The 44,349-nt window shown below is 53.6% G+C and carries 38 protein-coding genes; 10 read left to right on the top strand and 28 right to left on the bottom strand.

All coding sequences use genetic code 11. The annotated features are described in order from the left end of the window. The first annotated feature begins 225 nt into the window (after positions 1-225). Complete coding sequence (locus J0A68_RS22060; protein ID WP_206580427.1) at positions 226-687, top strand: Clp protease ClpB; 462 nt, start codon at positions 226-228, stop codon at positions 685-687. Between the two features lie 101 nt (positions 688-788). Here the strand turns inward: J0A68_RS22060 and dnaN are convergent, their stop codons facing one another. From dnaN to J0A68_RS22035, 5 genes are all read right to left on the bottom strand, one after another. After that, the gene (dnaN, locus tag J0A68_RS22055) at positions 789-1,913 is read right to left on the bottom strand and encodes a DNA polymerase III subunit beta (RefSeq protein ID WP_206580426.1); all 1,125 of its coding nucleotides are present in this window, start codon (positions 1,911-1,913) and stop codon (positions 789-791) included. 115 nt (positions 1,914-2,028) lie between these two features. Continuing rightward, a complete protein-coding gene (gldG, locus tag J0A68_RS22050; protein WP_206580425.1) occupies positions 2,029-3,720 on the bottom strand; it encodes a gliding motility-associated ABC transporter substrate-binding protein GldG in 1,692 nt (563 codons plus the stop codon). Then, positions 3,717-4,436 (bottom strand): gliding motility-associated ABC transporter permease subunit GldF, encoded by a 720-nt coding sequence (gldF, locus tag J0A68_RS22045; RefSeq protein ID WP_206580424.1) that lies wholly within the window; start codon positions 4,434-4,436, stop codon positions 3,717-3,719. The genes gldG and gldF overlap by 4 nt, the downstream gene beginning before the upstream one ends. Then, the gene (gene gldA, locus J0A68_RS22040) at positions 4,433-5,341 is read right to left on the bottom strand and encodes a gliding motility-associated ABC transporter ATP-binding subunit GldA (protein ID WP_206580430.1); all 909 of its coding nucleotides are present in this window, start codon (positions 5,339-5,341) and stop codon (positions 4,433-4,435) included. The genes gldF and gldA overlap by 4 nt, the downstream gene beginning before the upstream one ends. A 173-nt stretch (positions 5,342-5,514) precedes the next feature. Then, positions 5,515-6,216: an SDR family oxidoreductase gene (locus J0A68_RS22035; RefSeq protein WP_206580423.1), complete on the bottom strand. Its 702-nt coding sequence runs from the start codon at positions 6,214-6,216 to the stop codon at positions 5,515-5,517. A 373-nt stretch (positions 6,217-6,589) separates the two neighbouring features. Here J0A68_RS22035 and J0A68_RS22030 point away from each other — a divergent pair, with 373 nt between their 5' ends. Next, positions 6,590-7,882 (top strand): amidohydrolase, encoded by a 1,293-nt coding sequence (locus J0A68_RS22030; protein WP_206580422.1) that lies wholly within the window; start codon positions 6,590-6,592, stop codon positions 7,880-7,882. Positions 7,883-8,431: 549 nt separating this feature from the next. Here J0A68_RS22030 and J0A68_RS22025 read toward each other — a convergent pair. From J0A68_RS22025 to J0A68_RS22015, 3 genes are all read right to left on the bottom strand, one after another. Further along, positions 8,432-9,529 (bottom strand): DUF4249 family protein, encoded by a 1,098-nt coding sequence (locus J0A68_RS22025; RefSeq protein ID WP_236025722.1) that lies wholly within the window; start codon positions 9,527-9,529, stop codon positions 8,432-8,434. Continuing rightward, positions 9,522-11,933 (bottom strand): TonB-dependent receptor, encoded by a 2,412-nt coding sequence (locus tag J0A68_RS22020; RefSeq protein ID WP_206580420.1) that lies wholly within the window; start codon positions 11,931-11,933, stop codon positions 9,522-9,524. The genes J0A68_RS22025 and J0A68_RS22020 overlap by 8 nt, the downstream gene beginning before the upstream one ends. A 602-nt stretch (positions 11,934-12,535) precedes the next feature. Next, on the bottom strand, positions 12,536-13,354 hold the full coding sequence (locus tag J0A68_RS22015; protein WP_206580419.1) for a purine-nucleoside phosphorylase: 819 nt from the start codon (positions 13,352-13,354) through the stop codon (positions 12,536-12,538). A 242-nt stretch (positions 13,355-13,596) separates the two neighbouring features. Here J0A68_RS22015 and J0A68_RS22010 point away from each other — a divergent pair, with 242 nt between their 5' ends. Further along, positions 13,597-14,121: an NADPH-dependent FMN reductase gene (locus J0A68_RS22010; RefSeq protein ID WP_206580418.1), complete on the top strand. Its 525-nt coding sequence runs from the start codon at positions 13,597-13,599 to the stop codon at positions 14,119-14,121. 3 nt (positions 14,122-14,124) lie between these two features. Here J0A68_RS22010 and ftsZ read toward each other — a convergent pair whose 3' ends face one another. The 15 genes from ftsZ to J0A68_RS21935 form a co-directional block, all read right to left on the bottom strand. Then, a complete protein-coding gene (gene ftsZ / locus J0A68_RS22005; RefSeq protein WP_206580417.1) occupies positions 14,125-15,768 on the bottom strand; it encodes a cell division protein FtsZ in 1,644 nt (547 codons plus the stop codon). Positions 15,769-15,891: 123 nt separating this feature from the next. Next, positions 15,892-17,199 carry a cell division protein FtsA gene (ftsA, locus tag J0A68_RS22000; protein ID WP_206580416.1) on the bottom strand — a complete coding sequence of 436 codons (1,308 nt, stop codon included), beginning with the start codon at positions 17,197-17,199 and terminating at the stop codon, positions 15,892-15,894. Positions 17,200-17,209: 10 nt separating this feature from the next. After that, positions 17,210-17,965: a cell division protein FtsQ/DivIB gene (locus J0A68_RS21995; protein ID WP_206580415.1), complete on the bottom strand. Its 756-nt coding sequence runs from the start codon at positions 17,963-17,965 to the stop codon at positions 17,210-17,212. Next, positions 17,962-19,365, bottom strand: a complete 1,404-nt coding sequence (murC, locus tag J0A68_RS21990) for a UDP-N-acetylmuramate--L-alanine ligase (protein ID WP_206580414.1) — start codon at positions 19,363-19,365, stop codon at positions 17,962-17,964. Before murC ends, J0A68_RS21995 begins: the two co-directional genes overlap by 4 nt. Continuing rightward, entirely contained in the window at positions 19,365-20,474 is a 1,110-nt protein-coding gene (murG, locus tag J0A68_RS21985) for an undecaprenyldiphospho-muramoylpentapeptide beta-N-acetylglucosaminyltransferase (RefSeq protein ID WP_206580429.1), read from the bottom strand. The genes murC and murG overlap by 1 nt, the downstream gene beginning before the upstream one ends. Positions 20,475-20,485: 11 nt before the next feature. After that, entirely contained in the window at positions 20,486-21,670 is a 1,185-nt protein-coding gene (locus tag J0A68_RS21980) for an FtsW/RodA/SpoVE family cell cycle protein (RefSeq protein WP_206580413.1), read from the bottom strand. Continuing rightward, entirely contained in the window at positions 21,667-23,022 is a 1,356-nt protein-coding gene (murD, locus tag J0A68_RS21975; RefSeq protein WP_206580412.1) for a UDP-N-acetylmuramoyl-L-alanine--D-glutamate ligase, read from the bottom strand. Before murD ends, J0A68_RS21980 begins: the two co-directional genes overlap by 4 nt. Before the next feature lie 4 nt (positions 23,023-23,026). Continuing rightward, positions 23,027-24,238 carry a phospho-N-acetylmuramoyl-pentapeptide-transferase gene (gene mraY, locus J0A68_RS21970; RefSeq protein WP_206580411.1) on the bottom strand — a complete coding sequence of 404 codons (1,212 nt, stop codon included), beginning with the start codon at positions 24,236-24,238 and terminating at the stop codon, positions 23,027-23,029. 1 nt (position 24,239) lies between these two features. Further along, on the bottom strand, positions 24,240-25,703 hold the full coding sequence (locus J0A68_RS21965) for a UDP-N-acetylmuramoyl-L-alanyl-D-glutamate--2,6-diaminopimelate ligase (RefSeq protein WP_206580410.1): 1,464 nt from the start codon (positions 25,701-25,703) through the stop codon (positions 24,240-24,242). Continuing rightward, positions 25,704-27,812 (bottom strand): PASTA domain-containing penicillin-binding protein, encoded by a 2,109-nt coding sequence (locus tag J0A68_RS21960; RefSeq protein WP_206580409.1) that lies wholly within the window; start codon positions 27,810-27,812, stop codon positions 25,704-25,706. It lies immediately after the preceding gene. Continuing rightward, positions 27,809-28,192, bottom strand: a complete 384-nt coding sequence (locus J0A68_RS21955; protein WP_206580408.1) for an FtsL-like putative cell division protein — start codon at positions 28,190-28,192, stop codon at positions 27,809-27,811. The genes J0A68_RS21960 and J0A68_RS21955 overlap by 4 nt, the downstream gene beginning before the upstream one ends. Further along, complete coding sequence (gene rsmH, locus J0A68_RS21950; RefSeq protein WP_206580407.1) at positions 28,189-29,100, bottom strand: 16S rRNA (cytosine(1402)-N(4))-methyltransferase RsmH; 912 nt, start codon at positions 29,098-29,100, stop codon at positions 28,189-28,191. The genes J0A68_RS21955 and rsmH overlap by 4 nt, the downstream gene beginning before the upstream one ends. A gap of 4 nt (positions 29,101-29,104) precedes the next feature. Then, positions 29,105-29,539, bottom strand: a complete 435-nt coding sequence (gene mraZ, locus J0A68_RS21945; protein ID WP_206580406.1) for a division/cell wall cluster transcriptional repressor MraZ — start codon at positions 29,537-29,539, stop codon at positions 29,105-29,107. Between the two features lie 618 nt (positions 29,540-30,157). After that, positions 30,158-32,173, bottom strand: coding sequence for a M56 family metallopeptidase (locus J0A68_RS21940; RefSeq protein WP_206580405.1), 2,016 nt, complete (start codon positions 32,171-32,173; stop codon positions 30,158-30,160). Further along, positions 32,170-32,544: a BlaI/MecI/CopY family transcriptional regulator gene (locus J0A68_RS21935; RefSeq protein WP_206580404.1), complete on the bottom strand. Its 375-nt coding sequence runs from the start codon at positions 32,542-32,544 to the stop codon at positions 32,170-32,172. The genes J0A68_RS21940 and J0A68_RS21935 overlap by 4 nt, the downstream gene beginning before the upstream one ends. A gap of 203 nt (positions 32,545-32,747) precedes the next feature. Between J0A68_RS21935 and J0A68_RS21930 the strand changes: the two genes are divergently transcribed. From J0A68_RS21930 to J0A68_RS21915, 4 genes are all read left to right on the top strand, one after another. Then, positions 32,748-33,503, top strand: coding sequence for an NRDE family protein (locus J0A68_RS21930; RefSeq protein WP_206580403.1), 756 nt, complete (start codon positions 32,748-32,750; stop codon positions 33,501-33,503). 3 nt (positions 33,504-33,506) lie between these two features. After that, on the top strand, positions 33,507-34,472 hold the full coding sequence (locus J0A68_RS21925; RefSeq protein WP_206580402.1) for a YpdA family putative bacillithiol disulfide reductase: 966 nt from the start codon (positions 33,507-33,509) through the stop codon (positions 34,470-34,472). 300 nt (positions 34,473-34,772) lie between these two features. Further along, positions 34,773-35,222: an MbcA/ParS/Xre antitoxin family protein gene (locus J0A68_RS21920; RefSeq protein ID WP_206580401.1), complete on the top strand. Its 450-nt coding sequence runs from the start codon at positions 34,773-34,775 to the stop codon at positions 35,220-35,222. Positions 35,223-35,225: 3 nt separating this feature from the next. Then, positions 35,226-35,684, top strand: a complete 459-nt coding sequence (locus J0A68_RS21915) for an RES family NAD+ phosphorylase (RefSeq protein WP_206580400.1) — start codon at positions 35,226-35,228, stop codon at positions 35,682-35,684. Positions 35,685-35,736: 52 nt separating this feature from the next. Here J0A68_RS21915 and guaB read toward each other — a convergent pair whose 3' ends face one another. Beyond that, on the bottom strand, positions 35,737-37,215 hold the full coding sequence (guaB, locus tag J0A68_RS21910) for an IMP dehydrogenase (protein ID WP_206580399.1): 1,479 nt from the start codon (positions 37,213-37,215) through the stop codon (positions 35,737-35,739). Between the two features lie 207 nt (positions 37,216-37,422). After that, positions 37,423-38,616, bottom strand: coding sequence for an RsmB/NOP family class I SAM-dependent RNA methyltransferase (locus J0A68_RS21905; protein WP_206580398.1), 1,194 nt, complete (start codon positions 38,614-38,616; stop codon positions 37,423-37,425). 109 nt (positions 38,617-38,725) lie between these two features. Between J0A68_RS21905 and prmC the strand changes: the two genes are divergently transcribed. Continuing rightward, a complete protein-coding gene (gene prmC, locus J0A68_RS21900) occupies positions 38,726-39,568 on the top strand; it encodes a peptide chain release factor N(5)-glutamine methyltransferase (protein WP_206580397.1) in 843 nt (280 codons plus the stop codon). A gap of 71 nt (positions 39,569-39,639) precedes the next feature. Continuing rightward, on the top strand, positions 39,640-40,029 hold the full coding sequence (locus tag J0A68_RS21895) for a DoxX family protein (protein WP_206580396.1): 390 nt from the start codon (positions 39,640-39,642) through the stop codon (positions 40,027-40,029). 42 nt (positions 40,030-40,071) lie between these two features. Here the strand turns inward: J0A68_RS21895 and J0A68_RS21890 are convergent, their stop codons facing one another. Together J0A68_RS21890 and J0A68_RS23045 are read right to left on the bottom strand one after the other, a co-directional pair. Beyond that, on the bottom strand, positions 40,072-40,932 hold the full coding sequence (locus J0A68_RS21890; protein ID WP_317195146.1) for a VOC family protein: 861 nt from the start codon (positions 40,930-40,932) through the stop codon (positions 40,072-40,074). Further along, positions 40,922-41,800, bottom strand: a complete 879-nt coding sequence (locus J0A68_RS23045; RefSeq protein ID WP_206580395.1) for an SRPBCC family protein — start codon at positions 41,798-41,800, stop codon at positions 40,922-40,924. Before J0A68_RS23045 ends, J0A68_RS21890 begins: the two co-directional genes overlap by 11 nt. Before the next feature lie 119 nt (positions 41,801-41,919). Here J0A68_RS23045 and J0A68_RS21880 point away from each other — a divergent pair, with 119 nt between their 5' ends. After that, the gene (locus J0A68_RS21880; RefSeq protein ID WP_206580394.1) at positions 41,920-42,900 is read left to right on the top strand and encodes a GlxA family transcriptional regulator; all 981 of its coding nucleotides are present in this window, start codon (positions 41,920-41,922) and stop codon (positions 42,898-42,900) included. Between the two features lie 45 nt (positions 42,901-42,945). Here the strand turns inward: J0A68_RS21880 and J0A68_RS21875 are convergent, their stop codons facing one another. Continuing rightward, on the bottom strand, positions 42,946-43,968 hold the full coding sequence (locus J0A68_RS21875; protein ID WP_206580393.1) for a DNA topoisomerase IB: 1,023 nt from the start codon (positions 43,966-43,968) through the stop codon (positions 42,946-42,948). Positions 43,969-44,349 lie beyond the last annotated feature (381 nt).

Here is a 44,349-nt window from a genome sequence, read left to right as displayed (position 1 = left end):
ATCACCGGTTATACATTGGAATTGAAACCAAGAATACCTGAACAACCAAAGAAGAAGAATCCATTGAAAACAGAAATTCTAACTCGATAATTGACAGAATAGTGACAACCATTTTCAGGCATAGTCACTAGGGTCTAGCTTCTTGATACTTGATACTACCTTCTTGATACTCGACAAGTCTGGCTTATATTTTGTTTTCAGAGTTAAAAACCAACCGAAAAAACCATGCTTAGTCTCCTAGTCGCACTTCTACTCATTTTTCAGGAACCAGGCCTAAACGGCGCAAAGCTGGAACGCATGGTGCAAGAGCGCGATCAGCTCCACGCCGAATGGAAGGCCTCCGAAAGCAAAAAGTCAGGCATCTTCGGCAACCGCACCAAAAAGGACATGATCGAGACCAACGAATGGCTGGAGCGTATCCTCGCCAAGGACAACCAGATCATGGACGAACTTCGGATGATCGGGACCATCGAAACCACCACCATCTCCCAGGAGAAAGACGACTACAAATCCATCACGCTCGCCCTGGAGCAGGATGTCCAGGCGCTCAAGCGGGCTGTAGCGGAGCGTGACAAGGAAATCGAAAACAAGCTTACCGAACGAAGGGCTATAGAATGGGCGCTGGTTGTATTTTTCCTCAGCACCCTAGGCCTCGGCTACTGGATCTACAAGCTGAAAAAAGGATAAGGCTTCCCAAACGTCTAAACAATCTTTCATTAGAATCAGCGTACAAAAAAACCTCCAGATATCTCCGGAGGCTTTCCCTGCTATGGTTTGTGGTCAATTGATTACACGTAGTTGTTGAGCATCACCGGCATCACGAGCATGAGGATATCCTCGTTGGTGTCCTGCTCGGCCGGCAGGATCAGGCCAGCTCTATTTGGCGCGCTGAATCTCAGGCTGACTTCCTTGCAGCTCAGGTTGTTGAGCATTTCCACCAGGAATTTGGCGTTGAAGCCGATCTCGATGTCCTCTCCTTCATGCTCGCAGGAGAGTCTTTCGTTTGCTTCGTTGGAGAAGTCCAGGTCTTCCGCAGAGATCATCAGCTCACTTCCTGTCAGCTTCAGTCTTACCTGATGCGTGGTTTTGTTGGCGTAGATCGCGATACGTCTGAGGGTACCCAGCAGCTCCAGTCGGTCGATGTTCATGCGGTTGGGGTTGTCCACCGGAATGACGTTTTCGTAGTCTGGATAGCGCTCGTCGATCAGACGGCAGATCATCTTGATGCTGTTGAATTTGAAGTAGGCGTTGGACTGGTTGAATTCCACGGTTACCGGCACGTTTTCGCTTGGCAGGGTGGATTTCAGCAGGTTCAGCGCTTTTCTTGGGATGATGAGACTGGCACCGTTTGGCGAAGCCACATCCACCCTTCTGTAGCGGATCAGACGGTGTCCGTCGGTAGCTACAAAAGTCGCATTGGTTGCGCTCAGGTTGATATACACGCCGGTCATCGCAGGACGAAGCTCGTCGGAGCTAGCCGCAAAGATGGTATTGGAAATCGCCGAGGAAAGCACCTCAGTGGACATGTCCACGGTGGTGGCGTTGTTTACGGTCGGGATTTTAGGGAAGTCTGTCGCATTCTCACCAGCCAAACGGTAGCGACCGTTGTCGGAGCTGATCTCCACGGCATAGGTATCGTGGTCGATGCTGAAGGTCACGGGCTGCTCAGGCAGGTTTTTGAGCGTCTCGATTAGGATACGCGCGGGCACCGCGATGTTTCCGTCCTCCTTTGCTTCCACATGCAGCTGTGTCATCATGGAGGTCTGCAAGTCGGAAGCCGTGATGGTCAATACGGAATCTTTGATCTCAAACAGGAAGTTCTCCAAAATTGGAACCACCGGGTTTGTGGTCACGACTCCGTTGATAGCCGAAAGCTGCTTCAACAAAGCAGAAGAGGAAACAATAAATTTCATATCGTAGAGCTTAGTATTTAGTTTTGATCCAACGGGGTAAATTTATAAATAAAATGCTAATTCGACCGGTCTGGCGAATCTTTCCCCGAAATTTTCCAGGCTATTTTTTTGAGGGTCAAGCCGTAGTTTTTTTCGCGTAGCGAAGCTTTCTCAAGTAGAGGATCAGCCCACCGATCAGCCCCAGCACCAAGACGGGCATCGCCACGTTTAACCCCTGCCAGAAAGTCTTCTGCTGGGCGACTTTCACGCGGTCGAGCGGACGGATCTGCAGCGTACGGGTACGGGAGGAAATGATCCCCTCCGGATCGGCCAGGTATTGCGCCAGGTTTTGAAGAAGTTGGCGATTGGCGTAGGTGGTCTGGGCAAAGGGATCTTCGCCGAGGGGAAGCGGCTGCCCCCCTTGAAGCGGCATTTGGCTCTGGAATACCGAGCCATCGCCTAAGACCACGACCTTTCCCCTTCCACTCTCCAAAAAGTCGGCCTTGGCAAAACCCTCCGGCAGGAAACGATTCTTGAACAAGGAAGTAAACTCCCCTTCGAGCAGGTAAGCCAAGGGAAGGTTTTTGTCAGAAAAAGCGGCAATGTTCGGCTCAGCCTCCATGTCGGAGAAGGCCACCCGCGCGGGAGCGGGCAGGATACGCTCATTTTCGGAGCCAAAGATCAAAGGAGTTTTTATCACCCCATCAGCCTTGACTGTATCCATGCTGCTGACAAAGCGGAAATTCACCTGATCCAATCCCTTGGTGACCGGATGCGTCTGCACCCGTCCGGCATTAAAATAGAAAGGCCAAGGCAGAGGCACCAGCTGCTGCTGGTTGCCAAAATTGCCCCCCATCACGGGGATGTAGCTGAAGTTGAGATCCTGGATCAGATCCTTGTTGATGCGGACCCCATAGCGGAAGAGGAGCCGGTCAAGTTCGTTTTCAAGGGGAAAAGAAAAAGTGCCTTCCCCCGCCGCCTCGCCCAGGTCGACATCCACGCCTTCGGCTGCCACAACGAGATTTCCCCCTCGCATCACATACTGGTCAAGCAGGTAGAGCTCGCGCTCGGTATAGCTTTGCTTTGGCCCCAAAATGAAAACCGCGGCAAAAGAACCCAGGTCTGCCGGGGACTTGGCCTGGTCCAGCGGCACCTTGAATACCTCGTAGTTGCCATCCAAAGCCTCCACCACCCCAAAGCCCTCGTCCTCGGAAAGCTCCCCATGACCGATGATCATGGCCACCGCATTCTTCTGGGGATCCACCAGCTTGCGGATGGCGTTGGCCAGCTCGTACTCCAGGTTTTCTATGGAATTGTTCAGGATTTGCTCGGAGGACATGCCTCGCTCCCCTTTCAAGACCAAGGCACCGGTCTCATATTCTTCATCACTGACCAAGATTCCCGGAAAGATCAACTGGGATTGTTGACCGGAACTTTGGTTGACAAACACGTTGGTGGGGTTGATCCCATAGTCTGCCAGGCTGTAGATAAAATCCTCCCTAAGCGAGTCAACGACGGTCAAAGGATCAAAGTAGGAGACTGCTATCGATTGGGAGGAATAGGCATTAAATGTCCGAACGGTTTCCTCGATAGACTTTTGGAGACGGCGCATTCCCCCAGGTAGGTTTTCCGCACTCAAGAGTATGTCCACGTGAAGGGGCCGATCGAGTCCCTCAAGCAGTTTCTTCGTCGCGGGGCTTACCGAGAAACGTTTTTCCTCCGTCAGATCAAGTCTAAAACGTAGAAACTGAGCCGCCAAAAACAGGAGCAAAATCCCTCCCAGCAGGATCAAAACAGGGTTGGCGCTATGGATTCCCTTCTTTTTCATCTGTTTCTCAAAACCAAAACCGAAGCACCCAAAAACACCCAAACCATTCCCAGCAGGAAAAAGACATCTCGGCTATCGACCACCCCGCGGCTCAGGCTGTTGTAGTGATAGCTCAGACTCAGCTCCTCCACCCAATAGGCGGTCTCTCCCGTAAGCATCTCCGCCAAAGCCGTGAACCCGAAGTAAAGCACAAAGCACAGGAACACCCCGAGCACAAAAGCCACGACCTGCTGGGAAGTCAGCGCGCTGGCGAAAAGACCGACCGCTGCAAAGGTCGCCCCGATCATCAGCAAGCCGATCCAGCTGCCGAAGAAGCCCGCCAGGTCGAGATTGCCCACCGGGTCGCCCAGCTGCATGATACTGTAAGCGTAGAGCAGCGTCGGCAAAACGGCCAGAAACACCAAAGCCAGCAGGGCGAGGTATTTGGCCAGGATGATCTTGGGTAGGGAAAGCGGAGAAGTGCGTAGCAGCTCCCAGGTGCCGGTCTTTATTTCCTCCGAAATCGACCTCATGGATAGTGCCGGGATCAAAAATGTAAACACGTAGGGCGTGTAGGAAAACAGCGCCTCCAAGTCAGCAAAGCCATAGTCCAAAACCGAGCTCTCGGGAAATACCCACACGATCAAGCCCAGCGCTACGAGGAACAAAGCCAGAACCAGGTATCCGGTTAGGCTTCCAAAAAAAGCGTTGATTTCTTTCAAAAACAGGCTTCTCATTGGGCGGTGGTGATTTCGCGGAAGAGCGTCTCCAGGTTTTTTTGGCTTTGACTGAGACTAATGAGATTGAGGTTTTTGGAGGCTACAAGCTGCATGAGCTGCTTTCGGGCTTCCGCAGGCTCGTTCGTCTCCAGCAGGATGATGTTCCTTTTCTGACCAAAACGTATGTGCCCCAGCCCTTCAAACCAGTCCAACTCCAGCTCTTCCTCGGTCTCGAGCCTTAGCTCGGTTTGGCTGGCTGAGCCCTTCAACTCAGCGAGAGGGCTTGCCGCAAGGATCTTGCCCTTGTTGATGATGACCACGTCTTGACAGATGGCCTCGACTTCCTGCATGATGTGGGTGGAAAAGATCAGGGTCTTGTTTTCCGCAATTTCGCGGATCAGGTTGCGGATGTCCACCAGCTGATTGGGATCGAGACCAGTGGTCGGCTCGTCCAGGATCACCACTTGGGGATCGTGGATCAGCGCCCGAGCCAGGCCGACGCGCTGGCGATAGCCCTTGGAGAGCTGCCCGATTTTCTTGTGCTGTTCGGCCGAAAGACCGGTTTTACCCACCAGCTCCTTCACCCGCTGACGGATCAGCGAAGGCTTCATGCCATACAATCCGCCGGAAAATTCCAGAAACTCCCGCACGTAGAGATCGAGGTAAAGGGGATTGTGCTCGGGGAGGTAGCCGATCTTGGCACTGAGCGGCTTTGGGTTTGCCAGGGCATCTTCGCCCAGGATAGTCACGGCTCCGGCATCTGCCTGGAGATAGCCCGTGACGATCTTCATCGTGGTGGACTTTCCGGCTCCATTTGGCCCCAGGAAACCCAAAATCCTGCCGGGCGAAGCGGAGAAACTCACCGCATCTAGCGCTTTTTGGGTACCGTAAATCTTGCTGAGTTGGGAAACCTGAAGAGACATAGCAGGAAGGACCAAAGAGAAAATCACCCGCATGGCAGGGGCGAAATCCCCTTTGGTCAGGTCTTGGGCAAAAATAGGCATTGAGGCCGGAACGGCAAGGCGCCAGTGGGCAGTTTTCCAGTGGGCTGTAGGCAGAAAGCAGTAGTACAGCCAACTGCCTACTGGAAATCTGCCTACTGCTTTTTCCCCCTCGGCCGGAGCGGTCGGCATTCCACATCCGCCACAAAGTAGTTCGGGTGCGTTTCCAAGGTCTGAACGATGGTCTGCGCCACATCCTGCGGACGCATCATGTTGTCGTTGGCTTGGGTTCCCTCGATGGCATCGAAGAAGTTGGTCTGGGTGGAGCCGGGATAGATCGTGGACACCTTGATCCCGTAGTCCCGCAGCTCCATGTACATCGAGTGGGAGATCCCGCGCACCGCATGCTTGGTACCGACGTAGCCCGCGAAATTGGCCACCCCATTCAGTCCAGCGATGGAGGCGATGTTGACGATATGTCCCTCATCGGCAGCCTTCATGGCGGGCACGAGCCGCTTGCTGACATAGAAAATGCCATGGACGTTGGTGTCAAACATGGATTTCCAGTCCTCGGAGGACATGGTCTCAAAAGGCCCCGCCACTCCGAAGCCGGCATTGTTCACCAAAATCCGGATATCGAACCCCAGCTTGCCCACGGTCGCGAGGTAGGCCTTTTCGACCTGCTCCTCCACGGAGACATCGCAGGAGAAAAAGTGGAAGTTTTCGTGGCTGAAATCCGGTTGGGTTCTGCCCCAGCCCGCCACGACGGTTCCTTTTTCGAGTAAAAGCTTGACGACTTCCAGTCCTATTCCTTTACTGACGCCGGTGACGACGGCGACCTTGTTTTTCAGTTCCATAGTTTTCGGTTTGACTTAGGTAAAGATTTTTCGAGCCTAAAAGTTCTTACACACGCTCATTTTCCAATCGAAGAAACGACCTGTTGGGTTCAAATCTTATTTTTTGAAATGATGCTTCGCATCGGCTTTACCGCGGAGGCGCAAAGCACGCGGAGTCTTCGCTGAGCTATTGTACTACCCCTTGATCCCGCATGCTTTTGCGGCCTTACCATTAAACACAAAGCGAAGCACCAATCCCTTTGCGATTTCTCTGCGCTCTCAGCGGCTCTGCGGTAAACCCTAAGCGAAGCGCCGATCCCCATTGCTGAATTTTTCCAACAATTCCTTTTCTTGTGTACCTTATAGCCACTTTCAAACCATCAACCCTTATCCCATGAAGAGATTAATCCTGCCGCTGGTACTGCTCAGCGGAGTAGCCGTCGGCCAAACCAAACTCCGTCCCGAGATCGACAAGAAGGCCAGCGCGCTAGAATCCAAAGTCATCGAGTGGAGACGCGACATCCATCAAAACCCCGAACTCGGCAACGCCGAAACCCGAACCGCCAAGAAAATCGCCGACCACCTTCGCTCTCTTGGAATCGAAGTACAAGAAGGCGTAGCAGTCACCGGTGTCGTGGGCGTTCTGAAAGGCGGAAAGCCCGGCCCGACTGTCGCCTTGCGCGCAGACATGGACGCACTTCCCGTGACGGAGCGCGTTGACCTCCCATTCAAATCAACTGTCACCACTACCTACAACGGTCAGGAAACCGGCGTCATGCATGCCTGTGGCCATGACACCCACGTGGCCATCCTGATGGGCGTGGCGGAAGTTTTGGCAGGAATGCAAAAAGACCTGCAGGGCACGGTCAAGTTCCTTTTCCAGCCCGCCGAGGAAGGAATCTACCAAGAAGGCGTCACCACTTGGGGTGCCAAACAGATGGTGGAAGAGGGCGTAATGAAGGATGTGGACGCGGTCTTTGGCCTGCACATCGGCTCGCAAATGGAAGTCGGCAAGGTCGGCTACCGTTCCGGCCCGGCCATGGCGGGTGTGGACAACCTGGAAATCACCGTTCACGGCACACAAGCCCACGGGGCCTCTCCCTGGTCAGGCACCGACCCCATCGTCACCTCCGCCCAGATCGTCAACGGACTCCAGACCATCATCTCCCGCAACGTCAACATCACCGCCGCGCCAGCTATCGTGACCGTCGGCGCGATACATGGCGGAATCCGTCACAACATAATCCCGGAAAAGGTCGAAATGATCGGAACGATCCGCACCTTTGGCGACGAGCAGCAAGCCCTCGTCCATAAGCGGATCACCGAGATCGCCACCCACATCGCGGAAAGCGCCGGAGCCAAAGCCGACGTAAACATCGAGAAGCTCTATCCGGCCACCGTAAACGATCCTGCCCTGACCGAACTCATGGGCCCAAGCATCCTTGCCGCCGCGGGAGAAGGCAATGTGATCAACAACCCCCTGATCACCGGAGCAGAGGATTTCAGCTTTTTCCAGCGGGAAAAACCGGGATTGTTCATCTCTCTAGGAGGCATGAAAAAAGGCGGAGACCCCACCAAAACCCCTTCCCACCATACGCCTGATTTCTACATCGACGAGGGCGGTTTTGTGCTCGGCATGCGCGTGATGAGCTACTTTGTGGTGGATTATATGGGGATGAAAAAGTGAGGTTTTAGACTTTAGACGTAAGACTTAAGACAATAGAAAAGCCACTTCCCGCCGATGGGAAAGTGGCTTTTCTATTTTTACGCCCCTACAAGCTCCGCCTCAATACTATTCTATTCTAGCGTTCTGTTAATTGTTATTTGTCGTCTGCACCTGGGCAACCGAAGCAACAAAGTCGAAAGGTTATTTGCAGGGGCGTAGCCCTTCGATCTTCGTAGTACCGGAGTATCAAGGAATCTCAAGGTAGGAGCGTAGCTCTGTCATCTCTACTTGTAGCTGAGGCCCAACAGCGGATATCAGGGCTACGCCCCTTTTTTCCCGAACGGCAGATTTTCTACGAAGAGGTCAGGGCTACGCCCCTAGACCAAATCAGGATCAAGCCCGAAACCTGATTTCTCCGGACTTAGGATCGGGTTTTAATCCTTAGCTTTTGTTTTGGGCAGGTTTTTCGGATTGCGAATATCCAATTACTGTTGCGTTCAGTGTTATTTGTCGTCTGCACCTTGGCGACACCCAATTTTCAAAATTTACAATCTTCCAATTTTCCAAATTCTAATCATCAAACCACCAATCCGGGAAGTAGGTAATGCTATTGGGGAAGGCTCCGCAGCTGAGACAGGTAGGATCATACTCATCCCGTGACTTGTTGGGCTGGTATTCACAGATTTTTTCAAGGAAAAAAGGCACATCCGCAAAGGTGGTAAAGATACGCTCCCGCTTCCCTTTGGCCACTTCAAAATAGCCCAAAACAACCTCCTCATCATCGTATACACTGTATAGATTCCCCTTGATCGGAGCAAGCGGCGTGTCAAAGACGGAACCGGTATTGTTCACTATCTCCCGCACCCGGCGCCAGTATTCATAAGCATCTTTGGAAATGCTCAGCTGCCGCACATTGAAATAATGACGACTGAGAAAGGACTGGTCGACCAGCTTTTGGGCGACTATTTGGGTCGTTTTGCCTCCCGGAGCATTGAGCAACTCGCCGTTGAGCAGCGTAATCCGCTCCGGTTCGGGAAAGCCAAAAACCACGCAAGGCGGCGGAGGCGTGTTGAAGGGATTGGGAAAAAAGGTCAAATCCCAGAAATACGCTTCATCCACCATCCAGCGAAGGTAATAATCACCAACCTGCTCAGGCAAGGTGGTCTCTGTCCGGATCACGACCAGCGCAGCGTCGGGATTGTCATCCAGCCGTGCACGCTCAAAGGAAAAGCTCAACTCATCCGAGCCAATGACCTCGGGAATTGCCTGCGGCTCCGAGCGATACACCGCCCCGCTCACGGTGATCTCCAGTGAGTAGCGCGCTTCCGGGGACTCATGGACAAAGCCAGTCAGTTCGTACTGCCCGTCTTTAGTTAAATAATAATCCCAGCTTTTGCCGGAGGTCACGTCAATGAGCTTCACCCAGGCTCCCGAAAACGGCCTTGGCATGTCATCCAGCGTGTAGTTGCCTCCATCCAGGATGGGTTCACGGGCATTGGAGGTGGTCACGGAGAGGTACACGAACTGCGTCTCCCTTAGATCGGTCAGTAGCCCCGACACGATCAGGCGCTCCCGATCCGGCTTGTCCAGCTCGAAGGCAATCTTTTCCACGCAAGAGTTGAACGCAAGCACCACGCAGACCAAACCAAAAATCCCAAGTCTATTCATCACCACCTCCAAATTGAATGCTGTACGTAATGGAAGGGAAAATCGAACCCAAAATCGCCAGGCGGTAAGGCCTCAGCTGCTGGGAATCCCCGTCCTTTTTCCAGAAAACCGAGTAGGCGTTCTTTCTCCCCAAAAGATTGTAAATACCAAAGTTCAAGCTGTCGCCCTTTTTCGAAAACACCTTCTCCACCGTGTAGGACAGATCGACGCGGAAATAATCCGGGATGCGGTACTTGTTGCGTACGGAGTAGTCCGGCACCACCAAGCCCCCATTTAGAATGTAAGACGCGTTGACCGCGCTCACTGGCCGCCCGGTGGAGTAGTTGACCGACAGGTTGAACAGCCCCCTCGGATACATCTTGCGGCTGAGGATAAAATTCACCTCGTGCGGCTTGTCATAGTTGGAGGGAAACTTCTCGTTTCCGTTGATCTGCTCTTCCTCAAACTCGCTTTGCGAGGTGAAAAAGGAGCGGGAATAGGTATAGGCCAACCAGCCCGTTACCAGCCCGAGGTTTTTCTTGATCATAAATTCCGCCCCATAGGCCTGTCCGTCTCCGAAGACGAGCTCGGTCTCTAGGTGGGGATTGAGGAAAATCTGCGCAAAATCCCGGTATTCCACCTGGTTTTGGCTCATGCGGTAAAAGGCATCGATGGAGTATTCCCATTGGTTGTCCTTGGAGTTTTTGAAAAAACCCAGGGAAAAATTGTCCGAGCGCTGAGGCGGAATGTAGGTCGTGCTCAGCTGCCACAGGTCAATCGGCGTCGGCCCAAAGGTGTTGGATACGGACTGGATGTATTGGAAAAGCCGGGCATAGCTCAGCTTGACCGAAAGCGTGGGATTGATATTTTGCCGGAGGGAAAAGCGCGGCTCCAAGCCGGAGTAGGACTTGATTTTGCCGGAGGGAAAAACGGTTTCCCCGATGATCTCATCGGCGCTGATCGGCGCGTTTTCATTGTACAAATAGACTGTGTCTGGGCCCAGCTGGGAATAGCTGGAATAGCGCAGCCCCGCCACGAAGCCAGTGCTCTTGCCCAGCTCGTACTCCAGGGACAGAAATCCCGACAGCTCCACTCCCCGCTCTTTGCCGACCTGCTCCTCCTGCACGGAGGATTCGGCATTGAAAGGTGACATGCGTTCGGGCTTTCCTTTATAAAAAACCCCTTCCAGCCCGCCGGTCAAAGCCAGGTCTTCATTGGCCCAAGTGGCCGAAAACTTGCCCTGCTGGTAGCGCATGCCGTTTTCCACCCGGGCGGCATCGGCTCCCTCGGGATCGAAAAAAGCGTTGTCGAAATTGCCGTCCGCCAGCAATCCGGTCACGGAAATGTGCTCCGAAAGAATGCCGCGGTACCGCAGAGAGCTGATGCGGTTGGCCCAGTCGTAGCCAAACTGGTCCGAAAACTGAAACTCGTCTCCGGTAAGCAAGGTATTGGCTTCGAGCACATGTCCCTTGTCCAGTTCCCAGTTTAGGCCCACATAGCCGTCGTAGAAATTCAGTTTGCTGTTTTGGATGTCCAGATCCCGGGCCTGATTGAGCAGCCAGTTGACATTGGAGAGCCGTCCGCCAAAGATCAGCGAAGCCTTGTCTTTCTTGAGCGGCCCTTCGATCAGCAGCTTGCCATTGGAAGTACCCGCTCCCACTTGGCCCTGCCAGCTTTCTTTGCTGCCGGGACGCATCTGGATATTCAACGCCGAGCCCGCACGACCTCCGAAGGTAGCAGGCAGATTGCCCTTGTAGAGGGTAAAAGTCTCCGTCACATCGGCGTTGAAACCTGAGAGAAAGCCCAGAGCGTGGTTAGAACTCAATACCAGCGCTTCATTCATCAGGAGCAGGTTTTGGTCGGTTTTCGCACCGCGTACATTGATCCCGGAGCTGCCCTCACCGACCGAGCTTACGCCTGGCAACAGCTGCAGCCCCTTGAAAATATCCGCTTCGCCCAAAAACGCCGGAATGGCGCGAAGTTCGGCGGAAGTCAGTTTGGTGATTCCCGTGATGGGATTGCGGACATTGCGATCCGGCTCGTCGGACATCACCACCACCCCCTCCAATTCGTAGGATTTGGCGACCATCTCTACATTGACCACGGCATGGTCATAGAGCTCGACGCGGGCGAAAACCGGCACATTGGCAAGATGCCTAAAAACCACGCGATGCTCTCCCGGCTCGATCTGGAGGTAGTAGGTGCCAAAACGGTCACTGCTCACGCCGGTAAAGAGGCCGTCCACGTGCACGCCGACACCTTCTATCGGCGCGCCGTTTTCCTTGTTCGTGACTTTTCCTGTGAGGACATAGGTTTTGCGATGCTGCCCCTCTTTTTTCCCAAAAGAAAAAGAAAGGGAATCTGTCTGAGCCCAAGCGCTAAAAGTGAGACAACATCCTAAAAAAATCAGGGCCAGCCATTTCATAGATTTACAAACTACGAAATAAAGGCAAACTTCCTAAACCTGTGGTATAAATAGGTTCCTTCAATAAATCGAAGACCATGTTCTGAACAATATTAAATCTTGCCCCGAACAAAGATCAAATCGAGAGCCATCGAACCAGTATGACAAAAAGAATAGGCCAACCGATCCACAGTACTATCAATATTAAGGACAACAAAATATCTGTTACACGGTAGTGTTTGTTTTCAGCGGGAAGCCCAAGACCATTCATATTCTTAGAATGGCGGGCATGGAGGTAGAACTCCCTTTCATGTACCCGTAAAGAAATGACGTCAAAGACGTAAAAACAAAACCCAACGACGACGGGGGCCGTGACTAGCCCAAACATAAGAGGATCGTCAACTAGGTTTCTGCCCTCCTCATACAACCAGACCAGACCAAATAATGGCGCCCAGGTAAGAATTTGTCTAACACTCTTTTTAATACCGTAGGTTCGCGAGTACACGATGGCCCCGGAAACCAAATAACTGGCAACCAATGCAATTATCATTTCCTCGGTCATAGTTTCGGCAGGAAATCAAAAGGAAAAATCTAAAGGAGTCAAATCACCTATCAGATCTACTTTAAATCCTCGCAATCAGCTCCCGCATGATCAAAGCCATCACCGGTTCGGCTTTGGCGGCTGCGGCAAGTACATCGGCGATGGATACCTTGTGGATCTTGCCCTCCACGCCCAGGTCGGTGATCGCAGAGATCCCGAAGACCTCCATCCCGGCATGTCGGGCCACCAAGACCTCCGGCACCGTACTCATGCCGACCGCGTCACCTCCGATGATCCGGAAGTAGCGGTATTCCGCTGGAGTCTCCAGATTGGGTCCCTCCACGCCTACATAGACGCCCCGATGCAGCTTGATCCCTTTGGACTCGGCGATTTCGAAGGCCTTTTCCATCAGGTCCGCGGAGTAGGTGTCGCTCATGTCCGGAAATCTGGGCCCGAGTTCCTCGTAGTTTTTGCCGCGTAGCGGATTCTCTGAAAACATGTTGATATGGTCGCTGATCACCATCACGTCGCCGACCTCCTGGAGCGGATTGAGTCCGCCGCAGGCATTGGAGACCAAGAGTGTGGACACGCCCAGTTTTTTCATCACGCGGATGGGCAGCGTGACCTCCTTCATGGAATAGCCCTCGTAGTAGTGGAATCGGCCTTTCATCGCGACCACTTTCTTTCCCGACAGGGTACCAAAAATCAGCTTGCCCGAATGGCTCTCCACGGTGGAAAGCGGAAAATGGGGAATGTCCTTGTAGTCTATCTCCAGCTCGACCTCGATCTGGTTGCCGAGACTGCCCAGCCCAGTGCCCAAAATAATCCCGATGGGAATGGCCGAGGGATGTAACTTTTGGATAAATGACGCAGCTTCCTGAATTTGCTTGAGGTAGTCCATAGTTTTGCCTGATTTTCGGGTAAAGATAGAAGAATGGAGGAGGCTGAGAACTTTTCCAGCGGATGCCTTGTATCGGAAATGGAGAAATAATTGGAATCCGGTATCCGGCCCATACTTAAATTGGTTTTTCGCCAGTGCTATCAAAGGCAGGAAGATCAGCGACGGAAGCATCCCAATTCCCGCACTTCGCTTAGCTTTGAACTTCGCATAGACGAAAAACGCCTATACACTTAGAGAAACCCATGATCAAGATCATCGTCGGTACCAACCGAAAAAACTCCCTGTCGAAAACCATCGCCATCCTCTACCAGGAAATCCTGCTGGAGCGGGGAGCCGAATCAGAAATATTGGAGCTGGAGCAGCTGCCGGCGGACTTCATCGAAACCGCCCTGTATGAAAACAACGGGAAAAACGAAGGCTACAACGCCTTCCACAACCGTGTGAAAGAAGGGAAAAAGTTCGTCTTCATCGTACCGGAGTACAACGGGTCTTTTCCGGGCATCCTGAAGACGTTCATCGACGGGATGACCTACCCGAATACCTTTCGGAACAAAAAATGTGCTTTGGTCGGACTTTCATCAGGAATAGGCGGGGGTGGCATCGCTTTGAGCCACCTCACCGACATCTTCCATTATCTGGGTATGCATGTCCTTGCTCTCAAGCCGAAGCTTGCCAAAATCGAGCAAAATATGTCAGATAACCTGCTCACCAACAGGCTGTATTTGGACTTGCTACATACCCAGGCAGACATGCTGCTTGAGTTTTAGGACTTAGTCCACATTGTCATGCAGAAATCTGTTGTTGCCGAGAATCTCGTTCTCGTCATTCAGGTTGTACTTGCTGATCGCAGGCTCTGAACTGTGCTGGGGCTCGTTGAGCACCACATTCTTGCGCTGATAGGCAGGTACGTTCATTTTTTCCTTCAGCTCTTCGGCACTTGGGTTAAACACGCGGTTTCCCTTCAGCTTTTCGAATCGCTCGTGCGCTCTCTGAATCGCCTTTTGCTTCATCTGCTCGTAGTAGTCGTTGGCAAATACCTGGGGCATAGGCTCAGACTCTTTCGGCAGCATCACCTCGGGCTTCTTGGTAGATTCTTCCTCCAGGTCAAACACAACTTTCTCCTGCTTGGCCTCTACCTTGGGCTCTGCTTTTGGCTCAGGCTTCTCTTCGGGCTGAATGGAAGAAAAGTTGAACTCAAACTCTTCCTTCTCCTCCACTACCGGCTTGACGGGTGCTGGTGCGGGAGCTGGTGCTTTGGGCAAGCTGAAAGTAAACGTCGATCCGCCTGCGATAGGCTCTTCCTTCACCTGCTGGCTTTTGCCGGAGTCCAGGTTGATCACGGTTTTCACCACTTCCGGCTCAGGGGCAGGAGTGCTGGCTACGGGGTTTGCAAAAGCTGAAATGGGTGCGCTAAACTCTCTCGCTCTGGGCTTGTCGGACAGCTTGTCCATCTCAAAACCGGTAGCGATCACGGTCACGCGGATCGCTCTGCCCAGCTCGGCGTCGATACCCTGACCAAAGATGACCTCGGCATTGTCTCCGGCCTTCTCCTGGATGTACTCGGTGATCTCGCTGAGTTCGTCCATGGACAGCTCCTCGTCCTCGCCGGACATGATGGAAAGCAGGATCTTCTGGGCTCCTTTGATGTCCACATTGTTGAGCAATGGAGAGGAGATCGCAGCACCGGCAGCACGGATCGCGCGGCCTTCGCCCTCTTCGGTAGAGGATCCCATCACGGCGGCGCCTGCCTCTTTCATTACGGTCTTGACGTCTTCGAAGTCGACGTTTACGTCCTGGTGGATGGTGATGATCTCCGCGATAGACTTGGCCGCGGTGGTCAGGATGTCATCCGCTTTGCTGAATGCGGTACGGATGGCCAGATTGCCATAGATTTCGCGCAGCTTGTCGTTGAGGATCACGAGCACGGTGTCGCAGTTTTCACGGAGGGACTCGATCCCCTGCTGGGCTACGTTCATCTTCTTTTTGCCTTCAAACATGAAGGGCGCTGTCACGATGCCCACCGTGAGGATGTTGAGTTCCTTGGCGATTTTGGCCACGATAGGAGCGGCACCGGTGCCGGTACCCCCACCCATACCTGCGGTGATGAAGACCATCTTGGTGTTGTCAGCCAAGAGCTCGCGGATCTCGTCCTGGGACTCGATGGCGGCATTGCGGCCTTGCTCGGGATTGGCTCCCGCACCGAGGCCTTCGGTCAGGTTGGCTCCCAGCTGCAGTCTCAGAGGCACTGGGCTGGACTTGAGCGCCTGTGCGTCGGTATTGACCACGACAAACTCCACATCTTTGATTCCCTGGGAATACATGTGGTTCACGGCATTGCTGCCGCCGCCTCCCACACCAATCACTTTGATAATTGATTTCTGATTTTTTGGAAGGTCAAATCTGTAATCTTTCATGTTATCTGACATATTTTATGGTTTGGTGAAAATTTTCCGTTGTGATGTTTTTGTATGAAAAAGGGTAAAAAAGGAAGTTGTCCGCAAGGCTGAAAACCTCCCCAATCATAAGCCCTAGTGTTTTTAGTATTCTTCTCCGATATCGTCTGAAATGATGGTTTTCAATCGCTCGGTGATGCTCTTGAAGAAGTTGGCCGCGATGGCTTCCCGCTTCACCATATTCTTGGGCAGCGCGCCTGAGTTGGCCACACGCCTTCTGTAGTTTTCCTCCCGGTCGTCCAGTGCCTTGAAGCCTGCCAGCACCAGTCCCACGGACGTGGCGTACATCGGGCTCTTCACGTCCTCGATCACCGACTTGCCCAGGTGCTCGTTGGGATAGCCGATGCGGGTGTCCAGTCCGGTCATGTACTCAAACAGCTGGGAGATGCACTGCAGCTGGGATCCGCCACCGGTGAGGACGATGCCTCCGGCGAGCTTCTTGTAATAGCCGCTCTGCATGATTTCGTTTTGGACGATCTCGATGATTTCCTCCATTCTCGCCTGGATGATGGAGGCCAGGTTTCGGATGGAAATCTCCTTAGGGGGACGGTTTCTCAGTCCGGGGATAGACACGATCTCGTTGGGATTGGCCTCCTCTGCGATGGCTTTGCCAAAGCGCGTCTTGAGCAGCTCGGCCTGGTTTTGCATCAGCATGCAGCCTTCCTTGATATCGGAGGTGATGATATTGCCTCCGAGAGGAATGACCGCCGTATGACGGATGATATTTTCGTAGAAAATCGCGATGTCGGTCGTCCCGCCCCCGATGTCCACGAGGCAGACACCCGCTTCTTTTTCCTCATCGCTGAGCACGGACAGGGAACTTGCCAAAGGCTCCAAGATCAATTGCTTGGATTCCAGATTCGCCTTTTTGACACATTTGTTGATGTTGTGTATCGCGGTGGTCTGGGCGGTGATGATGTGAAAGTCCGCCTCCAGGCGTGTACCGGCCATGCCCACGGGATCCTTGATGCCGCCTTCATAGTCCACGGTATAGTCTTGGGGCATCACGTGGATGATGCTGTTGCCGGGGGGCACGACGATGTTGTGCATATCGGAGGAAAGCCGACGAACGTCCTCTACCGTGATCTCGTCCTCGGTCTGGGACCGCATGATGCTGCCGTGCATGATCTTGCTCTGGATATGCTGTCCGGCAATGCCGACGATCACGTCGCCGATGTTGACGTCTGCCATCTCCGAGCAGTCATCCACCGCCTTTTGGATCGCATACACGGTCTTCTCGATGTTGGTGACGATTCCCCTATCCACGCCATCCGACACGGCTTTGCCCATGCCCAGCACTTCGAGCTTTCCAAACTCGTTTTTGCGGCCGATGATTGCGCAGATTTTGGTCGTCCCAATGTCCAGTCCTACGATAAGATTGTCGTTTTCCATACCCAAGCTATTATTCACAAACAATTTGATTCTTAAATTTCACGCTGATCCGCTCGTAAGCATTCCAGCCTTTTCTAGGTAAAATCTCTTTATACAGGACTTCGATCCGTCTGAATTTGCTCTCGATATCCAGTGCATCCCCAAACTCGATCACCTGTCTCCCCACCTGCTGATGCAGGCGGATGTCGTCTTTTTTGTTGATCTCCAGCTCTGTCACCTGCGCGCTCCAAAACTCGTCCTCGGTCACGAAGCGGATCAGGGGCATCAACTCCGGCATCCCCTCCACGCTGCCTTGATCCATGAGCTTCTCGGCATAGTCGCCCTCCAGGATCAGCACCCTGCTGGTGTAGGTCGGCGAGGTAGGGATGATCAGTCCCTCGCTGGTGATGTAGCCGTCGGCACCCAGCGGACGGGCGATCCTGGCGATCGGCTCGTGCTGCTGGAGTTTTACTTTCAATATTCCCTTGTGGCCAATCGAGGCCTGCACGGACTTGATAAAAGGATGTCCGGCAAGGCGCTTCTCCACCTCTGCCAGAGGAATCTCCGTCACCGGCAGTCCGGCTTTTAGCTCCGGAAAAGAGGAATGGATGATCTCCTCGATCTCCCGGTCCTCGACGAAGTACACCCCGCTCACTGCCTCCAGGTCGACTTCCAGTCCACCAAAGGATTTGAGTTGGGCTTTCTTTTCCACAAAGCCGATAAACCCTACCAATACCAGGCAAAGGGTCAAAAATCCGAGCGCTCTTTTCAGTCTGTTCATTTTCATGACTCGTCCTGTTTAGCCCTCGAATCCATCCAGGCGGCGATGCCCGGCACCAATCGATCGATATCCCCCGCGCCGAGCGTCACCAAGACCTCGGGACGGGAATCCTCCAGGTAGTCCATCACCTGGGCCTTTTGCAACACCAGTTTTTTGGCGGCGAGGATTCCATCCAGCAGCATGGCGGAGTCTACCCCTGGGATCGGCAGCTCCCTGGCTGGATAGATATCCAAAAGCAGCACTTCGTCAGCAAGGGAGAGGCTTTCGGAAAATCCCTCGGCAAAGTCCCTCGTCCGCGTGAAGAGATGCGGCTGGAAAATCACCGTCAGGCGCTGAGTGGGATACATGGCCCTCACCGAGCTCAGGCAAGCCTTGATCTCTTCCGGATGATGGGCATAGTCGTCGATGTAAATGTGGCCAGCCGCCGCGGAGTGTATCTCAAAGCGGCGCTTCACCCCTTTGAAAGACTTCACCCCTGCACGGATCTGCTCCTCGGTCACGCCATGGTCCACGGCAATGGCGATCGCCGCCAGGGCATTTTCCACGTTGTGGAAGCCCGGGATATGCAGCTCCAGCCCCTTGATCTGCACCTTGGCACCGATGTAGTCGAAGAGGAACAGTCCCGGCTTGGCGATGATATTCTCGGCATGGATACCGGAAGACCGGAGTCCATACTCCCGGATCGCCGCACTGGTGGACAGGTTTTCGCCCAAGCGGTAATGTGCATGGGTCTGGATGTACAGTTTGCCTTTTTTGTCCAAAAGCTTGATGAAGTCCCTGAAGCCTTCCAAGATCGTCGCCTCGTCGCCATAGATATCCAGGTGATCCGGGTCGGCGCTGGTCACTACGGCCTCATTGGGCGACAGCCTGAGGAAGGAGCGATCAAATTCATCCGCCTCCACCACGACCAGCGTCTGCTCTTTTGATTTGCCGGGCAGGATCAGGTTGCTGTTGTAGTTTTGGGTGATGCCTCCCAGGAATGCGGCAACCGGCTTTCCGGCTGACTTCAGCAAATGGGCCACGAGGGAGGAGGTGCTGGTCTTGCCATGGGTGCCCGCCACCGCGATGGTGTAAAACTCCCGCGTGATCATCCCCAGCACTTCGGAGCGCTTCTTGATCTGATAGTGTGCCTGGAAGAAATTCAGCAGCAGGCTATCCTTGGGGATAGCAGGAGTCCACACTACCAAGACCTCGTCGGGATTGGTGGTGAAGTCAAAGGGAATCTCTACCGTGGAATCCTCGAAACTGATCATCATGCCCTCCTTCTCCAGCGCTTCGGTAAGCGGAGAGGGGGTTTTGTCGTAGCCCGCCACAGGATAGCCTTCATGGCGAAACCACCGGGCCAAAGCACTCATGCCTATGCCGCCGATTCCCAAAAAGTACACCTTGTATATGCCTTTGAACATTAGCTGACCAGTTTTTCGAGTTCGTGTACGATGGCGTCTGCCGCATCCGGCTTGGCCAGTTTCTTTATATTCTCTCCCAGCGCAGTCACCTGCCCAGGACTCTGCATCAAGTCTCCCACCTTGGCCCTCAGCCGTCCCACCGCGTCCGAGTCACGCAGCAGCAGCGCAGCGCCATGCTCCACATAGGCCATGGCGTTTTTGGTCTGGTGGTCTTCGGCCACGTTGGGCGAAGGGATGAAAATCACCGGCTTGCCGACTAGGCTGAGCTCAGAGACCGAAAGCGCCCCGGCTCGGGACACGATCACATCTGCCGCCGCATAGGCCAGATCCATCTCGCGGATGAACTCCCTCAGGTGGACATGCTTCAGGTCCGACTCCTGCAGCTTTGCCTGCATTTCCTTGAAATAAAATTTACCGGACTGCCAAAGGATCTGATATCCATCCGCCTCCAAGCCCTTCATGTCCTTCAGGACAGCCTGGTTGAGCGTCCGCGCTCCCAGGGAGCCTCCCAAGACCAAAATGGTCTTGCGGTCCACGACCAGTCCGAAGTGCTCCATAGCCTTTGCTTTTTTCCCGGAGAGATTCAGGATGTCCTTTCTGACTGGATTTCCGGTGACGCGGATTTTGTCCGCTGGAAAGAACTTCTCCATCTCCGGATAGGCTACGCAGATGGCTTTGGCCCGCTTGGCCAACAGCTTGTTGGTCAAGCCGGCATAGGAGTTTTGCTCCTGCACCAGCGTGGGTATTCCTTTCTTTTGCGCAGCGTAAAGCACCGGTCCGCTGGCATAGCCACCGACACCGACCACGGCATCCGGACGGAAATCCTTCACGATCCCAGACGCAATGCGCAGGCTCTTCAAGAGCTTGAATGGAAAGCTCAGATTTTCCACGGTCAGACTGCGCTGAAGCCCCGCAACAGGAAGCCCCTTGATCGCATAGCCCGCCTCAGGCACTTTCTGCATTTCCATTTTGCCCAGCGCCCCCACAAAGAGAATCTCGCTGGCGGGATGCTTGTCCTTCCAGGCATTGGCGATGGCAATGGCGGGATAGATATGTCCGCCGGTGCCTCCACCGCTGATGAGAATTCGATATGGTCGCTCTGTGTTGATACTATTTTCGTTTATGCAGTTCTCAATCTATTGTTTGATCGGCTCGGCTCGGGCGTCGCGGCGCTTACCTCGTCGGAATGGTCACCCCGGCTCACGCTCAGGATGATCCCCAAAGCCGTCCCCGTGAAGACCAAAGACGTCCCCCCCATACTCAGCAGGGGAAGGGGAAGTCCGGTAATTGGCCCCAGCCCGACGGCTACGGCCATATTGACCAAAGCCTGGATCACCAGGGCGAAACTCAAGCCCGCGGAGAGCAAGCCCCCGAAAGCCTTGTTGGAATTGGCCACGATGCGCATGCCTCTGTAGAGCAGGGCGAGGTATAGGAACAGCACGGTAGCTCCTCCCACCAGGCCATATTCCTCGATGATGATGGCGTAGATAAAGTCGGAGTAAGGGTGCGGCAGGGAATTGCGCTGCTCGCTGTTGCCTGGACCTTTTCCCGAAATGCCACCCGTCGCGATGGCGATGTAGGACTGCTCCGCCTGGAAGGGGATCTTGCTGTCGTCCTCCTTGGACTCCCAAAATGCCTCGATCCGCGACCAGAAGGTTTCTCCCCGCTGCCCTGTAAAGACGGCGATGGTGAGTCCAAGCATCCCGACCATGATGACCAGCCCGAGGTATTTCACCGGAACCCGGCCGATAAACATGATCAGCAAGCAGGTGATCAGCAGCAAAATCGCCGTGGACATGTTGGCCATTCCGATCAATGCACAGATAAATCCGATCGCCAAAATCACAGGGAGGAAAGTCCCGGTGAAGTCCTTGATGTTGTTTTGCCGCTTGGCCAGCATGGCCGCCAAAGCCGCAATCAGGGAAAGCTTGGCCAAATCCGAAGGCTGAAACGCCTGGTTGATCACCGGGATGGTCAGCCAGCGGTTGGCGTCGTTGATATTGGAGCCAAAGAAATAGGTAAACGCCAGCAGCGGGATGGACAAAAACATAAACAGCCTGGCATAGAGCGCATACTTCCTGTAAGGCATCTTATGCGCCGCCCACATCACAAACAGCGAAAGAAACACCAAGAAGGAATGTCTGAATAGGTACAGCTCGGTGTTGCCACCGGCGGTCTTGTACGCAAGCGTACCGGTGGCGGAGTACACCACCAAGATGCTGAACAAAGACAGCAGGATCACGATCGCCCAGATGATGGGATCGCCCTTAAACTGCTCGTCTATCCATGCCTTTAGCGCTGTCATGCGTTTTCCTTTTCTACCAATTCCAAAACCGCGGATCGAAACTGCTCCCCACGGTCTTCATAATTCTTAAACAAATCGAAGCTGGCGCAGGCGGGAGAAAGCAAAACCACTTCCCCGGACTCGGCCAGTTCCTGTCCCCAAGCCACCGCTTGGCGTATATCCTGCGTCTCTTTGATCTGCGAAATGATTCCAGAAAAAGCCTCTTTCAGCTTTTCATTGTCTTTTCCCAAGCAGATCAAAACCTTCACCTTATCTCCGTCGACCAAAGGCTTCAAAACCGAGTAGTCATTGCCCTTGTCCACGCCGCCCGCGATCCAGACCATAGGCTCGGTGTAGCTGCCCAAGGCATAGTAAGTGGACTCGACATTGGTGCCCTTGCTATCATTGACATAGCGTACGCCGTCGAGCTCACGGATCAGCTCCATGCGATGGGGGGCATTTTTGAAGGTGCCAAAGCCAGCCATCAGCTGCGCTTCGTCCAGTCCGGCCATCAGGGCTGCGGTCCCGGCGCAGAGCGCGTTGAGGATGTTGTGCTTGCCCTGGATGGAAAGTGCGGAGACCGGTACGGAAGCCTCCTTTCCCCCAACCGAAAATTCGAGGCCAGCCCCATCGCTAAATCCTCCCTTGGCAGGCTTTGCCACCAGCGAGATCGCGTGCAAGTCGGCGGAAATAGGCTTGAGTCCCATTCCCTGCTGGGTCAGTGCATCTTCCCGATAGACGATTGCCTTCTCCCCGGCACCCATGTTTTTGAAAAGGGCCATCTTGGAAAAGATATAGTTCTCGATCTTGTACCCGTAGCGGTCCAGGTGATCCGGCGTGATGTTCGTCAGGATGGCAATCTCTGGCTTGAAAGCCCTAAAGCCGTCGATCTGAAAGCTGGACACCTCGATCACCCACCAGGCATGGTCCCCTTCGACCAGTTGACCAGCCCAGCTTTGGCCCACATTTCCCGCCAGCCCTACATCATATCCCGCCTCTTTCAGCAGATGGTAGGTCAGGAGCGTGGTGGTGGTTTTGCCGTTGGTGCCGGTGATGGCGATGACTTTGCCTTGGCTATAGCCAAAAGCAAACTCCAGCTCGTCGATGACGGGTATGCCTTTTTCCACCGCCGCCTTCACCAAAGGCGCTTGGTCCGGAATACCGGGACTTTTGATGACCAAGTCGCAGGAAAGGATTTTCGCCTCGCTGTGCCCCCCTTCCTCAAAGTCGATCCCCGCCTCCAGCAGCGCCTTTTTCCGCTGCTCCGAAATAGTCCCCAGATCAGACACCAAAACCCCATAGCCCTCCCGCTTGGCGAGCATCGCTGCTCCCAATCCGCTTTCTCCGGCTCCGAGGATGGCTATCTGGTTCATTTTTTTATCTCAATTTCAAAGTGGCCAAGCTGACGACCGCCAGCAGGATCCCCACGATCCAAAAGCGTGTGACGATCTTGGCTTCGGGGATTCCTTTTTTCTGGTAATGGTGGTGAAGCGGAGACATGAGGAAGATCCTTCTGCCCTCGCCGTATTTCTTTCTGGTGTATTTGAAGTAGCTCACCTGCAGCATCACGCTGACGTTTTCGATCAGGAAAATCCCACACATGATAGGGATCAGGAGCTCCTTGCGCAGCGTGAGCGCCAGCACCGCGATCACGCCACCCAGCATCAGCGAGCCCGTGTCGCCCATGAAAACCTGCGCCGGGTAGGCATTGTACCACAGGAATCCGATGCAGGCACCGATGAAGGCCGAGGCGAAGATCACCAGCTCACCGGAATTGGGGATGTACATGATGTTCAGGTACTGCGAAAAGATCGCGTTACCGCTCAGGTAGGCGAAGATCGCTATGGCCAGGCCTATGATCGCGGACGTCCCCGCGGCCAAGCCGTCGATCCCATCCGTGATGTTTGCTCCGTTGGAAACTGCCGTGATGATAAAAATGGCGACCAGGATGTAGGCCACTGGGATCATGGATTCCCCCAGGAAGCCGAAGACCTTCTCGTAATCCAGCTCGTTGTTTTTGACAAAAGGGATCGTGGTCTTGAGCACCTTGACGTCTTGGAAGGAAGGCGTCTCGACGATGCCCTCTTCGATGGAAACCGGCGTGGAAAACTCCCGCACCACCACGTCGTCGTGGTAATAGAGCGTGGCACCCACGATGACGCCGATGCCGATTTGTCCGACAATCTTGAACCTTCCCGCAAGGCCTTCTTTGTTTTTGCGAAACACTTTGATGTAATCATCCAAAAAGCCGATCAGCCCCAGCCAAACCGTGGAGACCAGCAAGAGGATGATGTAGATATTGTTCAGGTTGGCAAAAAGCAGCGTAGGGATCAGGATGGCCGCGATGATCATCAGACCGCCCATGGTCGGCGTGCCTTTCTTCTGGCTTTGTCCCTCCAATCCCAGATCGCGCACGGTCTCGCCGATCTGCTTGTTGCGGATCCAGGCGATGATTTTGTGGCCAAAAGTGATGGTGATGATCAGCGAGAAAACTGCCGCCATCCCCGCGCGGAACGAGATGTAGCGGAACACGCCCGTCCCCGGGATGTCCAGCACTCGATCTAGGTAGTCAAAGATGGGATAAAGCATATCAGTTTTCAGTCATTTGTTCCAGTATCTCAGTCACTACCTCGGCATCGTCAAAGTGGTGTTTCACCCCTTTGATCTCCTGGTAGTCTTCATGGCCCTTGCCAGCGATCAGGATGATGTCGCCCCTTCGGCAGAGCATCACAGCCGTCTTGATCGCTTCACGCCGATCTTCGATGGTCAGGGTCTTTCGCATTTCGCTCGGCCCGATGCCTGCCTGCATGTCGCGCAGAATGTCCATGGGTTCCTCAAAGCGGGGGTTATCCGAAGTGAAGATGGCCTTGGTGCTTTCGTTGACGGCGATTTTGGCCATCACGGGACGCTTGGTCTTGTCCCTGTTGCCCCCGCAGCCCACCACGGTGATCAGCTGCTCGTTGCCGTTGCGGACGCCGTTGATGGTCTTCAGCACATTGTCCAGCGCATCCGGCGTATGGGCATAGTCCACGATGGCGATGATCCCGCCGATGGCAATGCGGTCAAAGCGTCCTTTGGCTCCGCGGATGCCCGAGAGCATGCGAAGCACCTCGTCCTCCTCCTCTCCCAGCAGCATGGCAGCCCCCAGGACCCCGAGCAGGTTGTAGGCGTTGAATGCGCCGATCATCCTAAACCAGATCATCTTGTTGTTGATCTCCAGCTCCAAGCCTTCGAGCGTATTGGAGATGATCTTGCCCTTGAAGTCAGCGGCGGTCTTCAGGGCAAAAGTCTGGTGGCTGGCCTTGCAGTTTTGCAGCATGACCGCTCCACGTTTGTCGTCGCCGTTTACCAGGGCAAAGGCATCCTTGGGCAGCTCATCAAAGAGCTTCTTCTTGGCCTTGATGTACTCATCAAATGTCCCGTGGTAGTCCAGGTGATCGTGGGTGATGTTGGTAAATACCGCCCCGGCAAGCTTCAGCCCTGCAATGCGCTCCTGCACGATGGCGTGGGAGCTGGCCTCCATGAAACAGTGCGAGCAGCCTTTGTCCACCATTTTGCGAAGCAAAGCCTGCACACTCACGGCGTCGGGCGTGGTATGGGTAGCGGGGATGATCTCCTCGTTGATTTTGTTTTCCACGGTGGAAAGCAGGCCGGTGCCATAGCCCATGGAGACAAAAAGCTGGTGCAGCAGCGTCACCGTGGTTGTCTTGCCATTGGTACCGGTGACGGCCACCACCTTGATTTTTTCCGAAGGGTTGTCAAAGAAATTGGCGGCGGCGATACCCAGTGCCTTGGCGGAGTTGACTACCTGCACGTAGGTGACGTCGGCGGCGATGGGCTCGGGGAGCTTTTCGCAGATGATCACGGAGGCGCCTTTTTCCAAGGCTGTGCCGATGAACTCATGCCCATCCACCTGCGTGCCTGCCACCGCAACAAATGCAGACCCGGCCTCCACCTTGCGGCTGTCAAAGACGATCCCGCTCACTTCCCGCTCCATGTCTCCAATGGTCGAAGTCAGCGACACCTTATACAATATGTCCTTCAGCACTTTCATCTATCCTAACACCAGGTTAATCGTTGCGTTTTTTCCAAGCTGGGAGCCCGGAGCGAGCGACTGCTCGAGCACCTTTCCCTTGCCTTTATAGATTACCTTGAGGCCTTTGTTTTCCAGGATGAAAAGGGCATCCCTCAGCGGCATCCCAAAGACATCCGGCACCACGGCCTTGTCGGTATTGTTGATTTTCAGTTCGAGTTTCTCGGCGATTTTGGCAGGCATCACCCAGTCCTCGCCCGTGGGGCTGTTGACCGAGAGCCCCAGCATTTCAAAAATGCCCTGAAGCTCCTCTCCTTTGCCAGCGCCGACCTGCGGCATCTTTACGTTTTGGTTTTCCGCCAGGAAAATCCTGGACTGGTCCACGGGATTCAGCTCCATGTCCAGCGCATAGATCCGATCCGCTATCTCCTTGAATACCGGAGCTGAGACGTCCCCCCCGTAGGCAGCATAGCCGTTGGGGCTATCGATCACCACGATCATGCTGTACTTTGGCCGATCCGCCGGGAAATAGCCCGCAAAGCTGGTGTAGTAGGTCTCGGTGTATCTGCCGTTGACGATCTTCTGCGCAGTCCCGGTTTTGCCAGCGATCTGGTAGTTGGCGTTCAGGATATTCTTGGCCGTGCCGCGGGTGACCACCCCCTCCAGCAGCTCCTGCAGTTGCTTCACGGTTTTGTCCGAGGCGATGCGCTTGCGCAAAACCTCCGGCTCGTAGGTTTCCACCAGCGTATTCCCCCTCCCTACCGCTTTCACAAAAACCGGCTTCATCATCACCCCGTCGTTTGCCACGGCATTGTAAAAGGCCAGCGTATGGATGGGGTTGAGCTTGGATTCATAGCCGATGGAGATCCAGGGAAGCGAGGTGCCGTACCAGGTTTTTGTCCCCGGCTTTTTGAAAAAGGGCTTGCCCTCTCCCGCCAGCTGGAGGTCAAAAGGCTCGGCGAGGCCCGCCTTGTCCACGTAGGCCATGAACTTGGAAGGGCTGGAGCCAAAATGCATGTCCACCAGTTTGGAGATGGCCACGTTGGACGACTTCTCAAAAGCCTCCCGGATCGTGATCGTGCCAAAGCCGCCGTTTTTGGCGTCGTACATGGTCTGATTGTAGAATCTATGCGCGCCGTTTCCGGTTTCGATCTTGTCGTTTAGGCTGATCTTGTTTTCTTCCAAAAGCGCCATCATGGAGAGCAGCTTGAAGGTCGATCCAGGTTCCGTGCTGCCGATGTCGCCGACGGCGTAGTTGTAGCTTTCGGAGTAGCCCACACCGCTTTTGTCGCGCTGGAGATTGGCCATGGCCTTGATATGGCCTGTCTTCACCTCCATCACGATCACCGAGCCAAAAGCCGCTTCACGTGCAGTCAATTGCCTCCTCAGGGCCGTCTCCGCCACGTCCTGGATATTGACATCCAAGGTGGTGAAGACATCGTAGCCATTGTCGGGCTTGATGTCCTCAGCGTCAAAAACCGGCTTCCAGCTTCCGCCTGCCAGTCTTTGGAAAAGGGCCTTTCCGTCTTTGCCTTTCAGATAGTTGTTGAAGCTGTATTCGATCCCCGCTCCGTAGTCATCCTCGTTGAGGAATCCGACAGTACGGCTGGCGAGGGAGTTGAATGGGCGATAGCGCTTTTCGACTTTCTCAAAGATCACCCCTCCACCGAGTCGACCGTCGCGGAAGATCGGCCAGGCCGTCATCTTCTGCATGTCCTGATAGCCTATCTGTTTTCTGTTTAGGATGAGGTAGCGCTTTTTGTCACCCCGGGCATCCTGGATCATGCGCTTGTAGGCAGTGGCGGATTTGTCCTTGTAGAAAGCGGAGAGTTTTTTGGAAAGGGAGTCGATGCCTGCCTTGAACTTGGCGTCCTTGGCCATGGTCGGATCGATCGCCACCCGGTAAAACGGCAGACTGGTAGCCAAAAGACTGCCATCCGCCGCATAGATATTCCCGCGGGTTGCCGGCACTTCTCTAAACTGGAAGTTTACCTGCTCCGCTTTTGCGCGCCATTTGTCACCCTCCTTGAGCTGCACCACGGCGATCTTGTACGGGATCGCGCAGGCCACCAAGGCAACCAGGATGAAGACCACCCTCACACGGAGCACTATGGAGCGTTTGATGTTCACTTTTCTACCTCGATTTTGATCGGCGGTTGGTTCAATTCTTGGATATCCAGCTTTGCCACACGCTTGGCCACTTCGGACTGCATGCTGCTCTGCATGTACTCTGCCTCCAGGGTGGTGACGTCCGCACGGAGGTCTTCCACTTCCTGTTGGGCTTTTTCTATTTTCCGGGTCATGTTTTCAGCCCGGTGGTTGCTGTAGATATAGATCAGCGCCAGGAGTGCCAAAAAGCCAACCGGCGGCACCAGCTGCACCGGCACGCCTTCACCCAGGATTCCCTTGACGTCGAGCTTTTCCTCGATCCAGGTAAAAACGGTTTTTCCGGCACCGCCCTTTGGGGCACTGCCGGACTTCAGTTTCCTCTTGAATGTGTTTTGGCTCATTTCCCTGTCTTTTCCGCTATTCTCAACTTCGCACTTCTTGCTCTTGGATTGGCTGCGACCTCCGCCTCATCGGCCATGATCGCCCCTCTCGACACCGGCTCTAGCGGCCGGATGAGGTTGCCGTAGAAGTCCTTTTCCACCTCACCCTGAAATTTGCCCTTGGCGATCAGGTTTTTCACCAGTCTATCCTCCAGGCTGTGGTAGCTCATCACCACGAGACGCCCGCCCGGCTTCAGGACATCCACCGCGCTGAGCAGCATCTCTTCGAGCGCGCCCATCTCGTCGTTCACCTCGATCCGCAGCGCCTGAAAGACCTGGGCGTAGTACTTGAAGTCCTTGCCCTTCGGCGCAAACTTCTTCAGGAAAGCCGTGAAGCCCTCCGTCGTATCAAAGGGCTTGAACGCCCGCTCCGCCACGATGGCCTTGGCCAAGGTTTTGGCGTTTTTCACCTCCCCATAGATCCCGAGGATCTTGTGGAGCTTGGACTCCTCGTAAGTATTCAGCACATCCTTGGCCGACAGCTCAGCCGACTGGTTCATCCGCATGTCCAGACTGCCGCTGAAGCGGGTCGAAAACCCGCGGCCCGGCTCATCGATCTGATGGGAAGAGATCCCCAAATCAGCCAAAATGCCGTCCACCTGCTTCACCCCATAGAGCCGGAGATATCGCTTGATATCCCTGAAATTGGCCTGGACGATGGTAAAGCGCCCGTCCTCCGGCACATTGGCCAGTGCGTCCTGATCCTGGTCGAAGCCGTAGAGATGCCCCTCTTCCAGGTGCTTCAGGATCTCACGGGAATGCCCACCTCCACCAAAGGTCACATCCACATACACCCCGTTTGGCTTAATAGACAAGCCTTCAGTGCATTGGGCGAGCATCACTGGGATATGGTACACGGACTCTGTCATAGCTTCAGGAGAGATATTTTTCCATCAGGCTGGACATGTCCGCCGGATCTACAATGATGTGCTTGAGATAATTGTCAGGATTCCAGAGTTCGATTCGGGGCCCCATGCCCACCACCACTACATCCTTCTCCAAACTGGCATAGGTTTGGTAGAGCTTTGGAATCAGCAGTCGTCCCGTACTGTCCAATTCCACCTCGACGACGGAATTGAAAAAAGATCGCTGGAGCATGCGCTGCTCAGGATTGTTGATGTTCAGGGACTTGATCTGACTCTCAAGCTTCTTGTACTCCACCATAGGATAAAGAGCCAAGCATCTGTCCTCTGCCATTCGAAGCATCAAGGTGGTCCCATTCGCCTCCGGAATTGCCCCCTTTACCTTGGAAGGCAAAACCAGACGACCCTTGGGATCCAGCTTTACATCGTACTGACTGTTGAACATGACTAGGACTCGATTTGATAGAGTTTACCGTAAAGACAAAAGTAGAAAATCGATTTCACTTTCTCCCACTTTCCCCCACTTTTTCCCACTTTGAATTAAAAGTAGCCAAAAGATTGATCCATCCCAATAGATTTTTGAAAAAATCAAAGAAATTTTTGTTGACTCTCAGCAGGTTATCTCGTCCCAGTCCATCTCCAAAAAAGTGTCCAAAAAACGCAAATAGGCAGGTTTTAAGTCGGCTTTTGTAGTTCAAAATCCAACGAGGGCAGCCCTTGGCAACCACCATCCCAAGCCATTTGCAGCTCCCCACAATCCCCCACTCCGGGGCCCGGCTACTTGGCGATTTTACACCAAAGGCTGACTCCTCCCAAGCGCTCGGCGAAGTATGATTTTTTCCAGCTCCAACGCTTCGGCAATTCAAAAAAACAGCGCCCCGACCTTGCCCATCTCCGAATAAATCTCTCGGCCCGGTGCCACCCAAGCATTCAGGCCATACACACCAAGAAGCTGCGCAAGCTATTTATCCGGACGAAAGGCGCGACCACTTTTTAGCACAGGCGTAAAAACAAAAAAACCTGCCCAAGGGACAGGTCTTTTTGATGCATCAACACACAATTTTTATTTTTTTTCCTTCTTCAGATCTTCCTGAAGCAGCTTTTGAAATTCCTCCATCTTGGATTGATGCTCTTTCTGCCAAACCTCCATCTTGCGCTGGAACTCCTCCATCTTTGGCTTTTGGGCAGCTTCCCACTCTTTCATTTTCAGCTCAAACTCCTTCATCTTTGGCCCTTGGGCTTCCTGCCAAGCCTTCATCTTGTCCTCGAATTCCTTCATCTTGGGACCGTTGGCCGCCTGCCACTCTTCCATTTTCTGCTCGAACTCTTTCATTTTGGGCCCTTGGGCTTCTTGCCATGCCTTCATCTTTTCTTCGAACTCCTTCATTTTGGGGCCATTGGCAGCCTGCCACTCCTCCATCTTCAGCTCAAACTCCTTCATCTTTGGTGCGAACTCTTTCTCGAACTTGGCCTCCCACTCCTTGGCTTTGAGCTCCATGTCCTTGGCCCACTTTTCCTTTTCCCCCTTGCTCATATGAGAGGTATCCATGGAGTAGTGGAAAGGAGCCATGTCATGCTCAAAGGAAAAGTCAAAATCCATGTCCACAGGCATAGGAAACTCCAAGCCACTTAGCTCCATGGGCGGCATCGGAGGCATGGCGGCCATCACGGGCATGTCCATTTCAAAGTCAAAAGCCGGAAGCGGAGCGAGCTCCATTTCTACAGGAAACATGGGCGCCGGAGGAACGTCGAAGGCGGGCATGCTTTCGGAATCAAAGGTCCGAAGCTGATCCAGAGCGGCCTTGGTCTTGGTGCTCATGACCACGGTATCCTTGCCGGAGATCAGCAAGTCTCCCTGCACACGATAGGCCTGTCCGGAGCCGTCAGTGATCAGATGGTCTCCGTAGACGAAATTTGGAGCCTTTTCGTCCGGCTTCGATGGCTTCTTGACCAGCGTATCTTGCGCCGCCAATGCAGGAAATGTAGGTTGGATATTGGCTAAAGGCGCGACCGGGGTGATCGGGCCGGTCTGCTTGGGTGCGTCCTGCTGGGCACTGGCCATCAGCCCGACGCTGAGAAATAGGGTAAGTAGCATAGGGATAGAAATAATAGGGGTTTGCGGATAGTTTTGGGAAGGATAGCCAAGTATCCTTTTGATTCGTTGGAGAGTTGGGTTTCGATGTTTTCCGGCGGCCAGGGCCAGTTCGGGCGGGTTTTGCTTCGCAAAGTTGAGCACCTCAGCCAGGCCGTTGGCCAAGATCCGAGGCTCTACGCCGGCCTTCACCGCGAGGTCGTCGGCGGCATTTTCCCTGAGCTCTTTCACCGTATTATTCATCCACCAGTAGCAGGGATGGAAGAAAAACAGAACCTCAAGTCCGGAAAGAAGCAAATTGGCCAGGTAGTCGTTGCGCTTCACGTGCGCGAGCTCATGGGCGATGATCGCCTCGAGCTGGGCTGGGGAAAGCTGGAACAAGAGGCCCGCCGGAAAAAGAATCACCGGCTTGAAAGCCCCGAAGGTCAACGGCGATGCGCCAAAGGAACTAGCACGGAGCTCGACTTCACCCGCAATGCCCATCTTTCCGGCCAGGCGGTAGAGCATTTTCTGAACCTGAAAGTCGGCCACCAGGCTCGACGACTTGCGTAGGCTCCGGATTTCCGAGAGGCTGTTCATCAGTCTGAACAGAAAAAGTAACGCTCCCAAGACCCACAGGTTGACCAGTAGGGGAATGTTTCCCTCTATCCAACGGATCGCCTGATCGATACCGGACTCGATGCCGGCCTCAGCTGTGCCCAGCGCAGAGCTTCCCAGCAAGACCCTCAAGTCAGCACTGGCACCGATCGAAGCCGTCACGTCGGCAGGCTGATATTCATAAACAAAAGTCCCTGCCGAAACCAGCAGCGAAAGCACCAAAGCCGCGACCGCCAAGCCATACTTGACTGCCGGACGACTGCGATGCGCCAGCCTCAGTACCAGCCAAAGCAGGGCTGATATGACCACGAGCTGCCAGAGGGAATGCACCAAGGTCCAGCCCAGTGCCCGCAGCAGATTTTCAGGAATCCAGTCGATCAAAATTTTCATTGGGAGTTGTTTTCAAGTTGGTCTAAAAATGCCCTGATCTCGTCAATATCGTCCTTGGAGGGATTTTCCTGGCCTAGCGCCTGCATCACCAGGCTTTTGGAAGAGCCGCCAAAGGCTGTGCTCACCAGGTTTTTCAAAAGGGAACTCTGGGTATCCTTTTGGTTGGTCGCGGGGCGATAGAGATGGGATCGGCTTTTCTCGTCCCGCGACACCATCCCCTTGGCATGCATGATCTGCATGATCTTCAGGGTAGTCGTGTAGCCGGTTTCCTTGGACTCGGACAGTCTCTCGTGGATCTGCCGCACGCTGGCCTCCTTCATTTCCCATAGAAGAGACAAAATTTCCAATTCGGCTTCTGTTGGCTTGCTCATGTCTTTACTTACGATAACTTTCGTACCAAAGATATACGAAGCAAATCGTAATTTCAAAAGAAGTACGACAATTATCGTATTAAAAATTGTTAAGCATTGATTTTGTACCACTTACAAAAACAGTAAGGCTTAAAACAATTCTTTCGAAACGGGATTACATGAAAGCTTGGAGAGAAAAAAGCCAACTTGTTACCTTTAGAGCTATGTGTCTGGTAGCTTTTTCCTGGAAAACCCATCCCGAATTCCCCCTGCTCATCTCCGCCAACCGAGATGAGTTTTTTGACCGCCCCACGGCTCCGCTGCATCGCTGGGAAAGCGGCATCTATGCGGGCAAGGACCTGAGGGGAGGCGGCACCTGGATGGGCTTTCACCCGGATGGAAAATGGGCGTTTCTGACCAATTACCGGGATTTTTCTCAGCCCAAAAAAGGGCAAATCAGCCGGGGAAGGCTGGTATTGGACTTTTTGGAAAAGAGGCTGTCTCCGGAAAACTACCTAGACGGGGTGATGGGTGAAAAAGACCGCTATGAAGGCTTTAATCTGCTGGTGTCGGATGGAGAAAAGCTATATTACTACTCCAACTACGGCGATGCGCCGGAGGAAGTCCAGCCCGGAATCCACGGCATCTCCAATGCCCTTCTGAATGCGCCCTGGCCCAAAACGGCACTGGCAAAAAAGGAAATGACGGACCTGGCGAAAAGAAATCCAGATCCAGACTCACTCCTCACCCTACTCAAGTCTCCCACGACTTTCCCCCCTGAGCAACTTCCAGATACCGGCGTACCCAAAGCGATGGAGGCACAGCTTTCCTCCCAATTCATCCGCATGGAGCCCAATTATGGAACTGTTTCGTCCACATCGGTCTTAAAAGACCAAAGCGGGCTCACCCGGCTCAAGGAGCGAAGCTTCGACTGGGATTCGGGAAACTACCGCGACACTTCTTTCAGCTTTCAAACCTAGACTATGCAGAAAACTTACGACCTCATCATCATCGGCGGAGGGCCGATAGGACTGGCCTGTGGTATCGAAGCCGGCAAGGCGGGCCTCGACTACCTGATCTTGGAAAAAGGAGCCCTGACCAACTCTATCTTCAACTACCCGGTCAACATGACCTTTTTTTCCACCTCGGATCGGCTGGAGATGGCAAACATCCCCTTCATGTCTATCGGCGTCAAACCCACACGGACCGAGGCCTTGGAATACTACCGCCGGGTCTACCTCCACTACCAACTGAAAGTAAACCTCTACGAGGAGGTGAAAAATCTCCAAAAGTGCGAGGGCGGCTTTGAGATCAAAACCTCCAAGGCAGCCTACCAGGCCAAAAACATCGTCCTGGCGACGGGCTTCTATGACCTGCCCAACTTGATGGACGTACCTGGCGAAGAACTGCCCAAGGTCCTTCACTACTACAAAGAGCCCTGGCCTTTTATCGGGCAAAAAGTGCTGGTAGTCGGAGGCGCAAACTCAGCCGTGGACGCAGCGCTGGAATGCTGGCGCAAAGGCGCGGAAGTCAGCATGGTACTCTTGGAAGACGAAGTGGACCAAAATGTCAAGTACTGGGTTCGGCCCGACATCATGAACCGGATCAAGGAGGGCTCGATACAGGCCTTTACCCGATCCAAGGTAAAGGAGGTGAAGGAAAAGGAAGTTGTCATCACCACACCCGAGGGAGAGGTTACCATTGCTAACGACTGGGTATTGGCCATGACGGGCTACAGGCCGAACTTTGCCCTGCTGGATCAGCTCGGCGTAGAGCTGAGCCTGGACGAAAAGCGCCAACCCTGTTACGACCAGACCAACCAAGAGTCCAACGTACCCGGCGTTTACCTAGCCGGAGTAGTCTGTGGGGGACTGAATACCCGGGAGTTTTTCATCGAAAACAGCATCGCGCACGCAGCATCCATCGTAACCGATATCACCAAGACATAATTATCCGCAATCTTGCCAGTAAGCGAATTTGCTTCTTCAATCGGCTCGGAAGACCGATGACTGATGCTTCGGTATCCGCTACTCCCGTAGCTCCAGTGCTCAGCACAGGCAACCGAAGTGGGGCAAAGCCGCAATTTTAGCGTTCTTTCGGGTTGTCACGGCTGCCTACTGGCATAAAAGCGGATAACCATACACCAAGAAAAACAAACTATCTTAATTGATACAAAGAATTGTTTTATTTGAGATAATTTGTAACTTAGGAGAAACGACAAAAAGATGGGAAAGGCCTGGAAGATAAATTTGCCTGAAGGAGATGCGGTGCAGCTGGAGACAGGTGTGAAGCCTTACCATTTCTTTTCCCAGCAGCAATTAGAGGCGAGCGACACCGCGCGTGCGCCGTACGGCGGCATAGAATTGGACTTTCAGGAGACGAGTTCCTTCTTCGATTTTCTGGACTTTACCTCCCATGACATCGCGGAGGTGATGGAGATCGATCCGAGCACCCTCTTCCGCTGGAAAAAAGAAGACCGAAAGCTCTCCAAGGCCCTCACCAAAAACCTACTGGACATGGATCAGATCATCGCAAAAGGCATCCGGATCTTTGGGTCTGAGGAGCTGCTTTCCCAATGGCTACAAAGCCCCAATTCCTCCCTGCACGGCCAAAAGCCCGCGACGCTCCTGAAGAATCCCTATCAGATCACGCTCGTGGATCAGGCCCTTGAGGCCATTTCTTGGGGCAATATCCTCTGATGGATGCGGTATTTTCGCCTCTTTGAAGCCCTTCCCGACCGAAACGGCCTGAGCTATGGACTGGGCGTCGGCCGCTGGAATCAATTTGGCACGCCGATGATCTACGCCTGCTCAGCCAGCTCGCTCAACTTTCTGGAACTGCTCAGCATCAAAGGGCATGTAGTCACGCAAAGCAAATGGAAGCTGGCAGTACTGGAGGCCACTTCCCCGATAGCGGAGCTGGACATCGACTTCCTGCCCGAAGACTGGAAAAACCGCCCCTATCCGCGCTCGACCCAGGAATTTGGCACGGCCTGGGCAAAAGGCATGATCTCGCCGACACTCAAAATCCCTTCCTGTAGAATCCCTCCCAAAAGCTTTCCCGCCGAGCACAACCTACTGATCAACCCGTTACATCGGGACTTTCTCACGTCAGTAAGGATCGAGGAGGAATGGGACGTGAGCTTTGAGGTAAACCAGTAGCGCCTACTTCGCAAAGACATAAAAAAACCGGCCGAGGCCGGTTTTCATGTTCTTACGATTTCAAGCTATAGTTTGGAGCTTCCCGCGTCACACTCACGTCATGTGGATGTGACTCTTTCACGCCGGCGGCGGTGATCTTCACAAATTTACCGTTGGTCTGAAGATCTTCGATAGTCTTGGTACCGCAATACCCCATACCGGCCTGAAGCCCGCCGACCAGTTGGTAAAGCACTTCGGAAACCAGCCCCTTGTACGGCACTCGCCCCACGATGCCTTCCGGCACGAGCTTTTTGATGTTATCCTCCGCGTCCTGGAAGTAGCGGTCTTTGGAGCCGGACTCCATCGCTTCCAGAGAGCCCATTCCACGATAGGACTTGAATTTTCTCCCTTCGAAAATGATCATTTCCCCTGGAGCTTCCTCGGTCCCGGCAAGCAGGGATCCGATCATGATCGAGCTGCCTCCGGCTGCGATAGCTTTCACCAAGTCGCCAGAATAACGGATACCACCATCGGCAATCACTGGTACACCGCGGTCTTTCAGCGCTTCGGCACACTCAAATACCGCCGAAAGCTGCGGCACGCCTACACCGGCAATGATCCGGGTGGTACAGATGGAGCCTGGACCTACGCCTACTTTCACCGCATCAGCTCCGGCATCTGCCAACGCAATGGCCGCCTCGGGAGTGGCGATATTTCCGACGATCACTTCCAGATCAGGAAATGCCGATTTGATTTTCTTACAGGTTTCGATTACGCCTTTGGAGTGTCCATGGGCAGTATCGATGGATACCACATCCACGCCGGCCGCTTTCAGAGCCTCTACCCTTTCGACAATATCCGCCGTCACACCTACTGCCGCTCCTACGCGAAGACGCCCAAACTCGTCCTTGCAAGCGTTGGGCTTGTCCTTGCGCTTTAGGATATCCTTGTAGGTGATGAGCCCGGTCAGTCGGTTGTCCTCGTCGACGATAGGCAGTTTTTCGATCTTATACTCCTGGAGAATCTCCTCAGCCTGCTCCAGCGAAATGCCGGACTTGGCAGTGATGAGGTTATCACTGGTCATGATTTCCCTGACCGGCTTGTTGGGATCCTTGATGAAGCGAAGGTCGCGGTTGGTGATGATCCCTTTCAGTGTCTTGGTCCCGTCCACCACCGGAATACCTCCGATATGAAACTCGCGCATGATCGCTTCGGCATCCCTCACCCGTGCGTTGATATCCAAAGTGATTGGATCCAGGATCATTCCTGCCTGAGAACGCTTCACCTTCCTGACTTGGGCGGCCTGCTTCTCGATGGACATGTTTTTGTGGATGAAACCAAGACCGCCCTCCAAAGCCACGGCAATTGCCAGCTCGGCTTCGGTCACTGTATCCATGGCTGCGGACACAAGCGGGATGTTCAATCTGATTTTTTTGGTGAGCTGGGTGGAAGTGTTGGTCTCGCGTGGGAGCACTTCAGAATAACCCGGAACAAGGAGCACATCGTCGTAGGTGAGTGCTTCGTAGAGGAACTTCGAGGAGTTTCGATTCATGGCAAATATTGGTTGTAGGTAACCCTATTTGCCCGTCAAAGGTACAAACAAAAATCTATGCCATGCCAGCGAAAAACAAAAATTAATGTGGAATTCACCTTTTTTTGATCTTGCTTTTAAAATAGGATTTGGAAGGCGGCCTAAAAAATCAATCGCCAGCCCCGCGACAGGACTGGCGACTAAAACCACCAAAGGCTTGCCAGCGGCTTAGGCTCCTTTCTTCACCAATCTCGCAATATAGAATCCGTCAAAACCGCTCTCCTGTGCCAAAACCTTTTTGTCCTCAATCAGTTCGAAGTCCTTTCCAGCCTCACTGGTCAGGAATCGCTTCACCTGCAGTTCGTTTTCCGAGGGCAAAATGCTGCACGTCGCGTAGACCAGCTGCCCTCCTGGCTTGAGCATGGAGGGGTAGCTTTGGAGGATTTCCTGTTGAGTTTCGCGGACTTTGTCGATGGACTCGAGGCTGAGCTTCCACTTGGTATCGGGATTGCGACGCAGCACGCCGAGGCCGGAGCAAGGCACGTCAAGCAAAAGTCGGTCGGCAGATTCTTTCAGCCGCTTGATGGTCTTGGTGCCTTCGATGAGCTTCGGCTCGAAGATCGAGACGCCATTTCGCCTCGCTCGGAGCTTGGCCTGCTGCAGCTTCCACTCCTCCACGTCCATGGAGATGACTTTTCCTTTGTTTTCCATCAGCGCTGCCAAATGGAGCGACTTTCCTCCCGCTCCCGCGCAGGCATCGATCACGCGCATGCCCGGCTCTACTGCCAAAGCCTGCGCGACGAGCTGGGAGCTGGCGTCCTGCACTTCGAAAAGGCCGCTCTTAAAGGCTTGGTTGCGAAAGACATTTTGCCGCTCCTCCAGGACCAGCGCATCTGGGTAGCCCTTGACGATGTAGGTGTCGATGCCATCCTCCGCCAGTTGGTTTTTGAGACGCTCGCGGGTCGTCTTGAGCGTATTGACCCTCAAGACCACTTCTGCCTCCTCATTGAGCGCATGGATCTCGGAGCCCCACTTGTGGCCCAGCTCCTCACTTCCCAGCTTCTGCAGCCAGTCAGGAATGGACTCCAGCAGGGCAGGATCGTTGATCGCCTCATACTTTGCCTTGAGCTTTTCCGGGTGGATTTTGGCAAACTCCTCCCACTCCGGCAGCGCGTTGCCCTGCATCAGCCAATAGGTGCCAAAGAGATCCCAGTAGTCCTTGGAAGGGCTCAGGTGACTGATCAGCCTCCACCAGCGCACCATCTCGTAGGTCGTCTCTGCAATGAAAGACCGGTCGCGAGCTCCCCACTTGGGATTGGACTTCAGCGTCCGCTCGATGACTTTGTCGGCGTATTGGCCTTCTTCAAAAATGGCTTCGAGTGCGGTGTGTACGCCGCGGATGGTGTTGTTGTGTAGCTTCATAGGAGGAAATTCTCCCCGCAAAGGTAAGGGGATTTGTCGAGGAATAGCTTTCCTGCGGAAAAGGCCAGGCCGACGAAGCGCAAATCCCGGCTCCTGCTTACCTTTGGGCATGTCGATTTCCCTACTCGATTTTTCCAAAAAACTGAGCTCCGAGCTGCTCGACCTTTATCCCGAAACCGAAGCGCAAAGCCTCGCAGCCTGGCTAATCGAGCATCATTTCGGGCTGAAACGGATCGACGGCCCCACCCTTTTGGAAGAGGAAAAAGTACCCGAAAAACTCCAAGAAGACCTCGCCAGACTGAAAAGCGGCGAGCCTATCCAGTACATTTTGGGGAAGGGGCCTTTTTACGGAAGGGAGTTTCTGGTGACTTCCGCCACGCTGATCCCGCGCAACGAAACCGAAGAACTCGTCCACCTGATCATCAAGGAGAACAAAGCCGCCAACCTGAGAATCCTCGACATCGGCACCGGCACAGGCTGCATTCCGATCAGCTTGGCACTGGAGATGAATAGCCCAGACGTGTACGCCCTGGACATCTCAGAGCCTGCTCTGGCGATCGCGCGGAAAAACGCGGAAGTGCTTGGCGCGAACGTCCGCTTCGAGCTCTGCGACATACTCACTCAAACGCCCACGGTAGGGAAGCTGGACATCCTGGTCTCCAACCCTCCCTATGTGTTGGAATCCGACAAGAGCCAGATGCATCAGAATGTCCTCGCCCACGAGCCGTGGACGGCGCTCTTTGTCACGGACGAGGATCCGCTGATTTTCTATCGTGTGATCGCGGAGAAAGGACGAAAAATCCTCAAGCCGGGCGGCAAGCTTTACTTCGAAATCCATGAATCCAAGGGAGAGCTGGTGCATGCGCTTTTGGCCAGCACCGGCTACGTGGATGTGCGGATTCTTCAAGATCTAAATGGAAAAGACCGGATGTGCGCCGCAATCTGGGGCTGACCTTGGTGTAAAAAGTCTGGGAAGAGTCCTCAACCCTTGGTAGTTTTATTCCAAACCATTAATTACCCTCAATGAGACGCGACTTTGAATCCTCCCTAGCCCTGCTTATCCTCCGCGTGGGATCGGGCGCCATGATGCTCACCCACGGAATCCCCAAAATCATGCGACTATTCAGCGGCAACGAAATCAAGTTCGCGGATCCTTTTGGGATAGGCCCTGCCATCTCCCTCGGAATGGCCACCTTTGCCGAAGTGATCTGCTCCATACTCGTTATTCTGGGTTTCAAGACCAGACTAGCCTCCGTGCCCCTGATTTTGACCATGTTGACCGCGGCCTTTTACGCGCACTGGGATGATCCTTTTGGAAGAAAAGAACTCCCACTCCTCTATTGCGCGGTATTCATCAGCCTGCTGCTGACGGGCGGAGGAGCCTACTCCCTCGACAAAGCCAAAAGGCGATAAGCAAAAATCCCAGCCAAGAGGCTGGGATTTTTGCTTGCTCCGCTAGGCATCTTGCAGCGCTTGGATGTCAAATTTCTTCATCTTCATAAAAGCCTGCACCACCCGCGGGCCCTTTTCTGGATCGGCCATCATTTCACCGAGTTTCGCTGGGACGATCTGCCAGCTTACGCCAAAACGGTCCTTGAGCCATCCGCACATACTTTCCTCACCACCCTCTCCGAGCTTTTCCCAAAAGAAATCAATCTCCTCCTGCGTGTCACAGGGCACGACCAGCGACATCCCCTCCGAAAACGTAAACGCATGGGTAAACGAACTGTCCATAGCGGCAAAGCGCTGACCGCTCAGCATAAACTGGGCATGGTTCACTTTGCCGGCCTGGTCTCCCGCATCGTCGCCATAGCGTGAGATAAAAAGCGACGAGGACTCAGGAAAAAGGGAAGTATAAAAGGCTATCGCCTCCTCGGCACGGCCAAACTGGGCGGCGGTAAACATGAACGCCGGAACATAGCGCTGCGATATTCCCTCCGGCACATTGCTTTCTAGCTGCCAGCTCACGCCATATTTATCCTCGAGCCAGCCATACTTCTTGGACCAAGGATAGCTGTCCAGAGGCATCATGATCATCCCGCCGACGCTGAGCTTGTTCCAGATTTCCTCCAGCTGCTTTTCGTCTGGGAAAATCGAGTAAAAGGAAATACTCGGGTTGGGTTTGAATTTTGGACCGCCGTTGAGCAACATGAACTTTTCGCCCCCAGAAGACCACATGGCTACCAGGTCATTTTCTTCCTCAATTTTGGCATCAGGAAAAACCGAGCAGTAAAACGCCGCTGCCTCTCGGGCCTTTTGGTTCATCCAAATGCAGGGATAGATCGCTTTCATCACATGGAATGGCTTAAGCTTCACAGATTTCCTTGAGACGCTGTAGGGCTTTGGGCCACATTTTCTCAAACATCTCCTTGTACTCTCCTCCGGATTCCATGTCCACCTTCAGCAGCGTCTTGCCTCCCAGATCTACAAAGCTGTAGTTTTCTGTAGCACCGGCAAAGGCCTCCACTTCTGGCCCAGAAGTGATCTCTTTTCCGTCACCGACCAATCCATAGTGCTCGATGGAGATATACTTGTTCTTGACGTTGTCGGCGATCTTGGCGACCATTCCGCCCTCTTTGCCACTTTGAGGATCAGGCCCCAGGAAAAGAATCTTGGAGCCCTTGCTCCAGTCGCCCTTGAAGTAGGAGCCAGGATTAAAAGCCGCCGTCCAGTCCCGATAGGCGGCGTCCTCGATCATGAGTGCAAAAACTTTGGACACGGGCGCGTTGATTTCGACTTCGAAGTGCATGGAGTCGTGCTGAAAGCCCTCCACGTATTTTTTGAAATTGTCCAGGATGGACTGCCAGCCGTCTCGCTGCAGCTCCTCTGAGTTCATCTGCTCCGCGTCAAAGGTCACGGTGACGAGCGTCGACTTTCCTTTGTCTTCGAAAACGACCTCCGCCGCCCTTCCGTCACCCATGACATAGCTGAGGAATTCATTCGGCTGCACTTTTTGAAACACCCCCTCAAAGTCAAAACCCATGGAGCCATCCTTGGCCTCCATGCGGTAGGAGAAGCTTCCGCCCGGCTCCAGTTCGTTTTTAGCCGAAGGAGAATGCCAGTCGGGAGAGGCGCAGTTCCACTGGACGATATGCTTGGGAGAGTTGTAGGCTGTCCACACCTGGTTGACGGGAGCGGCGATCTCCGCGGATACGGTGATTTTTGTTGTCGGCTTGGTAGTCATATTCACGTTTGTTTTTGGGTTTGCAGTACTACACAAACTTAACGAAGTTAGGAATGAAGAACTGGGCAAAAACTGACAAGGAAAGGGGCTTTTGCGACAAGTTTTCATAAATTGGAAGGATGAAGAAAGTAAGGATTTTGGCCATGGAGGGCAGTGTGGTCCAGGCGATTGCGGGAGCGCAATACTGTTTTAATACCGTCAATCATTTTTTGGGCATGAATGGTCAAGAGGCGGCTTTCGAGGTCAAGCTTTTGGGGCTTCAGCACGAGGTAAAACCCGGCTTCCCGGGCTTTGTCCTACATCCCGAAAGCTTGCTATCGGAAGCCGAAGAAGCTGACCTGATCGTGATCCCGCCTCTTTTTGGGGATTTTGACGAAGCCATAGCGGCCAACCAGCCTTTTGCCCCTTGGCTTCGCCGGCAATACGAGTCGGGAGCCGAGATCGCCTCGCTCTGCGTGGGAGCCTTTTTCCTCGCCTCCACCGGCATGCTGGATGGGAAGCGCTGCTCCACGCACTGGGGTTTCATCGACCGGTTTAGAAGCCAGTTTCCCGCAGTCGAAGTGTTGGACGGAAGCATCGTGACCGAGGAGGCAGGCATCTACTCCAGCGGCGGCGCCAACTCCTACTGGAACCTTCTTCTTCATTTGGTGGAAAAATACGTGGACCGCGAGATGGCGATCTTGCTCTCAAAGTACTTCGCCATAGACATCGATCGGGACACGCAGTCGGCTTTCGCCATCTTCCGAGGGCAAAAAGAGCATCCCGATCCGGAAATCAGAAAAGCGCAAGAAATCATCGAGCACCGCTTTTCGGAGCGGATCTCTGTGGACGACCTAGCCGATGAAGTGGCAGTGGGCCGTCGTAGCTTCGAGCGAAGATTCAAGCGCGTGACCAACAATTCGGTGCTGGAATACGTGCAGCGTGTGAAGATCGAAGCCGCCAAGCGCAGCTTTGAAACTAGCCTGAAAAACATCAACGAAGTCATGTGGGACGTGGGCTACACCGACTCCAAGGCCTTTCGCACCGTCTTCAAAAAAATCACCGGACTCACACCAAACGAATACCGAAACAAATACAACAAGCTGGTAAGGCTGAATTGAAGAGAAGCTAGAAGACAGAAGATGCCAAACGTCAAAACCTTCCCTCTATCCGGTTTTACTCCCTAAGATCTTCAGGACGGTCTGCTCGTTTTCCGAAAGTTCGTCCGGATCGTCGACACGCTTGAGCTTCAGCTTTTGGTAGCGCGCCAGCTTGCCATCGAGCAGGACTTGCATGACCTTGGGATGGATGTAGTATTGGCGGCAAACGGCGACCGTGTTGCCGAGGACTTCCGCGACTTTCTTGACGATGGTCGGCTCCAGCTTTCGATTAGGAGACTCCTCTACCAGCTGTAGACTCTCCCCGTAATGATCCAGCGACAGCACCGTACCGCCCCAAGTGCGAAAATCTTTGGCGGTGAATGCGGCCCCTGAAATCTCCAAAAGGTATTGATTGACGTCTTTGGAATCCACACAATGGAACGCCCCGTCTTTTCCCTTGTATTTGAAAAGCTCGTAGCCGGGAAGCTCAGACATCTGCTTGATCAGCTTGATCAAGCGCTTGCTTTCGACTTTGACTTTGCGGTCTTTGCCGCTTTTGGCGCGATAGCTCAGCATGAGCTTGCCATGCTCCTGCACGATGTGCTTTCTTCTCAGCGTGGTGAGCCCATAGGTTTTGTTTTCGTGCTCGTAGCACTTGTTGCCGATGCGGATGTAGTACTCGTCGAGCATCATCACGATGAGGGCGAGGATTTTTTCCCTGGGCCAGTTTCGCTTGCGCAGATCCGATTCCAGCGCTTTTCGGATTTGGGGAAGTTTTTTCCCAAACTCAGCCATTTTTCCATATTTGGTCTCCTGCCTGTAGCGGACAAAGTCGGGATGGTAGAGGTATTGCTTGCGGCCCCGCTCATCGTACCCGGTGGCCTGTAGATGGCCCTTGGGGCTTTTGCACACCCACACCTTTTGCCACATGGGCGGAATGACCAAGTGCTGGATGCGCTCCAACACCCGCTTTTTGGCGATTTTCTCGCCTTTCCTATCGAGGTAGACAAAGCCTTTTCCAGACCTCTTCCTCAAAAATCCGGGAAAACCTTCCCCGACATACACCAAATCTTCAGGGCATTCCGACATAGAAATCCAGGTTAGTGGTAGGTCAGGATTCAAAAAGTGTACACAAGCACTGGCAGCTTGAAAAACAAAAAAGCCGATCATTTCTGACCGGCTTCGTAGTAGCGGGAACAGGACTCTTAAAAAGAACTGATTTACAGCAACTTATATCTAAAGGAGGACAAATAGGGGGACAGGTTCATTTTGCATCCACAATTCAAATCTTTTTGAATCAAATTATTTTAAACCTCGTCAAATATGACTTATAACGTTCTGAATGAGCATTCCCCAAAAAACAGGACAGTAAATTAAGTTACGATTAACCCCTTAAATTTACTGTGATGACCACACGAAGAAAATTTACCTCGAAGTTCAAGACCAAGGTGGTTTTGGAATTGCTGAAAG

The organism is Algoriphagus oliviformis (assembly GCF_017254915.1).
Classification (GTDB): domain Bacteria; phylum Bacteroidota; class Bacteroidia; order Cytophagales; family Cyclobacteriaceae; genus Algoriphagus; species Algoriphagus oliviformis.
Note: the sequence above shows the minus strand (reverse complement) of the source record. Positions and strands in the feature narration are given on the sequence as shown.

Bases quoted from the DNA above. Each gene is read 5' to 3' on its own strand.
- J0A68_RS22060 (WP_206580427.1), top strand. From the start codon at position 226: ATGCTTAGTCTCCTAGTCGCACTTCTACTCATTTTTCAGGAACCAGGC.
- dnaN (WP_206580426.1), bottom strand. From the start codon at position 1,913: ATGAAATTTATTGTTTCCTCTTCTGCTTTGTTGAAGCAGCTTTCGGCT.
- gldG (WP_206580425.1), bottom strand. From the start codon at position 3,720: ATGAAAAAGAAGGGAATCCATAGCGCCAACCCTGTTTTGATCCTGCTG.
- gldF (WP_206580424.1), bottom strand. From the start codon at position 4,436: ATGAGAAGCCTGTTTTTGAAAGAAATCAACGCTTTTTTTGGAAGCCTA.
- gldA (WP_206580430.1), bottom strand. From the start codon at position 5,341: ATGTCTCTTCAGGTTTCCCAACTCAGCAAGATTTACGGTACCCAAAAA.
- J0A68_RS22035 (WP_206580423.1), bottom strand. From the start codon at position 6,216: ATGGAACTGAAAAACAAGGTCGCCGTCGTCACCGGCGTCAGTAAAGGA.
- J0A68_RS22030 (WP_206580422.1), top strand. From the start codon at position 6,590: ATGAAGAGATTAATCCTGCCGCTGGTACTGCTCAGCGGAGTAGCCGTC.
- J0A68_RS22025 (WP_236025722.1), bottom strand. From the start codon at position 9,529: ATGAATAGACTTGGGATTTTTGGTTTGGTCTGCGTGGTGCTTGCGTTC.
- J0A68_RS22020 (WP_206580420.1), bottom strand. From the start codon at position 11,933: ATGAAATGGCTGGCCCTGATTTTTTTAGGATGTTGTCTCACTTTTAGC.
- J0A68_RS22015 (WP_206580419.1), bottom strand. From the start codon at position 13,354: ATGGACTACCTCAAGCAAATTCAGGAAGCTGCGTCATTTATCCAAAAG.
- J0A68_RS22010 (WP_206580418.1), top strand. From the start codon at position 13,597: ATGATCAAGATCATCGTCGGTACCAACCGAAAAAACTCCCTGTCGAAA.
- ftsZ (WP_206580417.1), bottom strand. From the start codon at position 15,768: ATGAAAGATTACAGATTTGACCTTCCAAAAAATCAGAAATCAATTATC.
- ftsA (WP_206580416.1), bottom strand. From the start codon at position 17,199: ATGGAAAACGACAATCTTATCGTAGGACTGGACATTGGGACGACCAAA.
- J0A68_RS21995 (WP_206580415.1), bottom strand. From the start codon at position 17,965: ATGAAAATGAACAGACTGAAAAGAGCGCTCGGATTTTTGACCCTTTGC.
- murC (WP_206580414.1), bottom strand. From the start codon at position 19,365: ATGTTCAAAGGCATATACAAGGTGTACTTTTTGGGAATCGGCGGCATA.
- J0A68_RS21980 (WP_206580413.1), bottom strand. From the start codon at position 21,670: ATGACAGCGCTAAAGGCATGGATAGACGAGCAGTTTAAGGGCGATCCC.
- murD (WP_206580412.1), bottom strand. From the start codon at position 23,022: ATGAACCAGATAGCCATCCTCGGAGCCGGAGAAAGCGGATTGGGAGCA.
- mraY (WP_206580411.1), bottom strand. From the start codon at position 24,238: ATGCTTTATCCCATCTTTGACTACCTAGATCGAGTGCTGGACATCCCG.
- J0A68_RS21965 (WP_206580410.1), bottom strand. From the start codon at position 25,703: ATGAAAGTGCTGAAGGACATATTGTATAAGGTGTCGCTGACTTCGACC.
- J0A68_RS21955 (WP_206580408.1), bottom strand. From the start codon at position 28,192: ATGAGCCAAAACACATTCAAGAGGAAACTGAAGTCCGGCAGTGCCCCA.
- rsmH (WP_206580407.1), bottom strand. From the start codon at position 29,100: ATGACAGAGTCCGTGTACCATATCCCAGTGATGCTCGCCCAATGCACT.
- mraZ (WP_206580406.1), bottom strand. From the start codon at position 29,539: ATGTTCAACAGTCAGTACGATGTAAAGCTGGATCCCAAGGGTCGTCTG.
- J0A68_RS21940 (WP_206580405.1), bottom strand. From the start codon at position 32,173: ATGAAAATTTTGATCGACTGGATTCCTGAAAATCTGCTGCGGGCACTG.
- J0A68_RS21935 (WP_206580404.1), bottom strand. From the start codon at position 32,544: ATGAGCAAGCCAACAGAAGCCGAATTGGAAATTTTGTCTCTTCTATGG.
- J0A68_RS21930 (WP_206580403.1), top strand. From the start codon at position 32,748: ATGTGTCTGGTAGCTTTTTCCTGGAAAACCCATCCCGAATTCCCCCTG.
- J0A68_RS21925 (WP_206580402.1), top strand. From the start codon at position 33,507: ATGCAGAAAACTTACGACCTCATCATCATCGGCGGAGGGCCGATAGGA.
- J0A68_RS21915 (WP_206580400.1), top strand. From the start codon at position 35,226: ATGCGGTATTTTCGCCTCTTTGAAGCCCTTCCCGACCGAAACGGCCTG.
- guaB (WP_206580399.1), bottom strand. From the start codon at position 37,215: ATGAATCGAAACTCCTCGAAGTTCCTCTACGAAGCACTCACCTACGAC.
- J0A68_RS21905 (WP_206580398.1), bottom strand. From the start codon at position 38,616: ATGAAGCTACACAACAACACCATCCGCGGCGTACACACCGCACTCGAA.
- prmC (WP_206580397.1), top strand. From the start codon at position 38,726: ATGTCGATTTCCCTACTCGATTTTTCCAAAAAACTGAGCTCCGAGCTG.
- J0A68_RS21895 (WP_206580396.1), top strand. From the start codon at position 39,640: ATGAGACGCGACTTTGAATCCTCCCTAGCCCTGCTTATCCTCCGCGTG.
- J0A68_RS23045 (WP_206580395.1), bottom strand. From the start codon at position 41,800: ATGACTACCAAGCCGACAACAAAAATCACCGTATCCGCGGAGATCGCC.
- J0A68_RS21880 (WP_206580394.1), top strand. From the start codon at position 41,920: ATGAAGAAAGTAAGGATTTTGGCCATGGAGGGCAGTGTGGTCCAGGCG.
- J0A68_RS21875 (WP_206580393.1), bottom strand. From the start codon at position 43,968: ATGTCGGAATGCCCTGAAGATTTGGTGTATGTCGGGGAAGGTTTTCCC.